Origin of the sequence: Cupriavidus oxalaticus (assembly GCF_016894385.1) — a bacterium.
GTDB lineage: Bacteria > Pseudomonadota > Gammaproteobacteria > Burkholderiales > Burkholderiaceae > Cupriavidus > Cupriavidus oxalaticus.
Genome location: NZ_CP069811.1, coordinates 673,507 through 731,177, shown reverse-complemented (window position 1 = coordinate 731,177; position 57,671 = coordinate 673,507). Strand labels below are relative to the sequence as shown.

Genomic DNA, 57,671 nt, shown 5'->3' with positions numbered 1-57,671 from the left:
CGCGCTTCTTCGCGCGGGCGCCGCGTGCGCCCTGCAGACTCCCAGCAAACGCCCCCTCTAGCCAAGGAGATGAACGTGCTGAGCCCGCATGAACTTGCTACGCTGCTGCTACTGAGCGACGGCCCCGACTCCCTCGATTCGAGCGATTCCCGTCAGATCGATCCCACCGACCTGAAGGCCCTGGTCGAAAAACAACTGGTCCAGCTTGAAGTCCTGCACGGTTGCCGGCAGGAACCGCGCATCACCAGCCACGGCTACTCGATGCTGAAAGCCATGGGACGCTGAGGCGTCCCGCCCATCCCCCGACCGGCTGACCCGCGATTCGCGCAGCAGCGCACACCCCGCCATCCCACGGAGACCCACATGGACGTGCGCCCTGGAGCCGGCCTGGTCGGGACAGCCCATCCCGACACCGCACGCCGCCGCTTCCTGCAAGAGCTGGGTGCCCTGCTTGCGCTGGCCGGCATCGGCACCGCAGAAGCGCAAGTGCCGGCGGCCTGCCTGCTCACCCCTGAAGCCACCGAAGGGCCCTTTTACCTGGACGACGCGCTGATGCGCGCCGACATCCGCGACGGCCGTCCCGGCCAGCCGCTGCGGCTGCGCCTGCGCGTGGTCGAGGCACAGCGCGGCTGCGCGCCCGTCGCGGGCGCGCTGGTCAGCGTATGGCATTGCGACGCCGAAGGCAGCTACAGCGGCGAAAGTGCCGCCAACCGGCAGGCACGCTACCTGCGCGGCGTGCAGGCCACCGGGGCCGACGGCGTGGCGACGTTCACCACTATCTATCCCGGCTGGTATCCGTCGCGCGCCATCCATATCCATTTCAAGGTGCTGCTGGCGCAGTCGGAAGTGCTGACCAGCCAGCTGTATTTCGACGATGCACTCAGCCGCCAGGTGCTCGGCAGCCACCCTGCCTACCGCGCGCACGGCGTGCCGACGCGGCCGACCACACGGGATCCGATTGCCGGCAGCAGGCCCAGCACTGTGCGCGTGAGCCAGGCCGGGGATACCGGCGGCGCGCTCGACGGCGAGTTCACGGTAGGGATTGCGCGCGCCTGAAGTTGCGGCAATGCCGCATCGGCGCCCGTGCAGCAAAGCCAAAGTGAGCCAGCCCACACTGCGCGGGTAATCCCTAGATTGTGGTTCTCTGTCCCTTTCCTACCATGAAGGGAATCAGGGACCACCCTGCGCAGGGCGCGCGCAGCTTCCTGGTCCATTGCTTTCCCGATTTTCCCGACTTTTCCGGTGTTCAAGACAGTGACGAGCTGCCTCGGCCGATGGCCGGCGCTCGCGGCCACCCCACCCACACATGGAGGCAATCATGGCATCCAGGACGAGGAAAACACAGGCGAAGCAGGCCGCTGGCGAGACTGGCGGCGCGGGCGGTGTCTCGCGGCGCGGCTTTCTCGGCGGCGCCGCCGGGGCAGCAGCCGGCGCTGCGGCAATGGGATTCCCCGCCATCGTCAAGGCGCAGGGTCCCGTCACCATGCGCTGGCAGAGCACATGGCCGACCAAGGACATCTTCCACGAGTTTGCCGGCGATTTCGTCGCCAAGGTGAACAACATGTCGGGCGGCGACCTGAAGATCGAACTGCTGCCCGCCGGCGCGGTGGTCAAGGCGTTCGACCTGATCGATGCCGTCAGCAAGGGCACTCTCGACGGCGGCCACGGCGTGATCGCGTACTGGTATGGCAAGAACTCCGCGCTGGCGCTGTGGGGCTCCGGCCCCGCGTGGGGTATGGATCCGAACATGCTGCTGGCCTGGCACAAGTACGGCGGCGGCAAGCAGCTGCAGGAAGAGATCTACCGCAGCCTGAACCTCGACGTGGTCTCGTTCCTGTATGGGCCGATGCCGACGCAGCCGCTGGGCTGGTTCAAGAAGCCCATCACCAAGCCGGAGGATTTCAAGGGACTGAAGTTCCGCACGGTCGGCCTGTCGATCGATATCTTCACCGGGCTGGGCGCCGCGGTGAACGCGCTGCCCGGCGCCGAGATCGTGCCGGCCCTGGACCGCGGCCTGCTCGACGCCGCCGAATTCAACAATGCCAGCTCGGACCGCGCGCTGGGCTTCCAGGACGTGTCCAAGGTCTGCATGCTGCGCAGCTTCCACCAGGCCTCGGAGCAGTTCGAGATCCTGTTCAACAGGAAGCGCTATGACGCGCTGCCCGCCAAGATGAAGGCGCTGATCGCCAACGCGGTGGAGGCGGCTTCGGCGGATATGTCGATGAAGGCGATCGACCGCTATTCCAAGGATTACCAGGCACTGCAGGCGCAGGGCGTGAAATTCTACGCCACGCCCAACTCGGTGCTGCAGGCACAGCTCAAGATCTGGGACGAAATCGTGGCGCGCAAGGAAAAGGAAAACCCGATGTTCAAGAAGGTCAACGACTCGATGAAGGCCTTCGCGCAGCGCGCCACCCGCTGGCAGAACGACACCAACGTCGACTTCCGGCTGGCGACAAGCCACTACTTCTCCAAGCGCACCTGAGCAACGCCGGGGCGCCATCGTGCAACGCCTGCTGTTCGGCATCGACCGGATCAGCACGTTCGTCGGCCAGGCCGGCTCGTGGCTGATCATCGCGCTGACGCTGATGATCAGCTACGAGGTGTTCTCGCGCTACGCGCTCGGCGCGCCGCACGCATGGGTGTTCGATGCCAGCAACATGCTGTACGGTACGCTGTTCATGCTGGCCGGCGCCTACACGCTGGCCAAGCGCGGGCACGTGCGCGGCGATATCCTGTATGGCTTCCTGTCGCCGCGCATGCAGGCGACGATCGACCTGGTGCTGTACCTGGCCTTCTTCTTTCCCGGCGTGATCGCGCTGGCCTGGGCCGGCATCGACTTCTTCGAGGTCTCGCTGGCGCAGAACGAACACTCGTCGATCGCCGCCGATGGCCCGCCGATCTACCCGTTCAAGGCGGTGATCCCGATTGCCGGCGCGCTGTTGCTGCTGCAGGGCGTGGCCGAGACCATCCGCTGCATCCTGTGCCTGCAGCGCGGGCAATGGCCGCCGCGCGAAGGCGATGTCGAAGAAGTGGACGTCGAACAGCTCAAGGAAATGGTGCAAGGCACGCCGACGGCCGAGCTGGTTGAGCCGCCCCCGCCACCCCACCGCGAGGACGCCGCGCGATGAGAAAGGAACTCTGGTTCGGCGTGACGCTGATGGCGCTGATCGTCGGCGCCGTGATCTGGTTCATGCCCGCGCCGGGCGACTGGACCAACGGACATCTCGGCCTGCTGATGCTCGCGCTGATCGTGGTGGCGATCATGCTGGGCTTTCCCACCGCGTTCACGCTGATGGGCATGGGCGTGCTGTTCTCATGGCTGGCCTATCGCCACGCCAATCCCGAGATCGCGGTGCAGCAGACGCTGGACCTGATGGTGCAGCGTGCCTATGCCGTCATGACCAATGACGTGCTGATCTCGATCCCGCTCTTTGTCTTCATGGGCTATCTGGTCGAGCGCTCCAACATGATCGAGAAGCTGTTCCGCAGCCTGCACCTGGCGCTGGCCTGGATCCCCGGCTCGCTGGCCGTGGCCACGCTGGTGACATGCGCGATCTTCGCCACAGCCACCGGCATTGTCGGCGCGGTGGTGACGTTGATGGGCCTGCTGGCGTTTCCCGCGATGCTGCGCGCCGGCTACAGCACGACGCTGTCGGCCGGCGCGGTCACTGCCGGCGGATGCCTGGGCATCCTGATCCCGCCGTCGGTGCTGCTGATCGTGTATGGCGCCACGGCGGGCGTATCGGTGGTGCAGCTCTATGCCGGCGCCTTCTTCCCGGGGCTGATGCTGACCGGGCTCTACGTCCTGTACATCATGCTCACCGCCAAGCTCAAGCCGGCAGTGGCGCCGCCGCTGCCCGAGGCGGAGCGTGCGGTGCCGCTGCCGGCACTGGCCGGCACGCTGCAGGCCGGCGGCGCGGTACGCGCACTGCCCGCCTTCGGCGCCGGCATGCTGCGCGCGCTCAAGGGCCCGCGCAATGCAGACGTATCCACCGCGGCGTTCGCGCGCCAATTGGGCATCGTCTTGCTGCCCGCGCTGGCCGTGGCGGTGATCATGGGCACGTTGTATGAGGCCGTGACCGCGCCGGTTGCCAGCGTTGCGGCTGAAGTGCCGCTGTCGCTTGGCGGAGCCGAGGACAGCAGCGCATCACTGGATGATCTGGAAGCGCCGCCGGAAGAATCGCCGGTGCCAGACACCCCTGCGGGCACTGCCGCACCGGCCGCGGCTCCGCCCGCAAATTCCGATGCAACTTCCGCTGCAACTCCCGTCGCACAAGCCGAGGCACCGCCGGCACCCGCTGCGGGCGCGGCCAAGCCGGCGCCGCGCTGGTTCTGGATCATGCTGGGCGTGGTCGTGGTGCTGCTGGCCTACTTCTACTGGCGCTTCAGCTTCGCCCGGCTGGAAATCTTCAAGATGCTGCTGGCGTCGTTCTTCCCGCTGGCGCTGCTGATCCTGGCGGTGCTGGGCTCGATCGTATTCGGGCTGGCCACGCCGACAGAAGCAGCGGCGGTGGGATCGCTGGGCGGCGCGGTGCTGGCAGCCGCCTATCGCCAGCTCAATTTCCGCGTGGTCAAGGAATCGGTGCTGCTGACGGCCAAGACCAGCGCCATGGTGTGCTGGCTGTTCGTGGGTTCGTCGATCTTCTCGGCGGCGTTCGCGCTGCTGGGCGGGCAGGCGCTGGTCGAGCAATGGGTGCTGTCGCTGAACCTGTCGCCGGTGCAGTTCATGATCCTGGCGCAGGTCATCATCTTCCTGCTCGGGTGGCCGCTGGAGTGGACCGAGATCATCATCATCTTCATGCCGATCTTCATCCCGCTGCTGGACAACTTCGGCATCGATCCGCTGTTCTTCGGCCTGCTGGTGGCGCTGAACCTGCAGACCGCGTTCTTGTCGCCGCCGGTGGCGATGTCGGCTTTTTACCTGAAGGGCGTGGCGCCGCCGCACGTGACGCTGAACCAGATCTTCCTCGGCATGTTGCCGTTCATGGGCATCCAGGTGATCGCGCTGGTGCTGCTGTACGTCTTCCCCGGCATCGGCCTCTGGCTCCCCACGGCGCTGTACCGCTGAAGCCGGGCGCCGCGGCGCCTATACTGGTTGGCAATGCCGAACGCAACGCCAGCCGATAGCGCGCTCGCCACCCTTCCGCTCGATACCGCATTCCGCACCGACATCCCCGGGCGGCTGGACCGCCTGCCGTGGTCGCGCTGGCACTGGCGCGTGACCCTCTCGCTGGGCATTGCCTGGGTGCTCGACGGCCTCGAGGTCACGCTGGTGGGCTCGGTCGGCGCCGTGCTGGAGCGCCCGGACACGCTGGCGCTGAGCGCGACGCAGGTCGGCTGGACCGGCTCGCTCTATATACTCGGCGCGGTCATCGGCGCGCTGGTGTTCGGCCGCATGGCCGACCGGCTCGGGCGCAAGCGGCTGTTCCTGGCCACGCTGGCGGTCTATATGCTTGCGACGCTGGCCACCGCGTTCGCGCCGGGCTTTGCCTTCTTTGCCGCCTGCCGTTTCCTGACCGGGCTGGGCATTGGCGGCGAATACGCGGCAATCAATTCCGCCATCGACGAACTGATCCCCGCGCGCGTGCGCGGGCGCGTCAACCTGGCGATCAACGGCAGCTTCTGGCTCGGCGCGGCATTGGGCGCGGGCCTGAGCCTGGTATTGCTGGATGCGCGCGTGCTCGGGCCGGTATGGGGCTGGCGTGCCTGCTTTGCGCTGGGCGCGCTGCTGGCGGTGGCGATCGTACTGGTGCGCCGGCACGTGCCCGAGAGCCCGCGCTGGCTGGCCACGCACGGGCGGCTGGAAGAGGCCGAGCGCGTGGTCGCCGCGATCGAAGCCGAGGTGCGCGTGGACCATGGGCCGCTGCCGCCGGTCGCATCCGATTGCGCCGCGGTGGCGATGCGCCGGCGCGCTGCCCCCGACGTGGGCGAGGTCATGCGCCTGCTGCTGCTGCGCTATCGCCAGCGCAGCATGATCACGCTGGCGTTGATGGTGGCGCAGGCATTCTTCTACAACGCCATCTTCTTCACCTATGCGCTGGTGCTGACGCGCTTCTACCACGTGCCGGAAGCGCGTGTGGCGCTATACATCTTCCCGTTCGCCCTGGGCAATGCCGCCGGGCCCTTCCTGCTGGGACCGCTGTTCGACCATGTCGGGCGCCGGCGCATGATCTCCGCGACCTATGTACTGGCCGGCGTCGGGCTGGCGCTGACGGGCTGGGCCTTTGTCGAAGGCTGGCTCGATGCGCGCGCGCAGGCGTTGTGCTGGTCGGCCGTGTTCTTCCTCGCTTCGGCTGCTGCCAGCTCGGCCTATCTCACCGCCAGCGAAGTGTTCCCGCTGGAAATGCGTGCCCTGGCGATCTCGGTGTTCTATGCCGCGGGCACCGGCTCCGGCGGGTTTATCGCGCCGCTGTTGCTGGGCACGCTGATCGAGAGCGGCAGCCGCGAAGCCGTGGCTGCGGGCTATGGCCTCGGTGCGGCACTTGTCATCATTGCCGGCCTGCTGGCGTTGCGTTTTGGCATCGATGCCGAACGCCGTCCGCTGGAACAAGTCGCCCCACCGCTTGCTGCGGACGATCACATGCAACGGTAAGCAAGCGGTTAGCCGGCGCTTTTGCAGCAGTCCGCAACCCGCGCCTGGCAACGGTTTGAAGGCCTATCTGCCCGCACCGCCTCCTCACTTCCATAACGGCCAGCATGACGGCCGTATTAAGCAATACTACGACCTCCCCTTACACATTCTTACAGCAAGCCAAGGGGCAACTGACTAGCCTTAACTCACACGCGGCGGCCTGAGTGCATGATTCTTTGCGTCAACAGGCTGCCACATTGTGGCCAACGCTTGCTGCCCGCAGCAGCGATCGGCCATGGTTCAACGCTGCCCGAAACAGAACGGGCAAATCCACGGACCGGACCGAGGTCCGATGCAAGGTGCGCCGCCGCGGCTGACTGCCGCAGCGCGCGTGCTGCAGACAACAATCTGAATGGGGACTTGCAGGCCGGGGCATCGCGCGACAGCCCTTGCGCGACGCCATGCGCTTGCCTGCGAATTTGCTCGTCCGGCATGCGGTGCCTGCAGCCGGGAGGGATGCTTTTGACCTGCTTGCCGGAGAACAAAGACCATGGCCGACCAGCGCAACAACCCACCGCCCCCGCCTTCCCCGCAGCCCCCGCGCCACACGCTGGCCCCCGCATCGCCGCGCCAGCCGCATGGCGACGGCCTGGTGCAGCGCCAGCAGCCCGTGACCGTACCGCTGTGGCATATCGTGCCGCGCATGGCCGGCTATGGCGTGGTGCTGTTCATCGTGTGGGCGGTGTTGACGATTATGTTTCCGAATGTGTTTACGCGTTCGTCGGAGCGTGCCGTGATCAACAGTCCCGTCAGCCTGGTGACCTCGCCGGTCGAAGGCATCGTCATGCAGCAGAAGGTGGCAGCGGGCCAGAGCTTCACCGCCAACCAGCCGCTGATGGTGGTGCAGAACCCGAACATCGACCGCTCGCTGCTGGTCGAGCTGACCGGCAAGAAACTCGATACGCAGCAGCGCTACGATTCCGCGCGGGCGCGGCTGGAATCGAACCGCCGGCTGATGGGCGCCACCGAGCAGGATCTGCAGCGCTACAACAGCGCCGCGCAGCGCGAGCATGCGACGCGCGTGCGCGCGCTGCAGGCACGGCTGGCGTCGGCTACCGCGCAGGAGGACCAGCAGCAGGAGATCGTCAACCGCAACCAGAACATGCAGTGGGCAGGCGCGGTGAGCGAGGCCTACACCAATGCTTCGCGCTACCAGCTGTCGATGCTGACCAACGCCAAGGCCGCGGCGAAAGCCGAACTGGACAGCGCCGTCGGCGAAAGCGAAGCGTCGCGCAACAAGGTTTATGCCTCGTCGGCGGACGGCCCCAGCGCATCGCTGGCACAGCGGCGCCAGGCGCTGAGCGCCGAAGCCACGCAGCTGACCGCCGAACTGGAGCAGCTCGAGGCGTACGGCAAGTCAGTCGACGAGTTGCTCGCCACCGAGCAGCAGCGCATCGATCGGCTGTCCAACCTGGAGATCCGCGCGACCGAGCCCGGCATCATCGAAGACCTGATCGCGCAGCCTGGCATGCGCGTGGCAGCGGGCGCCACGCTGGCACGCGCCAGCAACTGCGCGCAGACGCGCGTGGTGGCAGTGTTCCCGCGCAGCCTCAGCGACAACCTGTTGCCGGGTGCGCGCCTGAACGTGCATGTCGACGGGCTGCCCGCGGCGCTGCCTGCATCGGTGGCGGAGATCCTGCCGCGCGCGCCCGACGGCGACCAGGCGCGCTACTTCGTGCCGTTCCCGCCGATCGAAAAGAACGAGATCTACGTCATCGCCAAGCTCGACCGGCCGCTGGGCAAGCTGCCGGAAAAGCCGAATGCAGCCGCATCGGCAGCCACGGCCAGCGCGGGCGGCACCGCACCGGCGACCTCGGGTCACTGCGGCATGGGCCGCTGGGCGCGCGTGACGCTGGATCAAAGCTGGCTGGGCCAGCTGCGGGCAACGCTGACTTGAACTCGCCGACCTGAACGTATCTGAACGGACACCACGGAGACGAGCATGATCCGACCACCGTTGTCCCCGCCGCGCTTGCGCCGGCTCACCGTTGCGCTGCTGCTGCCGGCAGCGCTGGCACTCACCCCTGCCGCCGCGCATGCGCAGGCGTCGCAGCAAACCCTGCTGGCCGAAGGCTGCAAGGCACTGGCCGAGCGTGTCGGCCGTGAAGCCGGCAGCGGCCCGGTGTTCCTGGCCAGCTACGAGCCCGCGCCGGGCGGCGAGCCGCTGGTGCCGGCGCTGCGCAACGCCGCCTTCGTCTACGACAACGCGCTGGCCGGCATCGCGCTGGTCGCGTGCAAGCGCCCCGCCGAAGCACGCCGCATCGCCGACGCCGTGCTGCAGGCCAGCCGGCAGGACCGCCACTATCGCGACGCGCGGCTGCGCAACGCCTATCGCGCCGGCCCGCTGCCCGCAGGGCCGGCACCGTTGCCCGGCTGGTGGGACGAGCCCAGCAAGCGCTGGTTCGAGGACGCCTACCAGGCCGGCACCGCCACCGGCAACGTCGCCTGGGCCGCGCTGCTGTTGCTGGCCGTGCACGAAGCCACGCGCGACGCGCGCTACCTGGACGGCGCCGCGGCGCTGATGGGCTGGGTCCACGCGAGCGTGCCCGATACCGGCGCGCCGGCGGCCTATACCGGCGGCTTTTTCGGCCATGAGCCCAGGCAGATCCGCCAGGGCTGGAAGTCGACCGAGCACAACGTCGATACCTATGCCGCCTTCAGCTGGCTCGCCAGCCTGCGCAACGACCCGCGCTGGCGCGACGGCGCGGCGCGATCACGCGGCTTTGTCAATGCCATGTGGCAGCCGCGCGAGGGCCGCTTCGTGATCGGCACGAAAGACGACGGCCGCGGCCTCAATGCCGGCCCGTCCGCGCTCGATGCCGTACTGTGGCCGCTGATCGCGCTGCCCGATCCGCCGCGGGACTGGTACCGCGCGCTGGGCTGGGTCGACGCACGCCATCGCGCCGGCGCGGGTTATGGCTTCAAGGCCAGCCCCGACGGCATCTGGACCGAGGGCACCGGCCAGGCCGCGCTGGTGCTGCAGGCCGCTGGCCGCGCGCAACAGGCGCAGCCGTTGTGGCCGCTGCTGCTGTCGCAGCGCGCTCCCTCGGGCATGCTCTACGCCACGCCCGATGCGCGCATCAGCACGGGGCTCTCGATCGGACCCACGTCGACCACGGAAGACTTCTACTACTTCCACCTGCCGCACCTTGGCGCCACCGCGTGGGCCGTGCTGGCGGCAGCGCGCTGGAACCCGTTCCGTCCCGGCGGCTGCCTGGACCCGTCGTGTCCGCCGCCGGCCATTGCCGCGGCCAATGCCAACACCACCAACGCCACCAACGCCAACGCCCCCGGCAAGGACTGACGATGTTCACCCTCTTCCTCGAGAACCAGTCGCTGCTGGCCATCAACGGCGGCGTGCTGCTGGCGATGGTGCTGCTGACGCTGCTGTGCCGCCAGGAGCGGCCGGCTGACCGCATGCTGTTCGGCGGCATCACCGCCCTGCTGCTGCTGGTCTACCTGACCTGGCGCGTCCGTGAGACGCTGCCGGATTGGCAGCCGACCTTCGCCAGCGCATGGGCGCATGTGTTCTTTGCGTTCGAGTGCATGACGCTGGCCTACACGCTGCTGTCGATCATGGTGCTCGGCCGCAACAGCAACCACTCGCCCGCGGCCGACGCCGGCGAATCCGCGCTGCGCCGCGCCGCACACGTACCGCGCGTGGACATCTTCATCGCCACCTACAACGAAGGACTGGACATCCTGGAAAAGACCATCGTCTCGGCGCTGGCGATCGACTATCCCGATTTTCGCGTGTGGGTGCTCGACGACACGCGCCGCGACTGGCTGCGCGAATTCTGCGGCCGCGTCGGCGCGTACTACGTGACCCGCCCGGACAATACCCACGCCAAGGCCGGCAATCTCAACAACGGCCTGCACCACAGCGCCCAAGCCGGCGGCGCGCCGTACATCCTGGTGCTCGACGCCGACTTCGCGCCCCACCGCAACATCCTGCTGCGCACCGTGGGCCTGTTCGGCGACCCGCGCGTGGGCGTGGTGCAGACGCCCCAGTTCTACTACAACGCCGACCCGATCCAGTACAACCTGCGCGCCACCGAGTGCTGGGTCGACGAGCAGCGCGCGTTCTTCGACGTGATGCAGCCGGCCAAGGATGCGTGGGGCTCTGCGTTCTGCATCGGCACCTCGTTCGTGGTGCGGCGCGACCTGATCGAACAGATCGGCGGCTTCCCGACCGGCACCGTGACCGAAGACATCCACCTCACCTACCGGCTGCTGCGGCACGGCTATATCACGCGCTGGCTCAACGAGCGGCTCAGCGTGGGACTGTCCGCCGAAGGGCTGCCCGAGTACATCAGCCAGCGCAGCCGCTGGGGGCTGGGCACTGTGCAGGTGGCGCTGACCGCCGACGGGCCGCTGCGCGGGCGCGGCTACACCGCGGTGCAGCGGCTGCACTACGTGCACGGGCTGCTGCACTGGATGTCGCGGCCGTTCACGCTGATGCTGCTGGCGGGGCCGCTGCTGTACTGGTATTTCGGCGTCTCCACGCTGTACGGCGAGCCGCTGCAGTTCCTCGCCTACGGCCTGCCCGCGCTGGTGGCGTACTGGGCCTACAGCATCTGGATCACCGGCCAGCGCGCGCTGCCGATCTTTACCGAAGTCACGCAGATCGTCGCGTCGCTGGCGGTGACGGTGTCGCTGGTCAGCGCGATGTTCAAGCCGTTCGGGCGGCCGTTCAAGGTCACCAACAAGGGACTGGACCGTTCGAAGCTGGTGATCCACGGCAAGTTCGCGGCGCTGTACGCGAGCCTGCTGGCGTTATCGGCGCTGGGACTGGGGCGCGCGCTGGTGGTCGATGCCGATGCGCAGGGGCTGGCCTTCAATACGGTATGGACCGGCGTGGCGCTGATGCTCTACCTGGCTTCGTTCCTGGTCTGCGTGGAGTTGCCGCGGCCGCGCAGGGAAGAGCGTTTCCCGCATCGCGCCGCGGCCTTGCTGCGCGTGTACGGGCGCGAATACCGCGTCACCACGCGCGACCTGTCCTGCAACGGCGTGGCCGTGACGACGCCGCTGGCCGCCGCCTTCCAACCTGGCGCCGAAGGCGCGCTGTGGCTGGCGCAGACCGGCTGGATTCCATGTCGCGTGGTACGGCGCGATCACCAGTTGCTTGGCATCGCGCTGCATGCCGACATGGCGGCGCGTCACAGCCTGATCCGCCTGCTGTTCAGCGATCCCGCGCACAACATCGCCCGCCAGGGCCAGCCGCGGCTGGCGATCTCGCGCTTCATGCGGCGCGCGCTGCTGGGCTGAACAAAGACCGCCTTTCTCTGACTCTCCGGAAACCCTTCATGCCAAGCCTGAGCCGCCACTCCTCCCCTGCACAACGCTTGCTGCCCCGCGCCCCGGTGTTGGCGCTGTCGCTGGCGCTCGCAGCCTGCACGCTGGAGCCGCAATACCAGCGGCCCGACGCGCCGATTCCTTCGGCATGGCCGGAAGGCGCGGCCTACCGCACACCGCAGGCCGGCGGCCAGCCTGGCCAGCCCGCGCAGGCGGCGCAGCCGCCCGGGCCTTCCGCCGCCGATCTTGGCTGGCGCGATGTCTTCGTCGACCCGCAACTGCGCCAGCTGATCGAGCTCGCGCTGGCGAACAACCGCGACCTGCGCATGGCCACGCTCGCCATCGACGAAGCCCGCGCGCTCTACCAGATCGAACGCGCGGCGCAGTTCCCGACGGTAGAGGCCAATGCCGGCATGGTGTCGCAGCGCCTGCCGTCGCGGGTGCGTGCCCCGGGTCAGTCGCAGCAGATCACCACCTACAACGCCGGCATCGGCTTTACCTCGTTCGAACTCGATTTCTTCGGCCGGGTGCGCAGCCTCAAGCATGCGGCGCTGGAGCAATACCTGGCCACCGAGGAAGCGCGCCGCAGCGCGCAGATCGCGCTGGTGGCGGAGGTTGCCAATGCCTACCTGACGCTGCGCGCCGATCGCGAGCTGCTGCGGCTGTCGCAGGACACGCTGAAGACGCAGCAGGAAGCGGCCGAGATGGTGCGGCGCGGGCGCCAGGTGGGCGCGATGGCGCAGCTGGACCAGCATCGCGCGCAAACCCAGGTGCAGACCGCGCAGGTCGGCGTGGAACAGTACACGCGGCAGGTGGCGCAGGACGAGAACGCGCTGACGCTGCTGGTCGGCACCCAGTTGCCGAAATCGATCGCCACGGGCGGCAACCCGGCGGCGAGCGCGGCGGCAGACCCGCTCGAGCCGCGCACGCTGATGCAGGAGTTCCCTGAGGGGCTGCCATCGAGCCTGCTGACGCGGCGCCCCGACATCCTCGACGCCGAGCACCAGCTCAAGGCCGCCAACGCCAACATCGGCGCCGCCCGCGCGGCGTTCTTCCCGCGCATCTCGCTGACCGGCGCGCTGGGCGCGGCCAGCACCAGCCTGGCGGGGCTGTTCTCCGGCGGCATGGCCTGGCTGTTCGCGCCGCAGCTGACGGTGCCGATCTTCGATGCCGGGCGCAATCGTGCCGGGCTGGATGCCGCCAACGTGCGCAAGGACATCAACGTGGCCAACTACGAGAAGGCCATCCAGACCGCCTTCCGCGAGGTGGCCGACAGCATGGCGGCGCGCGCGACCTACGAGCGCCAGGTCAAGGCGCAGGAAGCGCTGGTGCGCGAAGGCAGCGAAACCCGGCGACTGTCGGAGATGCGCTTCAAGAACGGGGTCGATGACTACTTCGGCGTCTTCGATGCGCAGCGCCAGCTCTATGCCGCCCAGCAGTCGCTGGTCACATACAAGCTGGCCGGGCTGACCAGCCGGGTGTCGCTGTACAAGGCGCTCGGCGGCGGATGGCGGGAGGTGGCGCAGCCTGCGGCGCCCGGCGCAAACCCACCGCAGGCTGCGCCGGCTCAGGCGGCCCCTCGGGCGGCGGCGGCACCGGCAACAGTTCCCACGGCGCCGCAACGCCAATAACCCAGCGGCAAGCCGGGCAAGCGGCGCAAGGCGGCGGCGCACCGCCATGGAACGCGGGCAGACCGGAACAACTGTACAGCGCCGCGCACCGAAACCTGTATATGGCGCCCTGGCGGGACTTGCCGCATGATGCGGCTGCATCGCGCACCAGACGCGAGCGTTCCCCCAGGATTCCAATTGCCGCACACCGCCTCCGGAAAAAGCTCGACCCTGATTGCCGTCCTGGCCCTGACCGGCTCGATGGCCTCGCTGTGCGTCGGCACGTCGTTCGCCAAGCATCTGTTCGACGCGCTCGGCGCGCAAGGCACCACGGCGCTTCGGGTCAGTTTCTCGGCCCTGATCCTGCTGTGCGTATGGCGGCCGTGGCGCATCCCGCTGACGCGCGCCAACGCGCTGGCGATCGCGCTGTATGGCGCGGCGCTGGGCGCGACCAACCTGCTCTTCTACATGTCGCTGCGCACGGTGCCGCTGGGGCTGGCGATTGCCATCGAGTTCACCGGGCCGCTGGCCGTAGCGGTGCTGTCGTCGCGGCGCGCCATCGACTTCCTGTGGATTGCGTGCGCGGTGACGGGGCTGCTGCTGTTACTGCCGATGGGCGAGGCGGCCGGCACGCTCGATCCGGTCGGCATCGGCTACGCGCTGGCCGCTGGCGTCGGCTGGGCGCTCTATATCGTGTTCGGGCAACGGGCCGGCAATGCGCACGGCGGCCAGGCCACTTCGCTGGGGCTGACCATGGCGGCGCTGGTGGTGCTGCCGTTCGGCGTGGCGCACGCCGGCAGCGCGCTGCTCAGCCCGCCGCTGCTGCTGGCGGGGCTGGCGGTGGGCGTGCTGTCCAGCGCGATTCCCTATTCGCTGGAAATGGTGGCGCTCAAGCGCCTGCACCGGCGCACCTTCGGCATCCTGCTGAGCATGGAGCCGGCCATGGGTGCGCTGGCGGGGCTGGTGTTCCTGCATGAACAGCTCAGCCCGCTGCAGTGGCTGGCAATCGCCAGCATCATCACGGCTTCGGTCGGTTGCACGGCGACTTCGCGCGGCAAGCGCGATGCCGGCCGAGACCCGGCGTAGCGCTCAGTACGCGCCGAACCAGTCCGCCGGCAGCCACTGGCCACTGCCGGCTTCCTCCCGCAGCGTCATCGAGACTTCGTGCAGGAAACTGTCCTCCGGATTGCGGCGGCTGCTGAAGCCGAGGTCCCGCAGGATCGCCAGCATGCGGCGGTTCTCGCTGAGCACGTCGCCGCGCATGGCGCGCAGGCCGGCCGCGCGGGCATGGTCGCGCAACCGCGTGATCAGGCGCCGCCCCAGGCCCTGCCCTTGCCAGCCATCGGCAACGACCACGGCAAACTCGGCGACGCGGCCGGTCACCACATATTCGGCGCTGGCGACGATGGCCGGCGTCCCTTGCGCGTCGGGTGCGACCACCACCAAAGCCAGGCTGCCCGGCGCCGGACCGGCCAGCGCATCGACGATCTCGTCGACCACCCGCCCGCCGGTCAGGAAGCGGAAGTAGCGGCTTTCACGCGACAGCCCGTCGACCATGGCCCGCAGCGCGCCGCGATCCTGCTCGTTCGTGCGGCGCATCGTCACCCGCCCGCCCCGTCCTGCCGGCCAGGTTTCTGCCGGTGGTTCGCTGGCTACGAGCCCTGTCGTCGATCCGGTCCTGCCTGTCATGCCGCACCCCTGAATACATTATTTGTAGCCAGAGTATAGGCAATAACCTGACTTTTGCAAATGAAGCCAGCATGCTAAGCTTCCCGGCATGATGACCTCCACTGCGTCCGACCTGCGCCAATGCTCGATCGCCGCCACGCTTTCGCTGATCGGTGAAAAGTGGACGATCCTGATCCTGCGCGACGTTCTCCAGGGCGTCACGCGCTTCGACGACTTCCTGCGTCGGCTCGAATGCTCTCCTGCCGTGCTGTCCGCGCGGCTCAAGACGCTGACCGAAGCCGGCCTGCTGCGCAAGGTCGGCTACCGCGAGCCGGGCGAACGCGAGCGCTTCGAGTACCGCCCCACCCGTGCGGCCGTGGAGCTGCTACCGGTGCTGATCGGCCTGATGCAGTGGGGCGACAGCCACATGACGTCCTGCGGCGAAGGCCCGGTGCAGGTCCGCTCGCAGGCCAGCGGCAAGCTGGTGCGCGCGGCGCTGGTCGACGAGGACGGCACGCTGGTGTCTCCGCGCGACATGCAGATCATCCCCGTCGCTCCCCGCCGCACCGAAGGCGAGCCATAACCCGCTTCCGCCTCTTGCTGCGCCGCACCGGCGCGGCACACCGCACTGCACCATGACTGTGCCGGCGGTCCGCTGGCCGCCCCAGCACAGCGCATCGGGACTTGCCGCCGGCGCCACTGCGCGCCCGAAAGCCCCATCCGCCGTCACTTCACGCTCTGGCACACCCCTTGCGTAATGTGGTCCGGGCCCGTCAACGGCGACCGGTCCACCCCACATACGCAGCGGCTATCCCATGTAGCGGCTGTCAGGACAACGGCGTCCCCTGAACTGGCTCATCAGACCATCGATGTGTCGGCTCGCGGGACGCCATTTGTTTTTTTGGAGCAAGTGACGATGACCGGCAAAGCCACCCGCATCGAGCTGCTGAGCTTGAGCACCCCGCAGATGCGCGCCTTCCACCTGACCTGGATGGCGTTTTTCGTCTGTTTCTTCGCGTGGTTTGCCTGCGCGCCGCTGATGCCGGTGCTCAAGGGCGAGTTCGGCCTGACTCCGGGCCAGATCGCCAATATCAATATCGCGGCGGTGGCCGTGACTATCCTGGTGCGCCTGGTGATCGGCCCGATGTGCGACCGCTACGGCCCGCGCAAGACCTATACCGGCCTGCTGGCGCTGGGCGCGCTGCCCGTGCTGGGCGTGGCGCTGGCGCAGAACTACGAGACCTTCCTGGTGTTCCGCCTGCTGATCGGCGCGGTCGGCGCCAGCTTCGTGATCACGCAGTACCACACCTCGGTGATGTTCGCGCCCAACGTGGTCGGTACCGCCAACGCGGCCTCGGCCGGCTGGGGCAACGCCGGCGGCGGCGCCGCGCAGGCCCTCATGCCGCTGCTGCTGGCCGCCGTGCTGATGATGGGCGCGGACCACGCCTTCGGCTGGCGCATCGCGCTGCTGGTGCCGGGCGTGCTGATGCTGATCATGGCCGTCGTCTACTACCGCTTCACGCAGGACTGCCCGGAAGGCAACTACTCGGACCTGCGCGCCCGGGGCATCGAGATCAGCGGCAAGGACGGTGGCAAGGGCGGCGGCTGGGCCAGCTTCCGCGCCGCCAGCGCCAACTACCGCGTGTGGCTGCTGTTCATCACCTACGGCGCCTGCTTCGGCGTGGAGATCTTCATCCACAACATCGCCGCCATGTACTACGTCGACCAGTTCGGCCTGAGCCTGAAGGCCGCCGGCATGGCTGCCGCAAGCTTTGGCTTGCTGGCGCTGTTTGCCCGCGCACTGGGCGGCTGGCTGTCGGACAAGGCGGCGCGCCGCCGCGGCCTGGATGCGCGTACCACGCTGCTGTTCGCGCTGATCCTGGGCGAAGGCCTGGGGCTGCTGTGGTTCGCCCAGGCTGGCAACGTCGCCATGGCCGTGGTCGCGATGCTGATGTTCGGCCTGTTCACCCACATGGCCTGCGGCGCGACCTACGCGCTGGTGCCTTTTATCGACCGCAAGGCGCTGGGCGGCGTGGCCGGGATCATCGGCGCCGGCGGCAACGTTGGCGCGGTGGCCGCGGGCTTCCTGCTCAAGGGCATGGGCAACGTGCAGCAGACGCTGACGGTGCTCGGCGTGATGGCCACCATCGCCGCACTGTGCGCCATCGCCATCCGTTTCAGCGCCGAGCACAAGGCCCGCGAACAGGCGCTGTACGACAGCGCGCTGGCCAACTGAATGTCGTATCGCCCCACAGCACTGCAAGCACTACAAGCACCACAAGCACCACAAGCAGCAAAGACTGACTACCGGACAAGGAAAGCATCATGAAACTGATCATCGTCGGCCACGGCATGGTAGGTCACAAGTTCCTGGAATCGCTGGCGGAAGCCGGTGCCGAAAACCTGGAAGTGACCGTCCTGTGCGAAGAACCGCGTCCCGCCTACGATCGCGTGCACCTGTCCGAGTTCTTCTCCGGCAAGTCGGCGGAAGACCTGTCGCTGGTGCCGGCGGGCTTCTTCGAGCAGCACAACAATATGCTGCTGCGCCTGAATGCCCGTGCGGTGGAGATCGATCGCGCCGCGCGCACGGTCAAGGTCTCCACCGGCGAGACGCTGTCCTATGACAAGCTGATCCTCGCCACCGGTTCGTACCCGTTCGTGCCGCCGGTGCCGGGCAAGGACCGCAAGGACTGCTTCGTCTATCGCACCATCGAAGACCTGGAAGCGATGCAGGAATGCGGTGCGCGCTCGAAGACCGGCGTGGTCGTCGGCGGCGGGCTGCTCGGCCTGGAATGCGCCAAGGCGCTGCGCGACATGGGCCTGCAGACGCATGTGGTCGAGTTTGCTCCGCGCCTGATGGCGGTGCAGGTCGACGAAGGCGGCGGCCGCATGCTGCGCCAGAAGATCGCCGGCCTGGGCGTGACCGCGCACACCGGCAAGAACACCGTCGAGATCGTCGACGGCGAGGACGGCACGCATCGCATGGTGTTCGCCGACGGCACGCACCTCGACACCGACATGATCGTGTTCTCCGCCGGCATCCGCCCGCGCGACGAACTGGCGCGCGCCAGCGGCCTGGAAGTCGGTGCGCGCGGCGGCATCTCGGTCGACAACAACTGCCGCACCTCGGACCCGGACATCTACGCCATCGGCGAATGCGCGCTGTGGGACGGCAAGATCTACGGCCTGGTGGCCCCGGGCTACGACATGGCCCGCGTGGCCGCGCGCCACCTGCGCGGCGAGGCGGCCGAATTCGGCGGCGCCGACATGAGCACCAAGCTCAAGCTGATGGGCGTCGACGTGGCCAGCCTCGGCGACCCGCACGGCACCGTGCCGGGCACGCGCATCTACCAGTTCAGCGACGACCGCAAGGAGGTCTACAAGAAGCTGGTGGTGTCCGACTGCGGCAAGTACCTGCTGGGCGGCGTCCTGATCGGCGATGCCAGCGAGTACGGCACCCTGCTGCAGATGATGCTGAACAAGATCGAGCTGCCCGAGTCGCCGGAATTCCTGATCCTGCCCGACAGCAGCGGCAAGGCCAGGCCGGCGCTGGGCGCCGACGCCCTGCCCGACACCGCGCAGATCTGCTCCTGCAACAACGTCTCCAAGGGCGAGATCTGCGGCGCCGTGTGCGACGGCGCCGCCAGCATCGGCGCGCTCAAGACCTGCACCAAGGCCGGCACCGCCTGCGGCGGCTGCGTGCCGCTGGTCACGCAGATCATGAAGGCGGAGATGAAGAAGCAAGGGATGGCGGTCAACAACCACATCTGCGAGCACTTCCCGTTCTCGCGCCAGGAGCTCTACCACCTGGTGCGCGTGGGCAAGTTCAAGACCTTCGACGCGCTGCTCGAAGCGCATGGCAGCGGCATGGGCTGCGACATCTGCAAGCCGGCGGTGGGCAGCATCCTGGCTTCGTGCTGGAACGAGTTCGTGCTGAAGGAAGAGCACGCCAGCCTGCAGGATTCCAACGACTACTACCTGGCCAACATCCAGAAGGACGGCACCTACTCGGTGGTGCCGCGCATGCCGGGTGGCGAAGTCACGCCCGAAGGCCTCATCGCCGTCGGCCAGGTTGCCAAGAAGTACGGCCTGTACACCAAGATCACGGGCGGCCAGCGCGTGGATCTTTTTGGTGCGCGCGCCGAGGAACTGCCCTTTATCTGGGAAGAGCTGATCGCCGCGGGCTTCGAATCGGGCCATGCCTACGGCAAGGCGCTGCGCACGGTGAAATCGTGCGTGGGCTCGACCTGGTGCCGCTATGGCGTGGGCGACTCGGTCGGCCTCGCCGTCGAACTGGAGAACCGCTACAAGGGCCTGCGCGCGCCGCACAAGATCAAGTTCGGCGTATCGGGCTGCACGCGCGAATGCGCCGAGGCGCAAGGCAAGGACGTCGGCGTGATCGCCACCGACAAGGGCTGGAACCTGTACGTGTGCGGCAACGGCGGCATGAAGCCGCGCCACGCCGAACTGCTGGCGAGCGACCTCGACCACGACACGCTGGTGCGCTACATCGACCGCTTCCTGATGTTCTACGTGCGCACCGCCGACCGCCTGCAGCGCACCAGCGTCTGGCGCGACAACCTCGAAGGCGGCCTGGATTACCTGAAGGCCGTGGTGCTGGACGACAAGCTCGGCATCGCCGCCGAGCTGGAGACCGAGATGCAGCACGTGGTCGACACCTACGAAGACGAGTGGAAGAAGGCGGTGACCGATCCCGAGACGCGCAAGCGCTTCCGCCATTTCGTCAACAGCGACCGCCGCGACGAGAACCTGGTCTTCATCGAAGAGCGCGGCCAGATCCGCCCGGCCACGCCGGAGGAACGGAAATTGCAGCGTTCGCGGCTGGGCCACATTCCCGTGGTCGCCGTGCCCGCAAAAGCAGCCTGATCGTGCAAGCATTCAAGGAGAACGTGATGAGCCATCCCCACCATCCCGAAACCTGGACCGCGGTCTGCACCGTTCGCGATATCGTGCCCAATACTGGTGTGTGCGCGCTGGTCGACGACAAGCAGATCGCCGTGTTCCGCATCGGCCGCGGCGAAGAGGTCTACGCCATCGACAACTTCGATCCCAACTCGCAGGCAGCGGTGCTGTCGCGCGGGCTGGTTGGCAACCTGGGCGAGCGCCTGGTGGTCGCCTCGCCCATCTACAAGCACCACTTCGACCTGCGCACCGGCGAATGCCTGGAAGCGCCGGAGCAGTCGGTCAACGCCTACGGCGCGCGCGTCTACGACGGCAAGGTGTGGGTTGCCGCCAGCGTGGCCCTGCGCGAGGCCGAGGAAGAACTCGCCGCCTGATCCGCCTTTTATCCACCTTTTTCGTCGCGCCCCCGATGCTCACCACCGCCTTCACGCCCAGCCCCGGAGATGCCGGCATGACGCCGCCCGATTCCACCCAGGCCCGTCCGCGCCTGGTCGTCGTCGGCAACGGCATGGCCGGCATGCGCACCGTCGAGGAGCTGCTCAAGCTCGCCCCGGACCTGTACGACATCACGGTGTTCGGCGCCGAGCCGCACGGCAACTACAACCGCATCCTGCTGTCGCCGGTGCTGGCTGGCGAGAAGACGGTGGCGGACATCATGCTCAACACGCGCGAGTGGTACGAAGAGAACGGCATCGAGCTGCTCGCCGGCGACCCCGTGGTGTCGATCGACCGGCCACGCCGCGTGGTGCGCTCGGCCTCGGGACGCGAGGTGCGCTATGACCGCCTGCTGCTGGCCACCGGCTCCAAGCCGTTCATCATCCCGGTGCCGGGCCACCAGCTCGACGGCGTGATCGCGTTCCGCGACATCCAGGACGTCGAGACCATGCTGCATGCCGCGCGCAATCATCGCCATGCGGTGGTGATCGGCGGCGGCCTGCTCGGACTGGAAGCTGCCAACGGATTGCTGCGCCAGGGCATGGACGTGACCGTGGTGCACCTGGCCGACAGCCTGATGGAACGCCAGCTCGACAAGCCCGCCGCCACGCTGCTCAAGGGCGCGCTGGAACGCAAGGGCCTGCGTTTCCTGCTGGGCGCGCAGACCGCGGAGATCCTCGGTACCGAGCGCGTCACCGGCGTGCGCTTCAAGGACGGCAGCGAAATCCCTGCCGACCTGGTGGTGATGACCGCCGGCGTGCGCCCCAACATCGAACTCGCCGCCGGCGCCGGCCTGCACTGCGAACGCGCCATCGTCGTCGACGACACGCTGCAGACCTACGATCCGCGCATCTATGCCGTCGGCGAGTGCGTCCAGCATCGCCAGGCCACCTTCGGGCTGGTCGCGCCGATCTGGGACCAGGCGCGCGTGTGCGCCGCCCATCTCGCCGGCGCCGGCCATCGCCGCTACGTGCAGCAGGCCACCGCGACTAAACTGAAAGTGACCGGCGTCGACCTGTATTCCGCCGGCGATTTCATCGGTGCGGAAGGCTCCGAAGACCTGGTGCTGCGCGACGCGCGCCGCGGTGTCTACAAGCGCCTGGTGCTGCAGGACGGCTGCCTGGTCGGCGCCGTGCTGTACGGCGACGTGCAGGACGGGCCGTGGTATTTCGACATGATCCAGCGCCGCACGCCGGTTGGTGCGCTGCGCCAGCGCCTGCTGTTCGGCAAGACGCAGTGCGAAGCGCTCGCTGCCTGAGCCTTACCAAAGCCATATAACGCCCCCCGCACGGAGAACGCGTGAACCTGTCCGACATCCCGGTTGTGTCCGCAACCCTGACCACTACCACCGCCACGACCTGCCCGTACTGCGGCGTCGGCTGCGGCGTGCGTGCCACGGTGCGCGCCGACGGCCAGGTCGAGATCGAGGGCGACGCGCAGCATCCGTCCAACCAGGGCCGGCTCTGCGTCAAGGGCTCGGCACTGGGCGAGACCGTGGACCTGGAAGGCCGCCTGCTCCATCCCAAGCTGCGCGATGCCGATGGTCAGCTGCAGCCGGTGTCGTGGGACCGTGCGCTCGATACCGTGGCGCAGGGCTTCAGCGACATCATCCGCCGCCATGGCCCCGACTCGGTGGCGCTCTACGTCTCGGGCCAGCTGCTGACCGAGGACTACTACGTTGCCAACAAGCTGATGAAGGGCTTCATCGGCAGCGCCAATATCGACACCAACTCGCGCCTGTGCATGTCGTCGGCCGTTGCCGGCCACAAGCGAGCATTCGGCGAAGACCTGGTGCCGGGCAGCTATGAAGACCTGGAACTGGCCGACCTGGTGGTGCTGGTGGGTTCCAACACCGCGTGGTGCCACCCGATCCTGTTCCAGCGCCTGTCCAAGGCCAAGGAAGCCCGCCCCGACATGAAGATCGTGGCGATCGACCCGCGCCGCACCGCCACCTGCGAGCTGGCCGACCTGCACCTGGCGGTGCGTCCCGGTACCGACGTCTGGCTGTTCAATGGCCTGCTCAGCTATCTCGCGCGGGAAGGCCATGCCGATGCGGCCTTCGTCGACGCAAGCACTGCGGGACTGGACCTGGCCCTGCAGGCAGCCAATGTCGATTGCGCCGATCCGGCTGCCGTCGCCCGCGCCTGCAAGCTCGGCGTGCAGGACGTGCTGGACTTCTATGCCCTGTTCGCCGGCACGGAAAAGACCGTGACCGCGTTCTCGCAAGGCGTCAACCAGTCTTCCGCCGGCACCGACAAGGTCAACAGCATCATCAACTGCCACCTGCTGACCGGCCGCATCGGCCGGCCCGGCATGGGCCCGTTCTCGCTGACCGGGCAGCCCAACGCCATGGGCGGGCGCGAGGTCGGCGGCCTGGCCAACATGCTGGCCGCGCATATGGAGCTGGCCAATCCGCTGCATCGCGACGTGGTGCAGAGCTTCTGGCAGTCACCGGTGGTGGCGGACCGCACCGGTTTGAAAGCCGTGGAGCTGTTCGAAGCGATCGAAGCCGGCCGCGTCAAGGCGGTCTGGGTCATCGCCACCAACCCGGTGGTCAGCCTGCCCGATGCCGACCAGGTGCGCCGCGCACTCGCCAGGTGCGAACTGGTTGTGGCCACCGACATCATCGAACGCACCGATACCAACGCGGGCGCGCACGTGCTGCTGCCCGCGCTGGGCTGGGGCGAGAAGGACGGCACCGTCACCAACTCGGAACGCCGCATTTCGCGCCAGCGCGCCTTCCTGGCCGCGCCGGGCGAAGCGCGCGCCGACTGGGACATCCTGTGCGACGTGGCACGCCGCATGGGCTTCAATGGCTTCGACTATGCCGGGCCGCACGAGATCTTCGACGAGCACGCGCGCCTGAGTGCCTGGCGCAACGACGACGCGCCGCGCGTTTTCGACATCGGCGGACTGGCGGGACTGGACAAAGCCGAGTACGACAGCCTGGAACCGGTCCAATGGCCGATCCCTGCCAACGGCGCGACCGACTCGCAGCGCCTGTTCGGCGACGGCCGCTATGCCCACGCCGATGGCCTGGCCCACTTCGTCGCCACGCCGACGCGCGCGCCCGCCAATGCGCCGGACGACGATTTCCCGCTGATCCTCAACACCGGCCGCGTGCGTGACCAATGGCACACCATGACGCGCACCGGCAAGTCGGCACGGCTCGCAGACCATCTGCCCGAGCCCTTCGTCGATATGCACCCGCAGGATGCGCTGCTGTGCGGCGTCGGGGAAGGCAAGCTGGCACGGGTCAGCACCCGATGGGGCGCGATGGTGGCGCGGGTGCGCCATGGCGGCGGCATCCCGCGTGGCAGCGTATTTGTACCGATTCACTGGAATGGGCAGTTCAGTTCCGATGCGCGTGTTGGCGCGCTGGTCAATCCGGTGGTGGATCCGGTCTCGGGCGAGCCGGAGTTCAAGCACACGCCGGTGCGGGTGGAGCCGTTCGGTGTCAGCTGGCACGGGTTCGTGCTGAGCCGCGGCGAGCTGCCGGCTGAGGCGCTGACCTACTGGACTCGCGTGCAAGGCCGCCAATTCCAGCGCTACGAATTTGCTGGCCGTGAAGCCGTTTCCGACCGTGCCGCATGGGCGCGTGAATTACTCGGCGTGGCGGATCCGGAAGCGGACTGGCTCGAATACGAGGACCGTACCGCGGGCGTCTACCACGCTGGCTATGTCGTCAATGACCGGCTTGAGGCCTGCGTTTATGTATCGACGCGACCTGAACTGCCGTCGCGTTCCTGGCTGGCCGGCCTGTTCGGCCGTGATCGGCTGGAGGACACGGATCGTATCGGGCTGCTGCTCGGCCAGCCGATGGAGAAAGGTGCTGACGCCGGGCCGACGGTGTGCTCGTGCTTTGGCGTGGGGCGCAATACCATCTGCGATGCTGTGCGGAAGCATGATTTGAAGACGCCGGCTGAGATTACTGCCTGCGTCAAGGCTGGCGGCAACTGCGGGTCTTGTGTGCCTGAGCTTAAGAAGTTGTTGGTGGAGATACGGGTGGTTGAGGCGGTTTGATGGCTTTTGGCTGCGGTTGGTGACATTCTGCGCTTTGTAGCGCCGGTGTCGTTATTTGTGACATGGCAGTATCTCAGGTCACGGGCCTTGGCACGGAACGCGTCGCTGCGCTCGCTTGGCGCTATCGCCGATGAGCCCACAAGCCTGTCCCTCCTCGCTTGTTTGGCCCCTCTCCCGCGAGCGGGAGAGGGGCCAAACTCACCTGGCGTAGCAGGTTCGAACCACCAGCCACATCGAACGGAAATCACCACCGCCCGAACCACCCACACCGATGAATTGATAGCCAGCCGCTCAGGCGACGCGCTTTTTGGTTATTTTTTTGGCGCTCGGCCAAAAAGTGACCCGCCCAGCAGGGCGGAACCAGGCGGTTCAACGGCCGACAGCATGTCATCAACAGCGACCAGCCCAAAAACACCACCCGGCAGCCAATTTCAAAACCAACAAAGCAAAAACCCCTCGCAGCACACGCTGTCGAGGGGTTTTGCACAATAAGAGCCTGGCGATGACCTACTTTCACACGGGAATCCGCACTATCATCGGCGCGGAGTTGTTTCACGGACCTGTTCGGGATGGGAAGGGGTGGTTCCAACTCGCTATGGTCACCAGGCATGAGGGGTTGCGGCGTTGCGCTTGCGTCAACGTCGCGAATAGGGATGTAGTCTTGGTTGTGTGTATCGTGGCACAAGGCGATCGACTCACCAGGTGAAACACACTGGTTATAGGATCAAGCCTTACGGGCAATTAGTACTGGTTAGCTTAACGCATTACTGCGCTTCCACACCCAGCCTATCAACGTCCTGGTCTCGAACGACCCTTCAAGGAGGTCAAGCCTCCAGGGAATCCTCATCTTCAGGCGAGTTTCCCGCTTAGATGCTTTCAGCGGTTATCTCTTCCGTACATAGCTACCCTGCGATGCCTCTGGCGAGACAACAGGTACACCAGCGGTACGTCCACTCCGGTCCTCTCGTACTAGGAGCAGCCCCCGTCAAGATTCCAACGCCCACGGCAGATAGGGACCAAACTGTCTCACGACGTTTTAAACCCAGCTCACGTACCTCTTTAAATGGCGAACAGCCATACCCTTGGGACCGGCTACAGCCCCAGGATGAGATGAGCCGACATCGAGGTGCCAAACACCGCCGTCGATATGAACTCTTGGGCGGTATCAGCCTGTTATCCCCAGAGTACCTTTTATCCGTTGAGCGATGGCCCTTCCATTCAGAACCACCGGATCACTATGTCCTGCTTTCGCACCTGCTCGACTTGTCGGTCTCGCAGTTAAGCACGCTTTTGCCATTGCACTTTAGGTACGATGTCCGACCGTACCAAGCGTACCTTCGAACTCCTCCGTTACACTTTGGGAGGAGACCGCCCCAGTCAAACTGCCTACCATGCACTGTCCCCGACCCGGATTCACGGGCCAAGGTTAGAACCTCAAACAAACCAGGGTGGTATTTCAAGGACGGCTCCACGTGAACTAGCGTCCACGCTTCTAAGCCTCCCACCTATCCTACACAGATCGGTTCAAAGTCCAATGCAAAGCTACAGTAAAGGTTCATGGGGTCTTTCCGTCTAGCCGCGGGGAGATTGCATCATCACAAACACTTCAACTTCGCTGAGTCTCGGGAGGAGACAGTGTGGCCATCGTTACGCCATTCGTGCAGGTCGGAACTTACCCGACAAGGAATTTCGCTACCTTAGGACCGTTATAGTTACGGCCGCCGTTTACCGGGACTTCAATCAAGAGCTTGCACCCCATCATTTAATCTTCCGGCACCGGGCAGGCGTCACACCCTATACGTCCACTTTCGTGTTTGCAGAGTGCTGTGTTTTTATTAAACAGTCGCAGCCACCATTTTATTGCAACCCCTTCACCCTTCTGGCGCAGGCCAGTCAAGCTACCAGGGCGTACCTTATCCCGAAGTTACGGTACCAATTTGCCGAGTTCCTTCTCCCGAGTTCTCTCAAGCGCCTTAGAATACTCATCTCGCCCACCTGTGTCGGTTTGCGGTACGGTCTCGTATGACTGAAGCTTAGAGGCTTTTCTTGGAACCACTTCCAATTGCTTCGCAGCTCTAGGCCGCTCGCCCCACATCCTTGAATCCCGCGCCCGGATTTGCCTGAGCGCCTTCTCCAATGCAGGGACCGGGACTTCCAACACCCGGACAACCTTCCGCGATCCGTCCCCCCATCGCATCATACGACGGTGCAGGAATATTAACCTGCTTCCCATCAGCTACGCATCTCTGCCTCGCCTTAGGGGCCGACTCACCCTACGCCGATGAACGTTGCGTAGGAAACCTTGGGCTTACGGCGAGGGGGCCTTTCACCCCCTTTATCGCTACTCATGTCAGCATTCGCACTTCTGATACCTCCAGCATCCTTTACAAGACACCTTCACAGGCTTACAGAACGCTCTCCTACCACGCGTGCGCTCCTTTAAATCCACTAGCATGCACACCACAACGATCATTGTTGGTGTGCTTTGTCGATGCTGCGCATCGACAAGCTTGGTGCACTTAAAGGAACGCACGCGTCCGCAGCTTCGGTATATAGCTTAGCCCCGTTACATCTTCCGCGCAGGACGACTCGATCAGTGAGCTATTACGCTTTCTTTAAAGGGTGGCTGCTTCTAAGCCAACCTCCTGACTGTTTTAGCCTTCCCACTTCGTTTCCCACTTAGCTATATTTGGGGACCTTAGCTGGCGGTCTGGGTTGTTTCCCTCTTGACACCGGACGTTAGCACCCGATGTCTGTCTCCCGTGATTGCACTCTTCGGTATTCGGAGTTTGCTATGGCGGGGTAATCAGCAATAGACCCCCCAACCATGACAGTGCTCTACCCCCGAAGGTGAGACACGAGGCACTACCTAAATAGTTTTCGGAGAGAACCAGCTATTTCCAGATTTGTTTAGCCTTTCACCCCTATCCACAGCTCATCCCCTAACTTTTCAACGTTAGTGGGTTCGGTCCTCCAGTACGTGTTACCGCACCTTCAACCTGGCCATGGATAGATCATCTGGTTTCGGGTCTACACCCAGCGACTCAACGCCCTGTTCGGACTCGCTTTCGCTACGCCTGCCCTAATCGGTTAAGCTTGCCACTGAATGTAAGTCGCTGACCCATTATACAAAAGGTACGCCGTCACCCCCGAAGAGGCTCCGACTGTTTGTATGCATGCGGTTTCAGGATCTATTTCACTCCCCTCCCGGGGTTCTTTTCGCCTTTCCCTCACGGTACTGGTTCACTATCGGTCGATCACGAGTATTTAGCCTTGGAGGATGGTCCCCCCATCTTCAGACAGGATTTCACGTGTCCCGCCCTACTTGTCGTACACCTAGTTCCACAACGCTGTTTTCGCATACAGGGCTATCACCTGCTACGGCCGGGCTTTCCATCCCGTTCTGCTAACAACACTGCTAAAGAGTACAAGGCTGTTCCCATTTCGTTCGCCACTACTCTGGGAATCTCGGTTGATTTCTGTTCCTGCAGCTACTTAGATGTTTCAGTTCGCCGCGTTCGCTTCCCACACCTATGGATTCAGTGTGGGATGACCCATTCGGGCCGGGTTTCCCCATTCGGACATCTCCGGATCAAAGCTCGTTTGCCAGCTCCCCGAAGCTTTTCGCAGGCTACCGCGTCCTTCATCGCCTGTGATCGCCAAGGCATCCACCACATGCACTTGTTCGCTTGACCCTATAACGAGTGTGTCTCGATTGCTCGAAACGTCGCTACAGGTTGAGTTCTCGCATTTGTGCCGTATTCCAAGTCATCTTTCGATCACTTAAATACATTTTGGTTGATACAATCACAACCCGGTATCGCGTTTTGTGCTACAGCGTCTCATCAACGCTCGCGCGACACCTTTACTACATCCCATATTGTTAAAGAACAGCCGACTTTCGTCGCTTGGCAATGCCAAATGCAAACGCTCAATCCTTAAGCGCTTGCATTTGACCACCAATCCAAGGTAACCAGGCCCATCGAAGCGATGGTGGAGGATGACGGGATCGAACCGACGACCCCCTGCTTGCAAAGCAGGTGCTCTCCCAGCTGAGCTAATCCCCCTTCGGATAACTTGGTGGGTCTGGTAGGACTTGAACCTACGACCCCCGCCTTATCAAGACGGTGCTCTAACCACCTGAGCTACAGACCCTTGGCTGTAACAGCAAACAAACCGATAAGTGTGAACGCTAGGCTTGAGACGCAAGCCTCTGGAAAGGAGGTGATCCAGCCGCACCTTCCGATACGGCTACCTTGTTACGACTTCACCCCAGTCATGAACCCTGCCGTGGTAATCGCCCTCCTTGCGGTTAGGCTAACTACTTCTGGCAAAACCCACTCCCATGGTGTGACGGGCGGTGTGTACAAGACCCGGGAACGTATTCACCGCGGCATGCTGATCCGCGATTACTAGCGATTCCAGCTTCACGTAGTCGAGTTGCAGACTACGATCCGGACTACGATGCGTTTTCTGGGATTAGCTCCCCCTCGCGGGTTGGCAACCCTCTGTACGCACCATTGTATGACGTGTGAAGCCCTACCCATAAGGGCCATGAGGACTTGACGTCATCCCCACCTTCCTCCGGTTTGTCACCGGCAGTCTCTCTAGAGTGCTCTTGCGTAGCAACTAGAGACAAGGGTTGCGCTCGTTGCGGGACTTAACCCAACATCTCACGACACGAGCTGACGACAGCCATGCAGCACCTGTGTCCACTTTCCCTTTCGGGCACCTGATGCATCTCTGCTTCGTTAGTGGCATGTCAAGGGTAGGTAAGGTTTTTCGCGTTGCATCGAATTAATCCACATCATCCACCGCTTGTGCGGGTCCCCGTCAATTCCTTTGAGTTTTAATCTTGCGACCGTACTCCCCAGGCGGTCAACTTCACGCGTTAGCTACGTTACTGAAGAAATGAATCCCCAACAACTAGTTGACATCGTTTAGGGCGTGGACTACCAGGGTATCTAATCCTGTTTGCTCCCCACGCTTTCGTGCATGAGCGTCAGTCACGTCCCAGGGGGCTGCCTTCGCCATCGGTATTCCTCCACATCTCTACGCATTTCACTGCTACACGTGGAATTCTACCCCCCTCTGACATACTCTAGCCTGACAGTCACAAGCGCCATTCCCAAGTTGAGCTCGGGGATTTCACGCCTGTCTTATCAAACCGCCTGCGCACGCTTTACGCCCAGTAATTCCGATTAACGCTCGCACCCTACGTATTACCGCGGCTGCTGGCACGTAGTTAGCCGGTGCTTATTCTTCCGGTACCGTCATCCACGCCAGGTATTAACCAGCGCGTTTTCTTTCCGGACAAAAGTGCTTTACAACCCGAAGGCCTTCTTCACACACGCGGCATTGCTGGATCAGGGTTGCCCCCATTGTCCAAAATTCCCCACTGCTGCCTCCCGTAGGAGTCTGGGCCGTGTCTCAGTCCCAGTGTGGCTGATCGTCCTCTCAGACCAGCTACTGATCGTCGCCTTGGTAGGCTCTTACCCCACCAACTAGCTAATCAGACATCGGCCGCTCCTGTCGCGCGAGGCCGTTACCGGTCCCCCGCTTTCACCCTCAGGTCGTATGCGGTATTAGCTAATCTTTCGACTAGTTATCCCCCACGACAGGGCACGTTCCGATGTATTACTCACCCGTTCGCCACTCGCCACCAGGCCGAAGCCCGTGCTGCCGTTCGACTTGCATGTGTAAGGCATGCCGCCAGCGTTCAATCTGAGCCAGGATCAAACTCTTCAGTTCAATCTCTGTGTGGACCCGAAGGTCCTCGCTCTTTCGAGCGGTCGCTCACTCTCAGAAAACTGACTGACCAGATCCGAAGACCCAGTCACGTTTTGCTGTGCGAGCACTGTATAACTTGTGAAGCCACACTGTCCGAAGACAGCGGCGTCCGCTACCCAGCGCCCACACTTATCGGTTGTTTGTTTGTTAAAGAACTTCGCTCACCGGCTTTGCCGTTCAGCGCGCTGCGTTGTCTGCAGCAGAGAAGCGAGATTATGCAGAGCTTTCTTCGTTTCGTCAACCGTTTCAGCAATCTTTTTTTGCTGCAGCCAGCGCGCCAACTTCGCCGCGCCAACCCACCGGTCGACCCCGCAACCCTTGCCAGTGCTGCCTTGCAGCGCCGCGTTGTGTTGCGAGGGGGCGAATATTAAGGGACCCGAAGGTGCTTGGCAAGGGGTTTCTGAAAACTTCTTCGTGCCGCCATCGCGGGACACTTAAAATCGGCTGATGCCGGATATCCCCACTTACCTGCCGTCGCGCATGCCTGCGGACGGCAAACACTTTGCAGACGCTCTGGCGCTCGCCACGGCGCTGTCGCGCCCCATCGTCTTTGTCGACCTGGAAACCACCGGTGCCGATGCCCAGCGTGACCGGATCACCGAGATCGGCGTCGTCGAGGTCGGCCCGGACGGGATTACTGAATGGGACACGTTGCTGGACCCCGGCATAGGGATCCCACCGTTCATCCAGCGCATGACCGGCATCTCCGACGAGATGGTGCGCGGCCAGCCCACGTTCGAGTCACTCGCCGAGCCACTTGCCGAACGCCTGCAGGGCCGTCTTTTCGTGGCCCATAACGCCCGCTTCGATTATGGCTTCCTGAAGAACGCCTTCCGGCGCGCCGGCGTCACGTTCCGTGCGGATGTGCTGTGCACGGTACGCCTTTCGCGCTCGCTGTACCCGTCCGTGGAACGCCATGGCCTCGATGCGCTGATCGCCCGTTTTGGCCTGAAGCCCAAGGGCCGGCACCGCGCCCTGGCCGATGCCGAGCTGCTATGGCAATTCTGGCAAAAGATCCACCACACCTATTCGGTCGAACTGGTCGAGGCTGCGGTGCGTTCCCTGGTTCGCCGCGCCAGCTTGCCGGCCGGCCTTGACGAGACCGCACTGGAAGACGTACCTGCCACCCCCGGTGTCTATATCTTCTATGGCGACGACGACGTCCCGCTATACGTAGGCAAGAGCGTGCACCTGCGCCAGCGCATCGGCGCCCATTTCTCGGGTGACTACCGCTATGGCAAGGATATGCGGCTGGCGCGGCTGGTGCGCCGGGTCGAGTGGCGCGAGACCGGCGGCGAGACCGGCGCGCTGCTGCTCGAGGCCAGGCTGGTCAAGGTGATGCAGCCTGTCCACAACCAGCTGCTGCGCAGCAATGCGCGGCTCTACGCATGGGAGCTGCCGCCGCAATTGCCGGTGCCGCGCCTGCGCACCAGCCGCGACACTGATTTCTGCCGGCATCGCGACCTGTTCGGCGCCTTTGGCAGCCGCGGTGCGGCCGAGGCGCGCTTGCGTGCGCTGGCCGAGGAACACGGGTTGTGCATGGCCACGCTGTCACTGGAAAAGACCACGAGGCGGGGCAACCCCTGCTTCGCGCGGCAGGTCCACCGCTGCGCCGGCGCCTGCGTCGGTGCGGAGCCGTCCGCCGCGCACCGCGCCCGCCTGGCCACCGCACTGGCGCCGCTGGCACTGGTGCCGTGGCCTTTTGACGGCCCGGTGGCATGGCGCGAGGAACATGCCGGACGCGCGTGGTGGCATGTCGCCAGCGACTGGTGCTATCTGGGTTGCTCGGCCACGCTCGACGAGGCCCGCGCGCTGGCCGCTGCCCCGGCGCACTTCGATCTGGACACCTACCATATCCTGGCCCCGCGCATGGCACAGTGGATGCCGGAAACGGTCCCGCTGCCGGTAGCGAGTCTGTTCGAACTGACCCCGCCGGCCATGCCGCAGGATGCAGTGCGGCCGGTGCGTGCCGCACCGGGGACCGCCCCACGCAGGCCAACCCGCGTGGCCGGCCAGCAAGCCCTGGATCTGTTCGCCGACTGAACCGCGGCGCCGGCTGCCCGCTGTGTGTGCTGGCGCGCAGTCCGTGCTTGTGGGCAAGCGCGCCCTTCCGTTAGTCTCGACGGACCGCCCTTGCCGCCGGGCGCGCCGATGCGGAGTGTCCATGCCTGCCAAACTGTTCCGTCCTGCCGAAACGGCCCGCGGCGCCGCGCGAATGCGCGCGTGCCTGGCCATCCTCTGGGCCGGGGCCTTCACCGGCGCGTGTGCCATCCTGGGCGGCAACGCCATGCAGGACATCTTCGACTCCTGGAAGAACGTCTCTGTCGACGAGGCCAAGCGCCAGTGGGGACCGCCACATGCGGTTCAGGCGATGCCGTCCGGCACCGCCTATGTCTGGAACGAGACCATCCCGGCAGCCCGCGCGCCAGGCAGCGGTCCCCGCGATGCCGGCATGGAACGCACGCCGACGCCGGGCCATTGCCAGCGCAAGCTGATCGCGGGCCCGGATGGCATTGTCATCGGCGGCGAATGGAGCGGCGATGCCTGCTGCATCAGCACGCTGATCGGCCACTGTGCCGCACTGAAATACCGCGGACGCGGCTGACTGGCGGCACGGCGCCTTGAGGCACGGCGTGAGCAGCGGGATCGAGTCCGCCATCATCTGAACCCGTCTCGTCGCAGAGCGGGCAGCACCGCTCAGGCCGCCGGCCAGGCGCCGGTGGCAGCCAGCACCGGCGAGTATTCGCGCAACTGCCAGCGCATCGGCAGCACCGACGGGCGCCGCGCCAACCGCTCGACATGCAGCCGTACCAGCCGCTCCGCCCCGGCGAATGCCGCCAGCTCGGCGCCGTCCCAGATCACTTCGGCATGCCCGCCGACATGGAGCAGCGCGCCTTCGGCAAAATCGGGCACCACCAGGCCGGCGCGCGGGTTCTCCAGCAGGTTGCCGACGGTATTGAAGAAGTTGTTGCCATTGAAATCCGGGAACGTGAGCGTGCCATCGTCGTCCACGCGGACAAAGCCCGGCTTGCCGCCGCGGTGCGATACATCGACGCCGCCGGTATGCTCGCCCTCCTCCGGCGACGCAGCATGGCTGGTGGCAATGAACAGCGTATCGGCCGCGCGCAGCCATGCTGCCGCATCGTCGTCCAGCGCCGTGCCGTGCCAGGCCGGCATGGGCGTTCCCGGCAGGGCCGCGGTGGCTTCGCGCAGCTGGATATAGCGCGGGCAGTTGCCGAAGCTCTGCTCGACTTCGACCGTGAACCCGCGCTGGTCGCGCGCGACGATGATGCCGTTCATCCGGTTGCGCCGGCGCGTGGCGAGCTCGATGCCAAGCAACCCGACGCGCGTACCGTGCTCCAGTGCCTGTTCCAGCGGATCGCCAGGCAGCGGCAAGGCGTCGATGCGCAAGGTCGTGGCCGCGGGGCTGCAAGCAAACCCGGGCGCGCCGGCAAGCACCGATGCCCACGGCAAGCCGCCGGCATCGACCGCGCCGACCAGCAGGAATGGCAGTTGGGCAAAGAAGTCGCGATGCTGCTGGGGCATTTCGCCGCGGATCACGCGCGCGCCGGCCGCCGCCATGCGCTCGCGCTTGCCGGCGCGCTGCTGCGCGGCCAGTTCCCCGGTGTGGAAAGGCAGGCCGGCATGCGGCCAGGCTGGCAGTTCCATGATGGACTCCTTGGCTGATGCAGCCGGCGCTTACGCGCGGCGGCTTCGGGTTGTCCGGCCTCAGGCAGCCCGGCCGGCGCGGGATGCGATCATCGGCACGAAGCCGGGCAATGCCTCGATGCGGCGCAGCCACGCGTTCAGTGCGGGATATGGCGCCAATGGCACGTTGCCTTCTTCGGCGCGGGCAATGTAGCTGTAGGCGGCGACGTCGGCGAGCGTGGCATGGCTGGCGGCCAGGAACGGCTGCTCGGCCAGCAGGGGTTCCATCAGCACGAACAGGCGCTGCGCGCGGGCGATGGCGTCATCCAGCGGCACCGGCCGCCCGAACAGCACGCCCAGGCGGGCCGCAGCCGGACCAAACGCGATTTCGCCAGCGGCCACAGACAGCCAGCGCTGCACGCGCGCGGCGCCGACCGGGTCGCGCGGCAGCCAGCGGCCATCGTCATAGCGCGTGGCCAGGTAGACCAGGATCGCGTTGGAATCGCCAAGCACGACGCCGTTGTCGTCCAGCACCGGCACCTGTCCGAAGGGGTTGAGCCGCAGGAACGGCTCGCGATGCTGTTCGCCGCCGCGCAGGTCGACATCGACCAGCCGGTACGGCAGTCCGAGCAGCGACAGGAACAACTCGGCGCGATGGGCGTGGCCCGACAGCGGCGAGCGGTAAAGGACGAGCGGAACCCTGGGCTCAGCGGAATGGTTGGCGGCTTGCATGACACGCTCCTCGGCGGGTTGGGATAGCGGGATTCTGGACGCGGAAGGAGATGCAATAAATGGGGCGTTTGATATTTGACTACTCCGGAAATCGGAGTAATGTGTGGCGCCATGGACAAGCTCCGAGCCATGCAGACCTTCGTGCGGATCGTCGACGCGGGCAGCCTGACGGCCGCCGCGGCGACGCTGCACACCTCCCTGCCCGCGGTGGTGCGCACGCTGGCCGCGCTCGAATCCGAGCTGCAGGTGCGGCTGCTCAACCGCACCACGCGGCGGCTGTCGCTGACCGGCGAGGGGCGCAGCTACCTGGACAGCTGCCGGCGCATCCTAGCCACCATCGATGAGGTCGAGGCCGGCCTGACTGCCAGCCATGTCGAGCCCAGCGGCCAGCTCACGCTGACCGCGCCGGTGCTGTTCGGGCAGATGTATATCGCGCCGGCGGTCACGCGCTTCGTGCAGCGCTATCCGCGCGTGCGCTGCCGCATGGAATTCACCGACCGCGTGGTGAACCTGCTGGAAGAAGAACTCGACGTGGGCATACGCATCGGCCCGCTGGCGGACTCGACGCTGGTGGCGCAGCCGCTCGGCCATATCCGGCGCGTGGTGGTAGCCACCCCCGCCTGCCTGCGCAAGCATGGCACGCCGCGCCACCCCGACGACCTCGCGCGCGCCAATTGCGTGCGCTTCACCGGCAATGCCGCGCACTGGTGGACATTCCAGGAAAACGGCAAGCCGTTCCAGGTGCAGGTGACGGGCAACCTCGAGTTCAACCAGACCGCGCCGGCCGTTGCCGCTTGCGCGGAAGGCGCCGGCTTCGGCAATTTCCTTTCGTACCAGGTGGCGCAACTGGTGCAGGCACGCAAGCTGCGCATTGTGCTGGAGACGTTCGAGCAGCCAGCCTGGCCGCTGTCCTTGATCTATCCGCATGCGCGCTTGCTGCCGGCGCGCACGCGCGCCTTTATCGACTGGATGCGCGACGACCTCGGTCCGCGCTTCCGCTGAGACAGCGTTAGACGAGCATGCGTGCCGTGCGCGCATGCGTGGCCACCCACCCGTTCGCCGCGACCAGCCACCCGACAAAAGCCTTGACGCAGCGCGGCGCGCACCGGTATTTTGCAAAAGCGAATCCGAATTCGAATACGGAAAATCCCTATGCCAGCGACGTCGTCCGGCCTTTCGGCCACATCTTCCTTCCCCCGTATCGATACGCCCTCGATCCTGCAGCCGCCGCGGCAGCGGCGCGCGCGCGAAACCGAGCAGGCCCTGCTCGGCGCAGGCCGAGAACTGCTGGCGAAGCGCGATTTCGCCGCAGTTTCGGTGGCCCAGATCGCCGCTGCGTGCCAGGTGTCGGTGGGCGCTTTCTATGGCCGCTTCCGCGACAAGATGGCTTATTTCGAGGCGTTGCGCGCGCTGGTGATGGAGGAAACCTCGGCATCGATCGACCGCTACCTCGCGCAGGAGCGCTGGGAAGACGTGCCGACCTCCGTGCTGCTCGACAAGGCCGCGCGCTTCATGGTGCTGGGCACGCTGGCCAATCGCGGCGTGATGCGCGCATCGCTGCGGCATGCCTCGACGAAGCCGGAAGAGTGGCAGCCCCACCGCCAGAATGGCGAAGCGATCGTCGAGCGGATGGTGCAGTTGCTGGTACCACGGCTGTCGCTGCCCGCCGATATCGCCGAACTGCGTGTGCGCTTTGCCATGCAGGCGGTCTTCAGCGTGCTGGTCAATGCCCTGCTGAACGATTCCGGGCCGCTGCATCTCGACGATGAACGGATGATCCCCGAACTGAGCCGCATGATGGCGGGGTACCTCGGCGTCACTGACAACGCCCAGGCCTGAACTGGCACGGTAATGCAGCGCGCCCATGGCTGCTATGAATTCCGTAGTGCTTGCTTGGCGGCGGCGCACGGTCTCTCTAGAATGCGTCCACGCTGACTGCATCGACGTACACTGAGACCGCACATGGCCACGCTTTTCCTCGTCCGTCACGGACAAGCCTCGTTTGGCGCCGCCAACTACGATTGCCTGTCGGAGACAGGCCGCCAGCAGGCGCGCTGGCTGGGCGAATACTTCAGCGAGCGCGGCTTGCGCTTCACACACGTGGCCGCGGGCAACCTGGTGCGGCAGCAGGACACCGCGCGCGAGATCCTGGCCGCGATGGGCCAGCCGCAAGCGGAAATTGCCACGCATCCGGGCCTGAATGAATATGACGGCGAGGCGCTGTACCGCTGCCACACCGGCGGCGCCGACCACCGCGCCCACCAGAACGGCGACTACAACGACTACTGGCGCACGTTCCGCGCCGCGTACCATGCCTGGACCCAGGATGGCCTGGCCGACATGACGGAAAGCTGGACCGATTTCGGCGCGCGCATTGCCGGCGCGCTGACGCAAGCCTGCGAAGGCGCCACGCGTGAAGACGCCATCCTCGTGGTCAGTTCCGGCGGCGCCATCGGCCGCGCCACCGCCGACCTGCTCGGCGCGCCCGCAGCCACTGCCATCGAAATGAACCTGCAGTTCCGCAATACCGCGTTCTGCGAAATCATCGTCGGCCGCGGCGTGCAGCGCTTGCTGAGCTTCAACAATATCCCGCACCTCGATCGGCCGGAACGCCGCGGCGCGCTGACCTTTGCCTGAATGCCGATACACAGGCGCCACGCGCAACAACGACAAACCCGCCTGAAGGCGCAATGCTGTTCAGTTAACCACAGTCGTTCCCGCGAAGGCGGGAATGACGGTGGGGCTTGATACCTGAACTGAACGGCATTACGCCTGACAGCGGGTTTTCTCTTTGGCGTGGAACGCTCCGGCAACTGGCGCGAGCACTTTGACATGCCCGCGCCGCCGGTCCTTCTCCCTTTACTACCTTTTTCTACCTTTTACTGCTGCATTCCTTCGCCGGGCGCCGACGCAGGCGCCAACGCCTTACAGGCGTTCGACGATAGTGACGTTGGCCAGCCCGCCGCCTTCGCACATGGTCTGCAGGCCGTAGCGCTTGCCGTGCGTATGCAGCGCATGCACCAGCGTCGTCATCAGCTTGGCGCCCGAGCCGCCCAGCGGATGGCCCAGCGCGATCGCGCCGCCATGCACGTTGAGGCGTTCCGGATCGGCGCCGGTTGCCTGCAGCCAGGCCAGCGGCACGGGTGCAAAGGCTTCGTTGACTTCGAACAGGTCGATGTCGCTGATGCTCAGACCGGCCTTCTTCAGCGCGTGCATGGTTGCCGGCAGCGGCGCCTCGAGCATCACCACCGGGTCGTGGCCGATCACGGTCATATGGTGCACGCGCGCCAGCGGCTTGACGCCGAGCTTCTTCAGGCCAGCCTCGTTGACCACCAGCAGGCCGGCGGCGCCGTCGCAGATCTGGCTCGACGAGGCAGCGGTCACGCGGCCGCCTTCGGCGATCAGCTTGACCGAGCCGATGCTTTCCATCGATGCGTCATAGCGGATGCCCTCGTCGGAGGTATGCATTTCGCCATTGGCGCCGTCCGCGGTGCGCACCTCGACCGGGACGATCTCGGCGTTGAAGCGGCCCGCCTTGGTCGCTGCCGCTGCGCGCTGGTGGCTGAGCAGCGCGTAGGCATCGAGCTGCTCGCGCGACAGGTTGTACTTGCGCGCGATCATCTCCGCGCCGGTGAACTGGCTGAACTGCACGCCGGGGTAGCGCGCCTCGATGCCCGGGCTCTTGGGCACGCCGAAGCCGTTCTTGGCCGGCAACTGCGACGACAGGCCCATCGGCACGCGCGTCATGCTTTCCACGCCGGCCGCGATCACGATATCCATCGCGCCCGACATCACCGCCTGCGCGGCGAAGTGCAGCGCCTGCTGCGACGAGCCGCACTGGCGGTCGACCGACGTGCCCGGCACGCTTTCCGGCAGCCGCGAAGCGAGGATGGCGTTGCGCGCCACGTTGCCGGCCTGCTCGCCGACCTGGCTGACGCAGCCCATGATGACGTCTTCGACCAGCGCGGGATCGGCGCCGGTGCGCTCGACCAGCGCATCGAGCACCTGCGCGGCAAGGTCGGCCGGATGCCAGCCCGACAGCTTGCCGCCCTTGCGCCCGCCGGCGGTCCGTGCCGCGGCGACGATATATGCCTCTGCCATGTGATCTCCTTGTTCGGTGCCAGCCGCCCCGCGGCCGGCCGGTGCTTGATGCGGGGTGCCGGCGGCTGCCGGCAGGTTGGACCGTATTGTTGTCCCGGGCCGGCCGGCCAGCGTCGTCGGAAGCGACGAAGTTAGCCTGCCGCCCTGGGCGTCTAGGCGCGCGGCGCGAGCACCGCGAAGATCGCGGTGGCGCGCAGCAGGCAGCGCTCGCCGCTGACCAGCCGGCAGCTGCCGTAGCGCAGCCGCGAGCCGAGCTTGTCGAACTCCACGCGTGCCTCGACCCAGTCGCCCAGGCGCGCGGAGTCCAGGAAGTCCAGGCTCAGGTTGGCGGTGACCGCGCTCTTCTCGCGCCCGGTCTCCAGCGACATCATCATGCCGATGGCGGTATCGGCCAGCGTCGCCAGCATGCCGCCGTGCGGGATGCCGAGGTTGTTGAGATGGCTCTCGTCGATGCGCACCGCCAGCGTGCGCCGTTCGCGGTTCAGGTAGAGCTGGCCGAAGTTGGCCATGTAGCCGCCCAGTTGCCGCAGCGGCACGAAGCCTGGCGGGATGGTGCTGTCGGCCGCCTGCGGCATTGCCGCCTCGATTCCGGCTTCGGCCATGGCGTCAGCCAAAGTAGCGCGAAGCCGAGCCAAGGTGCTCGCGGCATTCGCGGACCATGCGCGCGAGCAGTTCCTCGCAGCTCGGCACGTCGTCGATCAGGCCCACGCACTGGCCGGCGCTGATGATGCCGCCATCGGTCTCGCCCGCCTTCAGCGCAGCCTTGCCGCGCACGCCGGCGACCAGGTGCTTGACGTCTTCGAACTGCGCGCCGCCGGGGCGGCGCTCGATGCTCACGACTTCGTCCGACACGGCGTTCTTCAGCACGCGCGCGGTGTTGTGCAGCGTGCGGAAGATCAGGTTGGTGTCGCGCTCGCTGGCCTGCACCAGCGCCTGCTTGACGTTGTCGTGGATCGGCGCTTCCTGGGTGGCGCAGAAGCGCGTGCCCATGTTCACGCCCTCGGCGCCCAGCACCAGCGCGGCGGCCATGCCGCGGCCGTCGGCGATGCCGCCCGAGGCGATCACCGGCACCGACAGCCTGCGTGCCGCCAGCGGGATCAGCACCATGCCGGGGACATCGTCCTCGCCCGGGTGGCCGGCGCACTCGAAGCCGTCGATCGACACCGCGTCGACGCCCAGGCGCTCGGCCGACAGCGCATGGCGGATCGCCACGCACTTGTGGATCACCTTCAGGCCGGCGGCCTTGGCGCGCGCGATGTGTTCCTTGGGGTTGTTGCCGGCGGTCTCCAGCACCTTGACGCCGTTCTCGATGATGACGTCGAGGTAGCGCGCGTACGGCGGCGGGTTGATGGACGGCAGCAGCGTCAGGTTCACGCCGAATGGCTTGTCGGTCATATCGCGGCAGCGGCGGATTTCTTCGCCCAGCGCCTCGGGGGTCGGCTGCGTCAGCGCGGTGAGGATGCCCAGCCCGCCGGCGTTGGAGACGGCCGACGCCATTTCCGCGTAGCCCACCCATTGCATGCCGCCCTGGATGATCGGGTAGCGGATGCCAAGCAGTTCGGTGATTCGAGTCTTCATGATTGTCCTTTGTGCTGTCAGCCAGCGGGCCTTGACGGCGGTCGGGCCAGTCTAAGGCGTGGGCCCGCGGCATGCTTCGTCGGAAGCGACGATTGCGGGCGGCGCATTCTGCACTAGTGTTGGCTGTCCCCGCGCCGTTCCGGGCCCTTGCCGCCCTCCGGCCCGCAGCACCCCGCCCCCTTTTCCTCAGCAGGAGTCGCCATGACGCAAGCCACGCCTTCGTTCGAAACCCTGCGCTACGCCGTCGAAGACGGTGTCGCCACCATCACGCTGCATCGCCCGGACCAGCTCAACGCCTTTACCGCGCAGATGATGCAGGACCTGATCGCCGCCTTCGACGCCACCGATGCCGACGACAACGTCCGCGCGGTGATCGTCACCGGCGCGGGCCGCGCCTTCTGCGCCGGCGCCGACCTGTCCGGCGGCGGCTCGACCTTCGATTTCGAGAAGCGCTATGGCGCCAGCCCCGACACCGCGCACCGCGACGGCGGCGGCCGCGTGTCGCTGCGCATCTTCCGCAGCCTCAAGCCGGTGATTGCCGCGGTCAACGGCGCCGCCGTGGGCGTGGGCGTGACCATGCAGTTGCCGATGGATATCCGGCTGGCCTCGACCGACGCCAGGTTCGGCTTCGTGTTCGCGCGCCGCGGCATCACGCCGGAGGCCGCCTCGTCGTGGTTCCTGTCGCGCGTGGTCGGCGTTTCGACGGCGCTGGAATGGTGCTACACCGGCCGGGTGTTCTCGGCACAGGAGGCGCACGAGCGCGGGCTGGTGCGCTCGCTGCACGCGCCCGAGGACCTGCTGCCTGCGGCACAGGCGATCGCGCGCGAGATCGCCGACAACGCCGCGCCGGTGTCGGTGGCGATCTCGCGCCAGCTGATCTGGCGCATGGCCGGCGCCAGCCACCCCATGGAGGCGCACAAGCTCGACAGCCGGGCGATCCAGTCGCGCGGGCGCTCCGCCGACGTCAAGGAAGGCGTCAGCGCGTTCCTGGAAAAGCGCCCGGCCGCGTTCCCCGACACCGTCTCGCACGACCTGCCGGACTTCTTCGACTGGCGCGGCGAGCCGCCGTTCGCCTGAAGCCAGCGCCCACAGTCCTACCGGAGTCAGCATGAAAGTCAGTCAAGCCGTCGCCAGCCGCAAGTCCGTCCGCGGCTTCCTGGACAAGCCCGTGCCAGCCGACACCATCCGCCGCGTGCTCGATGCCGCGGCGCGCGCGCCGTCGGGCGGCAACCTGCAGCCCTGGCACATCCACGTGATCGGCGGCGAGGCGCTGGAGCGCCTGCGCGGCATCATGCGCGAGCGCATCGCGCACGCGCCCAAGGGCGAAGACCGCGAATACCACGTCTACCCGCCCGAGCTGGTTGCGCCCTACCGCGACCGCCGCTTCGAGGTGGGCGAGTCGCTCTACCACTACCTCGGCATCCCGCGCGAAGACAAGGCCCGGCGGCTGGCGCAGTTCGCCAGCAACTTCACCTTCTTCGGCGCGCCGCTGGCGCTGTTCTGCACCGTGGACCGGCGCATGGGCCCGCCGCAGTGGTCGGACCTCGGCATGTACCTGCAGACCGTGATGCTGCTGCTGCGCGAGGAAGGGCTCGACAGCTGCGCGCAGGAATGCTGGGCGATGTATCCGGAGACCATCGGCAGCTTCCTGCAGCTGCCGGCCGAGCGCATGCTGTTCACCGGCATGGCGATCGGCTACGAGGATCCCGAGGCGCCGGCCAACCAGTTGCGCGCAGCGCGCGCGCCGCTGACGGAGTTCGCCGAATTCATCGGCGTCTGAGTCGGCGTTTGAGTCGGTATCGAGCCCGACCGCCGCACGCAGCTATCGCTCGCGGCGGCCGGCTCACAGCAGGCCCAGCTGCCGCGCGATCGCCACCGCCTGGGTGCGGTTGCTGGCGTGCAGCTTGGCGCTGATATTGCGCAGGTGCGTGCGCACCGTGGTCTCGGACACGAACAGGCGCTCGGCCATGGCGACGTTGGAGAAGCCTTCGGCCAGCAACTGCAGCACCTTCTGCTCCTTGGGCGTCAGCGGCTCCACCAGCGCCGGCGGTGCGGGCCGGCCGGCCGTGCCGCCAGGCGCTGCGCCGGCTTGCTTGCCGCATGCCTGCAGCAGCTTTTCCACGTAGGCGGATGGCAGGCTGGCGCCCTGGCGCGCGCAGGCGTCGGCCACCAGCCGGCGCACGTCGTCGCCTTCGTCGGCAAAAATCCGCACGAAGCCCTCCGCCGCGCCGAAGCGCAATGCCTCGCCCATCACCACCAGCGCATGCGCGCCGTCGCCGCTGCGCTGGCACGCCTGCGCCAGCAGGATGCGCAGCTTGAGCGCGCGGCGCATCAGCTGGTTGCTGGTGGCGGCCGCCAGCTCTCGCTCGATCGCGTCGCGCACCTGCGCGCCGGGACGGGCATGCACGTCCAGCCGCAGCCTGCCGACAAATATGTCCTCGACGTCGCTGGCAAACGAGCTGACGCCCGGGCGCGTGCGCCACAGCGCGGGATCGGCGGCGCGCTCGATCGCCTCTTGCGCGGCGTGCACATTGCCCTGGCGCAGCGCCAGCCGCGCGCGCTCCAGCATTGCCGCCATCACCAGCCGGCTCAGGCCGCGGTGGTGGCCGAGCGCCTCCAGCTGTGCCAGCCATTCGTGAGCCTGGTCCCTGTCGCCACGCTCGAAGGCGATGCGAGCCAGCACGGTGTGGCCGGTGATGATCTGGTCCGGCAGGCCGAGATCGCGCGACAGCGGCAGGTACACGTTGAGCAGCCGGCTGGCGCGTTCGGTATCGCCGCTCTCGTACAGCCCTTCGGCCAGCAGGATGCCGGCCATGGCGTTGCCGTTGGTCGGGCCGAAGCGGTTCGGCAGCATCGTGCGCGCGGCAATGCGGAAGCGCGCCAGCGCCTGCTGCAGCCGTCCCTGGCGCAGGTCGATCAGGCCTTCGACCGATTCGGAGAAGATCTTGTTGAAGTTGCTGTCCGAGCCGCGCACGGCCTGGCGCGCGATCTGCAGCAGCCGGCGCGCCTCGGGATAGTCGCCGATCACCGCGGCCAGCCGCGCCATCGACGTGCCCAGGATCGCGTCCGGGAAGGCGTAGCCCATCGGCAGCGGCGGCACCTCGTTGCGGGCGAAGGCGCGCGCGTCGTCGAAGCGGTCCATCATGTTGAGCAGCACGTGGCGCAGCGCGCGGATATGCGCGAGCAGGTCGCCGGCCGCGCCTTCGGTCGGGATCGCCTGCAGCAGCGCGATCGCGTCGGCCGGGCCGCGCGTGAACGCCACCGCCCACGCATGTGCGATCTGCAGCTTGGGCCAGCGCGCCAGCTCCTGCGCCGGCACCGCCTCCAGCCAGCGCGTCAGCAGCCGCATGCGGCCCTGCCCCAGCAGGTCATCGACGGCGCTGTCCAGCAGTTCCAGCGCATGGCCCAGCGCGCCGGCCGCGAGTGCGTGCTCGATGGCGGGCACCGGGCGGCCCTGCGCTTCATACCAGCGCGAGGCGGCCAGGTGCAATGGCGGCACGGCTTCTGGCATCGACTGCGCCAGCTGGCCGCGCAGGAAGCCGGAAAACAGGCTGTGATAGCGGTACCACTGCTCCGGCGCCGCGCCGGTGCCGCGCTCGCCGTAGCGCTCGCTCTCCAGCGGCAGCAGGAACAGGTTGGCGCGCTCCAGCCAGGCCAGGATCTCGTCGCTGCCGCCAGCGCCGCCGGCTGAAGGCGGCGCGGCCTGGCAGACCGCGTCGCAGAGCGGGCCGCACAGCTGGTCGAGGATCGAGGTCCGCAACAGGAAGTCACGCACCGCCTCGGGCAGGTGCAGGAAGACGTCTTCGACCAGGTAGTCGGCAATCGCCGCGTTGGAGCCGGAGAAGCCGGCGATGAAGCCCTCGGGCTGGCTGCGCCGCTCCATCGCCACCGAGGCCAGCCATAGTGCCGTGGCCCAGCCTTCGGTGCGCCGGTGCAGCGCGCTGATTGCGGCTGGCTGCAATTTGAGCCCACGGGCCTGGCGCAGGAAGGATTCGGTCTCGCTGGCGCTGAAGCGCAGTTGCGCGGGCTCGATCTCGATCAGTTCGCCGCGCGCGCGCAGCCGGCCCAGGCCGCTCTCCGGCACCCAGCGCGTGCCGATCACGACACGGCAGCCCGGCGGCAGGCTTTCGACCATCTGCCACACCAGGCCGCTGACGGCGGCGTTCTGGATCGATTCGAAATCGTCGAGGAACAGCGTGAAGGCACCGCTGTGGCCAGCCAGCCGGTCGATCAGCGCCAGCGCCTGCTCGCCGGGATCCTGCACCAGCCCCGAGCGCGGCGGCTGGGCCGCAGTGCCGAGCGCCTGCGCGATGGCGGCCTCGACCGAGCCCAGGAAGCGGGTGGCATCGTTGTCTGAGCGGTCAAGGGTGAGCCAGGCGGTACGCCCGCCGGCGGCGTCCAGGCGCGCACGGCACTGGAGCATGGCGGTGGTCTTGCCGAAGCCCGCAGGCGCGCGCACCAGCACGAGCTTGACGAAGTCCGCCGCGCACACGGCGTCGCAGATCGCCGTGCGCTCGACCTGGAACGGCGTCAGCAGCGGCGGACGCAGCTTGGCTGCCAGCGCAGCGGCGCCGGCGCCGGTGGCAGACGGCATGCGCCGCCCGGTCTCCTCGATACTTGCCATTGGCGATTTGTCGTCTTCCGCGCCGCACCGCCCCTGCGGCAATGCGAAGGGCAATGCGAAGCGATGCGCCCGCCCGCGCAGCGGCGCGGGCGGCCGTGACTGTGATGGAACACGGAATTATGGCGTAAACGCGGGCGGCCGCGCGCCGCCGAGGGTTCCGGGTCGCTTCAGGCGGCCTTCCGGCTGGATTAAGGCCGCGCTGGAGCCGCCTTCACACCAGCTTGTTGCCGTGGCCTGCCCAATAGCGGTCGCGCAGCAGCCGCTTGAGCAGCTTGCCGGTCGGCAGGCGCGGCAGCTCGGACTCGAAATCGACCGAGCGCGGGCATTTGATGGTGGACAGGTTGGCGCGGCAGAACGCAATCAGCTCGGCTGCCAGCTCCGGCCCGGCCTGCGCCATGTCGGCCGGCTGCACCACGGCCTTGACCTCTTCGCCGAAATCCTCGTTGGGCACCCCGATCACCGCCACGTCAAGCACCTTGGGGTGCGTCATCAGCAGGTTCTCGGCCTCCTGCGGATAGATGTTGACGCCGCCGGAGATGATCATGTTGGCCTTGCGGTCGGTCAGGAACAGGTAGCCGTCGGCATCGGCATAGCCGACATCGCCGATGGTGCTCCAGTCCGGATGCCGGGGATGGCGCGATTCCGCCGTCTTGGCCGGGTCGTTGTGGTATTCGAAGGGGCGGCCTTCGGCAAAATAGATTGTGCCGGGCTCGCCCGGCGGCTGCAGTTCGCCGTCGGGGCCGCAGATGCGCAGCTTGCCGACCATGGCCCGGCCCACGGTGCCCTTGCGCTGCAGCCATTCCTGCGTGCTGACCACGGTCACGCCGTTGCCCTCGGTGCCGGCGTAGTACTCCCAGATCACCGGGCCCCACCACGCGATCATCGCCTCCTTGACCTGCACGGGGCATGGCGCCGCGGCATGGATCGCCACGCGCAGCGACGACACATCGCAGGCCTGGCGCTGCGCCTCGGGCAGCTTGAGCATGCGCGAGAACATCGTCGGCACCAGCTGCGTATGCGTGATGCGGTGCTGCTGCACCAGCTGCAGGTACTGTTCCGCGTCGAAATGCTCCATCACCACCGCCGTGCCGCCCAGCGCCTGCACCGACATGTTGTAGCGCAGCGGCGCGGCATGGTACAGCGGCGCCGGCGACAGGTAGCGGGTCTCGGCATCGAAGCCATAGAGCCGCTGGCACAGGCTGGTGAGCGTGGTGGGATCCTCGATGCGCGGGCTGGCCGGCGGCGCATACACGCCCTTGGGCCGGCCCGTGGTGCCGGAGGAATAAAGCATGTCGCCGCCGGTCACTTCGTCCGCGATGCGCGTCGTGGGGCAGCTTGCCAGCGCAGGTTCATAAGCGTCGTAGCCAGGCACCGTGCCGTCGAGCATCAGCCGGCGCGTCAGCGCCGGCGTCTGCGCCACCAGCGAGGCCGCGATCTCCGCCTGCGCGTGCGTGGTCACCAGCACCTGCGCAGCGCTGTCATTGACGATATAGGCGGCGTCGGCCGCGTTCAGCTTTGTGCTCAGGCAGATATAGATGATGCCGCTGCGTTGCGCGCCCCAGCACAGCTCGAACAGGCGCGGATGGTTCTCCAGCATGAAGGCCACGCGGTCGCCCGGGCGCAGTCCCAGCGCGCGGAACAGGTGTGCCACCTGGTTCGAACGCTCGTCCAGCTCGCGGTACGTGACGACCGCGCCGCTGCTGCCCATGATGACGGCCGGCTTCTCCGGCGTGTGCTGCGCGTGGATGGACGGATGCATGGCGTTGAGCTCCTCGACAGCGGTTCGCTGGATTGGGATGGGTGATCCCGCATTCTGTGAACGACCCGCCGGTTCAACCATCGTCGGAAGCGACGAAGCGGGGTGTCGGCATGTTGATGCGGTGCCGCATGAAACGGCGGTGCGTGGCGCCTGCGCACCTTCGTCCGATGCGACGATGCGCCGCGCGGCGGCCTGCCCGGATCATGCTGGCACAGGCTATCGCAGCCACGCCTTCCCCCATTCCCGAAGGAGCCGAGGTGGATTTCAAGTTCAGCGAAGAACAGTCGATGCTGCGCGACACGCTCGCGCGTTACCTGGCCGACCACTACGACTTTGAAGCGCGCCGCGCCGCAGTGCAGTCCCCCGCGGGCTGGCGCTCCGACTGCTGGCGCGCCTTTGCGCGCGACCTCGGCATCCTGGGCGCGGGCTTTCCCGAGGCGCTCGGCGGGCTGGGCGGCGGCGCTGCCGAGCACATGATCGTGATGGAACAGTTTGGCCGCCACCTGGTGCTCGAGCCGTATCTTGGCACCGTGGTGCTGGCCGGCGGCGCGCTGGCGCAAGGCAGCCCGGAACTGGCGGCACAGTGGCTGCCCGCCATCATCGGCGGCGAGGCCACCGGCGCCTGGGCGCATGCCGAACCCGCCAGCCGCTATTGCCGGCATGACGTGCAGGCCAGCGCCACGCGCGCGGGCAACGGCTACAAGCTGAGCGGCCACAAGCACGTCGTGGTGGGTGCGCCGTTCGCCTCGCACCTGGTGGTCAGCGCCCGCACCGCCGGGGCGCGCCGCGACCGCGAGGGCATCAGCCTGTTCTGGATCGCACGCGACACGCCCGGCGTGACGCTGCGCGAATATCCCACTTTCGACGGCATGCGTGCGGCCGAGGTGCTGCTCGACAATGTACAGGTGCCGGCCAGCCAGCGCATCGGCGCCGAAGGCGAGGCCTTCGCGCTGATCGAGCGGCTGTGCGACCACGCCATGGTCGCGCTGGCCGCGGAAGCCAACGGCGCGATGGCGCGCATGCTGGCCGACACCATCGACTACGCGCGCCAGCGCAAGCAGTTCGGCGTGCCGATCGGAACCTTCCAGGTGCTGCAGCACCGCATGGCCGACATGTACATGCAGCTGGAGCAATCCGTGGCACTGACGCAGGTCGCCGCGATGCAGGCCGGCGGCGCGCCGGCGGCCTTTGCGCAGGCGGCGTGCGCGGCCAAGGCCCAGGCCGGCCAGGCCGGTGCCTTCGTCGGCCAGGGCGCGGTGCAGATCCACGGCGGCATGGGCGTCACGGCGGAGCTGGCGATGGGCCACTACTTCAAGCGCGTCACCGCGATCGACCTGCAGTTCGGCTCGGCCGAGCACCACTTGCGGCGCTACGCCGACCTGCTCCATCCCGCCGCCTGAATCGCAAATTCCTGACGACTACCCAGCGAGGCCCGTCGATGCATCTCGATTTCTCCCCGCAAGACCAGCAATTCCGTGAGGACGTGCGCGCCTGGATCGCCGAGGCGTATGACGACGAACTGCGCGCGCTGATGGCGCAGTCCAAGAACGGCTATCTCGACAAGGCCGGCCAGGTGCGCTGGCAGAAGGCGCTGCATGCGCGCGGCTGGGCCGCGCCCAACTGGCCGCAGGAATACGGCGGCCCGGGCTGGACGCCGACGCAGCGCTTTATCTTCCAGTCCGAGCTGGCCGCGGCCGGCTGCCCGCCGGTGTCGCCGATGGGGCTGAAGATGGTGGCGCCGGTGATCATGAAGTACGGCACGCCGGCGCAGAAAGCGCGCTTCCTGCCGCCGATTCTGGCTTCGGACGTGTGGTGGTGCCAGGGTTATTCGGAGCCCAATTCCGGCTCCGACCTCGCGTCCTTGCAGTTGCGCGCCGATCCCGGCACCGACAGCGACGGCGGGCACTACATCCTGAACGGCTCCAAGATCTGGACCACGCATGCGCAGTGGGCCGACTGGATGTTCTGCCTGGTGCGCACCAGCCGCGAGTCGAAGCGGCAGGAAGGCATCTCGTTCCTGCTGCTCGACATGCATGCGCCCGGCATCACGGTGTCGCCGCTGCCGACGCTGGACGGTCCGGTGGACGGGCAGCAGGAGGTCAACCAGGTCTTCTTCGAGAACGTGCGCGTGCCGGCGGAGAACCGCATCGGCGAGGAAGGCAAGGGCTGGACCTACGCCAAGTACCTGCTGGAGTTCGAGCGTGGCGGCACCTACAGCCCGATGCTGCGCAAGCAACTGGCCAAGGTGGCGCAGATCGCCGCGGAGCAGACCGCCGACGATGGCGGGCGGCTGCTCGACGACCCCGCGTTCCGGCGCAAGCTGGCCGCGCTGCACGTGCGCACGGCCGCGCTGGAGGCGGTCGAGCTGCGCGTGTTCTCGGGCGTGGAATCGGGCACGTCGATCGGCGCGGCGTCCAGCATGCTGAAGCTCACCGGCACGGAGACGCTGCAGGCGGTCAGCGAGCTGGCGGTCGAGGCTGCCGGCCCCGCGGCGCTGCCGTTCGTGCAGGACACCTGGGCCGGGATCCAGGGCCGCGAGGCCGCCCCGCGCGTGGGGCCGGACTATGCGGCCGTGCTGGCGCCGCGCTATTTCAACTACCGCAAGGCATCGATCTACGGCGGATCGAACGAGATCCAGCGCAATATCATCGCCAAGCTGGTGCTGGGGCTTTGAGGTGGTATGCCGGCAGGTTCATCCTGCCGGCCAGGCCCTCAGACAAATTCTTCCAGGAACGCCAGCCTGGCGTCGGCTGATGCCTGGGCTTGCACTGCCGCCTGCAGCGCCGGCGAGGGCAGCCAGGGATACGGCAGTGCCGCCTGCAAGGCCGCCAGCATGGCCGCGCCGGCATCCGGCACAACGTCCATGCGCGCGATATGGATGTGCAGGCTGCCGATGCGGTACGTGCCATCCGGCTGCCGGGCAAAGCCCCAGCGGTAGACGCCCTTCCCCGCGCGCAAGGTGTGCGCCGCCGTCTCGCGCATCAGCACCAGCCACGGGACCGTCAGCGTGGTTCCGTCCGCCGCGAGCGACAAGTCGCCGACGTAGTAGGTCCGGCAGCGGTCGAATGTCCTGGCGAAGTCAGCGACCAGCGTCGCCGCGATCGCCGCGGCCCCTTCGGTCTTTTCCGGAAAGCTGATGGTGTCGGTGTCGATCGAGAAGGTCAGCGTCGCCTCGGGCGCGAATGCCTCGTGGATCAGGGCGGGGCGGTTGTGGTCCTTGGCCTCGACATAGCGGGCCAGCAGCGCTCGTGCTTCGGGTAGTGAAATCGGGTTCATACAGGCAACGCGTTCGCGCAAAAAAGAGAGGCCGGACCGCACGGCAGGCCGCGCGGCGAGTTTGGTAGAATTTGGCACAAAGCTTGCATTACAAGCTAATCGAACAATCCGCCGATGGCTACGACTCCTGCAAACAAGACCCTGACAATCACGCATCCGGCTTGCCTGGTCGACGGCTCGGACCGCGAGTTCCGGCACCTCGTCAATGGCCTGCTGCCGTTTGCCGCGCGGCTGCTGTCGGTGCGGGACGGCTTTGGCAACCTGGTCGGACTGACCGGCGTGCAATATTCGCTGATCCGCTCGATCGCCCACCTGTCGCAGCAGGGCGAGGTGACGGTGAACCAGCTGGCCGACCACCTGCACCTGAGCGGACCGTTTATCACCATCGAGACCGGCAAGCTGAAAAAGCTTGGCCTGATCGACAAGAAGGCGCATCCCGATGACAAGCGCAAGATGCGCCTGACCATCACCACCGCGGGCAGCAAGCTGCTCAATGAACTGCTGCCGGTGCAGCAGCAGATCAACGACGTGTTGTTCGACGGCGTCACCCGCACCGAATTCAAGGTGCTGTGCTCGGTGGTCGACCGGCTCGTCGCCAACGGCGACCGTGCCGCGCTCGACCTGGAGCATCTGCAGGCGCGCCGGCTGAAAGGCTAACGGCGCGGCGCCGTCAATGCGCGGCCCATTGCACCGTGCCGACATCGATGCCCTCCTGGTGCATCTCCCAGAGCGGGCTGAGTCCGCGCAGTTTTGACACCGTCGCGCTGACCTGCCGGATGACTTCGTCGACTTCGGCCTCGGTGGTGTAGCGGCCCAGCGTAAAGCGAATCGAGCTGTGCGCCAGCTCGTCGCTGCGGCCCAGCGCGCGCAGCACGAACGACGGTTCCAGCGATGCCGAGGTGCAGGCCGATCCCGAAGACACCGCCACGTCCTTGATGCCCATGATCAGCGACTCGCCCTCGACGTAGTTGAAGCTGATGTTCAGGTTGTGCGGGATGCGGTGTTCCAGGCTGCCGTTGACGTAGACCTCGTCCAGCCGCGACAGCCCCGCCAGCAGCCGGTCGCGCAGCGCGCCGACACGGCGCCCCTCCTCTTCCAGTTCCAGCCGCGCCAGCCGGAACGCCTCACCCATGCCGACGATCTGGTGCGTCGGCAGCGTCCCGGAACGCATGCCGCGCTCGTGGCCGCCGCCATGGATTTGCGCCTCGAGCCGGATGCGCGGCTTGCGGCGCACGTACAGTGCGCCGATCCCCTTCGGCCCGTAGACCTTGTGCGCGGTCACGGTCAGCAGGTCGATCTTCAGCGCGGCCAGGTCGATCGCGATCTTGCCCGCGGCCTGCACCGCATCGCAGTGGAACACAATGCCCGCCGCGCGGCAGATCTCGCCGATCTGCGCGACCGGCTGGATCACGCCGATCTCGTTGTTGACCATCATCACCGACACCAGGATGGTGTCCGGCCGCAGCGCCGCGCGCAGCCCGTCCAGGTCGATCAGGCCGTCGGGGCCCACATCGAGATACGTCACGTCAAAGCCTTGCCGCTCCAGTTCGCGGCAGGTATCGAGCACGGCCTTGTGCTCGGTCTTGACCGTGATGATGTGATTGCCCTTGCCGCGATAGAAATGCGCGGCGCCCTTGATCGCGAGGTTGTTTCCTTCGGTGGCGCCGGAGGTCCAGACGATCTCGCGCGGGTCGGCATTGAGCAGCGCCGCGACGTGCGTGCGCGCCGCTTCCACGGCCGCTTCCGCCTGCCAGCCGTAGCTGTGGCTGCGCGAGGCCGGGTTGCCGAACTGCTGGTGCAGGAACGGCACCATCTTGTCGACGACGCGGAGGTCCACCGGCGTCGTCGCGCTGTAGTCCATGTAGATGGGGAGGTTGTCTTGCTGGTTTTGCATGGGGCGCATTCCTGGCTGCGGAGAGAGTACGACCGGGGGTAAAGCGGGGTAAGGCGGAACCCGCTGGTCAGGGAAAGTGCGGCCGAGTCTAGCACCGGGCAGCGCGCCACGAGGCTGGCCGCCATGCTGCCGATAGGGTTGCTCCGGGCTGCCGCCCGCGCTTTTGCAAGACCGGAGCGCCGCCCCCGCCTGCCGCAAACCGCCGCACCACAAGGCTTTGCGGCATCCACGCGCGCGCCGCGGCACGCATGCCGGCGCTGCGCCTAGGGTTTTTACCACCTTGAATACCGCAGTTTGTTATCGTTCAATAAAACCTAACTTACAAAGCTAATTAAGCAAACAAACTGCGGCGGCCGGACCGGTTGCCCAAACATGTGTAGGAGTCGTGATGGCTGAGTCATCTGTCGATCAGGGCGTCGTAACGGACGCCGACGCCCAGCGCCGTTTCCGCAACGCGCTGGCCATGTTCGCCACCGGCGTCGCCGTGATCACCGCGCCGCGTGCCGGCGAGGTCCCGGTTGGCATCACGGTGGCGTCGTTCAACTCGGTATCGCTGGATCCGCCCCTGGTGCTGTTCTCGGTCGATCGCCGCTGCCTGAGCCTGGCCGACCTGCGCAGCGCGCCGCGCTACGCGGTCAACGTGCTGGCCGAGGCGCAGCAGGAGATATCGAACCGCTTCGCCCGCGCCAACTCGGGCAAGTGGGATGGCATCCACTTTGGCAACCTCGGCGACCGCCACGTGCTCTTGCCGGACACGCTGGCGACGTTCGAATGCGAGCCCTATGCGATGCATGACGGCGGCGACCACGTGATCTTCATCGGGCGGGTGGTCCGTCACCAGGCCCGCCACGACGGCCGGCCGCTGATCTTCTTTGGCGGCAAATACCGGGCGCTGGAAGACAGCCCCGCCGCCGCCTGAATCCAACAACACAAGCAGTCAGCACAGGAGAACGACATGATCAAGACCGGCACCCAGCACATCGCCATGCTGCGCGATGGGCGCGAAGTGTACCTCGATGGCAAGCGCGTGACCGACGTCACGGCACATCCCGCCTTCCGCAACTCGATCCGCAGCTATGCCAATCTCTACGACTTCCAGGCGCGTCCCGAGAACGTCGACAGGATGACGTTCCGGCCCGAAGGCAGCGACCGGCGCGTCAGCCGCATCTGGGAGCTGCCCACCAGCTACAACGAGCTGGTCGAGCGCCGCGAGATGCTGGAAGCCTGGACCGCGCTGCACTATGGCTTCATGGGCCGCTCGCCCGACCATGTCGCGTCGTGCATCTCCGGCATGTACATGGGCATCGACGTGCTCGAGCAGGCCGACCCGGCGCGCGCCGGCGCGTTGCGCGACTACTACCGCTACGCCCGCGACAACGACCTGTTCCTCACCTATGTGATCGTCAACCCGCAGGCCAACCAGGCCAAGGCGGCGCATGAGCAGGAAGACAAGTACCTGGCGGTGGGTATCGTCGACCAGGACGCTGAAGGCATTACCGTGCGCGGCGCCAAGATGCTCGCCACCAGCGGCATCATGGCCAACGAGGTCTTCTGCAGCTGCATCCAGCCGCTGCGCGAGGGCGACGAGATGTATGCGCTGTCGTTCGCGGTGCCGATGAACAGCAAGGGCCTGAAGGTGCTGTCGCGCAAGTCCTACGAGGCCAGCGCCACCTCGGTCTTCGACAACCCGCTGGCGAGCCGCTTCGACGAGAACGACGCCGTGCTCTACTTCGACGACGTCAAGGTGCCGTGGGAGCGGATCTTCGTCGCGGGCGACGTTACCATGTGCGCGAAGCAGTTCCATGCCACGCCGGCGCACGTCTACCAGAACTACCAGTGCCAGGTGCGGCTGATGGTCAAGCTGCGCTTCCTGGTCGGGCTGGCGCACCGCATCACCGAGATCAACGGCACTGCCGGCTTCCCGCAGGTCAGGGAACTGCTGGGCCAGCTCGCCGCCGAGGCGGGCATGGTGGAGGCGTGGGTCTATGGCATGGAAGCGAAGGGCCAGGTCAACCAGAACGGCTATTTCATTCCCGACCGCGGCATGCTGTACGGCTCGCAGGTGGTGACGCAGCAGCTCTATGCCAAGGTCCTCAATACGCTGCGCGAGCTGGCCGGCGGCGGCATGATCATGCTGCCCTCCAGCATCGAGGATTTCGCCAATCCCGCGCTGGCCGACATCATCGCCAAGACGCAGAAGTCTCCGGTGTGCAGCCCGGAGGAGCGCGTCAAGTTCTTCAAGCTCGCCTGGGACGCGGTCGGCTCCGAGTTTGCCTCGCGCCACAACCAGTACGAGATGTTCTACGCCGGCGCCACCTTCGTCACCAAGGGCCACGCCTACCGCACCTATGACTGGAAGCGCGCATCGGGCCTGGTCGACAACCTGCTCGGCAGCTATTCCCTGCAGGACGAACTGGGCCGGTTGCCGCAGGCCGCCTGAACGCAGCAAGACCCCGTCCCCATCCTTGCCTCGATAACGGAGATCAGCATGGCAATCAACAAGCTTCACGACGAGTTCCATACCCTGGACCTCACCTCCGGCTGGGAGGTGCCCGAAGGCTACCCCGCCGGCATCCAGCAGAAGATCCTGTCCGGCGCGCTGGACGAAAGCGGCCGCCGCGGCAGCCGCACCCGCCTGCTGCGCTTCGATGCGGGCATCTTCACCAAGGCGCCGTTCGTCCACGAGTACTGGGAGGAGGTGTACCTGCTCAGCGGCGACCTGACCGTCGGCAATGATGTCAACGGCGAGGGCGGCGAAGCCTTCGCGCCCAACACCTACGCCTGCCGCCCGCCCGGCGCCTTCCACGGCCCGTTCAAGTCCGACGGCGGCTGCATGCTGCTGGAAATCCACTACTACGACCCGGCCTGATCATGGAAGCGACCGTAGCCGCCGCAAAGCGCCAGCTCGCCGACGGCAGCGCCAATGCGCTGTCCCTGCTGGCCTCGTGTGTCGAACGCATCTGCAATCCCGGCGGCGAAGGCGCGCGCGTCTTCCCGCACGGCGTCAGCATGGCCGCCCGCAAGCAGGCGCAGGCCAGCGACATGCTGCGCGAACAGGGCGTGGCCGGTGCCCTTGCGGGGGTGCCGGTGTCGGTGAAGGACCTGTTCGACGTGCAGGGCGATGTCACCCGCGCCGGGGCCAAGGTGCTGCCCGAGCGCGCCGCCAGCGCCGATGCCCCGGCCATTGCGCGGCTTCGTGCCGCGGGAGCGGTCTTTGTCGGCCGCACCAACATGACCGAGTTCGCCTATTCCGGCGTCGGCATCAATCCGCACTACGGCACGCCGCGCAACCCGTTCGACCGGCAGGCCGGGCGCATTCCGGGCGGCTCGTCGTCCGGCGCGGCGGTTTCGGTGACCGACGGCATGGCACTGGCCGCGATCGGCTCGGACACCGGCGGCTCCTGCCGCATCCCGGCGGCGCTGTGCGGCATCGTCGGCTTCAAGCCCACCGCGAGCCGGGTGCCGCTGCAGGGCGCGGTACCGCTGTCGCCCAGCTACGACTCGGTCGGCTGCCTGGCCAACACCGTGGCGTGCTGCGCGGCGGTCGACGCGGTGATGGCCGGGGAAGCAGCGCCTGCGGGGCCGGCCAGCCTTGCCGGACTGCGCCTGGCCGTACCCGGCGGGATGGTGCTGGACGGGATCGACGATACGGTCGCGCAAGCCTTCAGCGATGCCTTGCGCCGGCTTTCCGCCGCAGGCGCGCTGCTGCAGGACGTGGGTTTCGACAGCTGGGGCCAGCTCGGCGAACTCGGTCACGGCGGCGGGCTGGTGGCCGCCGAGGCCAGCGCCTGGCACGGCAAGCTGATGGCGGCGCACGCCGACCGCTACGACCCGCGCGTGCTGTCGCGCATCCGGCTGGCCGACGGGCAACTCGCCGCCGACTACCTGCGCATGCGCGAGCGCCGTGCCGCGCTGTGCCGGCAGGCGGATGCCGAACTGGCGGGCTTCGACGCCGTGGTGCTGCCGACCGTGCCGATCGTGGCGCCGCTCATCGCCGACCTCGCCGACCACGACCACGACGAGGCCTTCTTTGCCACCAACCGCCTGCTGCTGCGCAACCCGGCCATCGCCAACATGCTCGACCTGTGCGCATTGTCCGTCCCGTGCCATCGCCCTGGTGAAGCGCCGGTGGGCCTGATGCTGTTCGGGCGGCACGGCGCCGACCGCAGGCTGCTGGCGCTCGGCATGGCCGTGGAAGCGGCGCTGCGGCCGGCGTACAGATAAGCGCCACCAGAGCAGTACCCACTATTCCTACAAAGACCCAAGGAGACAACATGCCTGATATCCGTATCGGTGCGGCCGCCCTCGCCTGCGCCACCCTCATTTCGGGAACCGCCTTGGCGGCCGACCCTGCCCCCATCAGCGACGGCGTCGTCAAGATCGGTGTCCTCACCGACATGTCGTCCATCTTCTCTGACATCGGCGGCAAGGGCTCGGTGATCGCCGCGCAGATGGCCGTCGACGACTTCGGCGGCAAGGTGCTCGGCGCGCCCGTGCAGGTGGTCAGCGCAGACCACCAGAACAAGACCGACGTGGCCGCCACGCTGGCGCGCGGCTGGTTCGACAACCAGAAGGTCGATGTCATCCAGGACGCGCTGCCGTCGTCGGTGGCGCTGGCCGTTTCCAACCTGGGCAAGCTCAAGCACAAGATCGTGATTGCCAGCGGTGCCGGGACCACGCGGCTGAGCAACGAGGACTGCTCGCCCTATACGATCCAGTATTCGTACGACACCTATGCCTTCGCCGCCAACACGGTCAAGGCGCTGACCCGCCGCGGCGACAACAGCTGGTACTTCCTGACCGTCGACTACGCCCTGGGCGCCTCGCTGGAGAAGGACGGCACCGAGGCGCTGTCGAGCGTCGGCGGCACGCTCAGGGGCAAGGCGAAGCACCCGATCAACTCCGCCGACCTGTCGTCGTACCTGCTGCAGGGGCAGGCGTCGGGCGCCCGCGTGATCGGCCTGGCCAACGCCGGCGCCGATACCGTCAACGCAATCAAGACCGCGGCGGATTTCGGCATCAACGGCAGCGGCAAGCAGCGGCTGGCGGGCCTGCACATGTTCATCAGCGACATTCACAGCCTTGGCCTGCAGGCCGCGCAAGGCATGACGCTGACGACTTCGTTCTACTGGGACCGCGACGACGCCACGCGCGCGTGGTCGCAGCGCTTCTTCGCCAAGACCGGCAAGATGCCGACGCTGGTCCATGCCGGCGTGTATTCGTCGACCATGCATTACCTGAAGGCGATCCAGGCCGCGCGTACCGACGACAGCGACGCGGTGCTGGCGAAGATGCGCGCCACGCCGGTCAACGACTTCTTCGCGGCCAACGGCACCATTCGCGCCGATGGCCTGATGGTGCACGACATGTACCTGGTCGAGGTCAAGCGGCCGCAGGAATCGAAGCGCCCGTGGGATTACTACAAGATCAAGAGCGTGATCCCGGCCAGCGAAGCGTTCCGACCGCTCAGCGCCAGCGCCTGCCCGTTGGTCAAAAAGTAAGCCTGCCCGTCCATGCGGCCGGCGCTGACGCTGGCCGCCCCCTCCCCGCACAGAGAGCCCCCGATCATGAAGACCCTTACCTTTGATATCGACAGCCGCCAGGGCAAGTCGCAACGCGCCGTCGCCATCCGCCAGCTGGTGGTGGCGGGGTGGACCGGCCGCGACGTCGACGCCATGGAA

Annotated in this window: 44 protein-coding genes, 2 tRNA genes and 3 rRNA genes (1 of these 49 running past the window's edge); 33 read left to right on the top strand and 16 right to left on the bottom strand. The window is 66.7% G+C overall.

Translation table 11 applies throughout. From position 1 onward, the window contains the following. Nucleotides 1-75: 75 nt before the first annotated feature. The 11 genes from JTE92_RS03200 to JTE92_RS03150 all read left to right on the top strand — a co-directional run bounded on the left by JTE92_RS03200 (nucleotide 76) and on the right by JTE92_RS03150 (nucleotide 14,625). Nucleotides 76-285 (top strand): hypothetical protein, encoded by a 210-nt coding sequence (locus JTE92_RS03200; protein WP_063241939.1) that lies wholly within the window; start codon nucleotides 76-78, stop codon nucleotides 283-285. A gap of 78 nt (nucleotides 286-363) precedes the next feature. Next, nucleotides 364-1,056 (top strand): intradiol ring-cleavage dioxygenase, encoded by a 693-nt coding sequence (locus JTE92_RS03195; RefSeq protein ID WP_063241918.1) that lies wholly within the window; start codon nucleotides 364-366, stop codon nucleotides 1,054-1,056. Nucleotides 1,057-1,318: 262 nt separating this feature from the next. Further along, entirely contained in the window at nucleotides 1,319-2,485 is a 1,167-nt protein-coding gene (locus tag JTE92_RS03190) for a TRAP transporter substrate-binding protein (RefSeq protein WP_116386953.1), read from the top strand. A 19-nt stretch (nucleotides 2,486-2,504) separates the two neighbouring features. Then, complete coding sequence (locus tag JTE92_RS03185) at nucleotides 2,505-3,131, top strand: TRAP transporter small permease subunit (RefSeq protein WP_063241920.1); 627 nt, start codon at nucleotides 2,505-2,507, stop codon at nucleotides 3,129-3,131. Further along, nucleotides 3,128-5,071 (top strand): TRAP transporter large permease, encoded by a 1,944-nt coding sequence (locus tag JTE92_RS03180; RefSeq protein ID WP_063241921.1) that lies wholly within the window; start codon nucleotides 3,128-3,130, stop codon nucleotides 5,069-5,071. The genes JTE92_RS03185 and JTE92_RS03180 overlap by 4 nt, the downstream gene beginning before the upstream one ends. 33 nt (nucleotides 5,072-5,104) lie before the next feature. Then, nucleotides 5,105-6,595, top strand: coding sequence for an MFS transporter (locus tag JTE92_RS03175; RefSeq protein WP_063241922.1), 1,491 nt, complete (start codon nucleotides 5,105-5,107; stop codon nucleotides 6,593-6,595). Nucleotides 6,596-7,124: 529 nt separating this feature from the next. Beyond that, on the top strand, nucleotides 7,125-8,531 hold the full coding sequence (locus JTE92_RS03170) for an HlyD family secretion protein (protein WP_063241923.1): 1,407 nt from the start codon (nucleotides 7,125-7,127) through the stop codon (nucleotides 8,529-8,531). Nucleotides 8,532-8,576: 45 nt separating this feature from the next. Then, nucleotides 8,577-9,938 (top strand): hypothetical protein, encoded by a 1,362-nt coding sequence (locus tag JTE92_RS03165; RefSeq protein ID WP_063241924.1) that lies wholly within the window; start codon nucleotides 8,577-8,579, stop codon nucleotides 9,936-9,938. A 2-nt stretch (nucleotides 9,939-9,940) separates the two neighbouring features. After that, on the top strand, nucleotides 9,941-11,902 hold the full coding sequence (locus tag JTE92_RS03160) for a glycosyltransferase family 2 protein (protein WP_063241925.1): 1,962 nt from the start codon (nucleotides 9,941-9,943) through the stop codon (nucleotides 11,900-11,902). A 38-nt stretch (nucleotides 11,903-11,940) separates the two neighbouring features. Next, nucleotides 11,941-13,560, top strand: a complete 1,620-nt coding sequence (locus tag JTE92_RS03155; RefSeq protein ID WP_084254810.1) for an efflux transporter outer membrane subunit — start codon at nucleotides 11,941-11,943, stop codon at nucleotides 13,558-13,560. A 240-nt stretch (nucleotides 13,561-13,800) separates the two neighbouring features. Beyond that, on the top strand, nucleotides 13,801-14,625 hold the full coding sequence (locus JTE92_RS03150; RefSeq protein ID WP_371136907.1) for an EamA family transporter: 825 nt from the start codon (nucleotides 13,801-13,803) through the stop codon (nucleotides 14,623-14,625). Nucleotides 14,626-14,628: 3 nt separating this feature from the next. Here the strand turns inward: JTE92_RS03150 and JTE92_RS03145 are convergent, their stop codons facing one another. Beyond that, nucleotides 14,629-15,138: a GNAT family N-acetyltransferase gene (locus tag JTE92_RS03145; protein ID WP_371136897.1), complete on the bottom strand. Its 510-nt coding sequence runs from the start codon at nucleotides 15,136-15,138 to the stop codon at nucleotides 14,629-14,631. Nucleotides 15,139-15,316: 178 nt separating this feature from the next. Here JTE92_RS03145 and JTE92_RS03140 point away from each other — a divergent pair, with 178 nt between their 5' ends. From JTE92_RS03140 to JTE92_RS03115, 6 genes are all read left to right on the top strand, one after another. Beyond that, a complete protein-coding gene (locus JTE92_RS03140; protein WP_063241928.1) occupies nucleotides 15,317-15,790 on the top strand; it encodes a winged helix-turn-helix transcriptional regulator in 474 nt (157 codons plus the stop codon). A gap of 333 nt (nucleotides 15,791-16,123) precedes the next feature. After that, nucleotides 16,124-17,443 (top strand): NarK family nitrate/nitrite MFS transporter, encoded by a 1,320-nt coding sequence (locus JTE92_RS03135; protein WP_063241929.1) that lies wholly within the window; start codon nucleotides 16,124-16,126, stop codon nucleotides 17,441-17,443. A gap of 89 nt (nucleotides 17,444-17,532) precedes the next feature. Continuing rightward, a complete protein-coding gene (nirB, locus tag JTE92_RS03130) occupies nucleotides 17,533-20,094 on the top strand; it encodes a nitrite reductase large subunit NirB (RefSeq protein WP_063241930.1) in 2,562 nt (853 codons plus the stop codon). 26 nt (nucleotides 20,095-20,120) lie between these two features. Next, nucleotides 20,121-20,504, top strand: coding sequence for a nitrite reductase small subunit NirD (nirD, locus tag JTE92_RS03125; protein ID WP_063241931.1), 384 nt, complete (start codon nucleotides 20,121-20,123; stop codon nucleotides 20,502-20,504). A 77-nt stretch (nucleotides 20,505-20,581) separates the two neighbouring features. Continuing rightward, the gene (locus tag JTE92_RS03120) at nucleotides 20,582-21,823 is read left to right on the top strand and encodes an NAD(P)/FAD-dependent oxidoreductase (protein ID WP_063241932.1); all 1,242 of its coding nucleotides are present in this window, start codon (nucleotides 20,582-20,584) and stop codon (nucleotides 21,821-21,823) included. A gap of 41 nt (nucleotides 21,824-21,864) precedes the next feature. Next, a complete protein-coding gene (locus JTE92_RS03115) occupies nucleotides 21,865-24,588 on the top strand; it encodes a nitrate reductase (RefSeq protein WP_063241933.1) in 2,724 nt (907 codons plus the stop codon). A 494-nt stretch (nucleotides 24,589-25,082) separates the two neighbouring features. Here JTE92_RS03115 and rrf read toward each other — a convergent pair. The 6 genes from rrf to JTE92_RS03085 form a co-directional block, all read right to left on the bottom strand. After that, nucleotides 25,083-25,195, bottom strand: a 5S ribosomal RNA gene (gene rrf, locus JTE92_RS03110). A gap of 113 nt (nucleotides 25,196-25,308) precedes the next feature. Then, nucleotides 25,309-28,283: ribosomal RNA gene (locus tag JTE92_RS03105) — 23S ribosomal RNA — on the bottom strand. 296 nt (nucleotides 28,284-28,579) lie between these two features. Then, nucleotides 28,580-28,655, bottom strand: a tRNA-Ala gene (locus tag JTE92_RS03100). A gap of 11 nt (nucleotides 28,656-28,666) precedes the next feature. Then, nucleotides 28,667-28,743: transfer RNA gene (locus JTE92_RS03095), tRNA-Ile, on the bottom strand. A gap of 62 nt (nucleotides 28,744-28,805) precedes the next feature. After that, nucleotides 28,806-30,339 (bottom strand): 16S ribosomal RNA (locus JTE92_RS03090). Together the 16S, 23S and 5S rRNA genes with 2 tRNA genes alongside form the textbook arrangement of a ribosomal RNA operon. A gap of 200 nt (nucleotides 30,340-30,539) precedes the next feature. Continuing rightward, nucleotides 30,540-30,812: a hypothetical protein gene (locus JTE92_RS03085; protein ID WP_204620451.1), complete on the bottom strand. Its 273-nt coding sequence runs from the start codon at nucleotides 30,810-30,812 to the stop codon at nucleotides 30,540-30,542. Between the two features lie 13 nt (nucleotides 30,813-30,825). Between JTE92_RS03085 and JTE92_RS03080 the strand changes: the two genes are divergently transcribed. Both JTE92_RS03080 and JTE92_RS03075 read left to right on the top strand, forming a co-directional pair. Beyond that, complete coding sequence (locus JTE92_RS03080) at nucleotides 30,826-32,421, top strand: exonuclease domain-containing protein (protein ID WP_063242085.1); 1,596 nt, start codon at nucleotides 30,826-30,828, stop codon at nucleotides 32,419-32,421. A gap of 121 nt (nucleotides 32,422-32,542) precedes the next feature. Next, nucleotides 32,543-32,983 (top strand): hypothetical protein, encoded by a 441-nt coding sequence (locus tag JTE92_RS03075; protein WP_063242084.1) that lies wholly within the window; start codon nucleotides 32,543-32,545, stop codon nucleotides 32,981-32,983. 92 nt (nucleotides 32,984-33,075) lie between these two features. Here the strand turns inward: JTE92_RS03075 and JTE92_RS03070 are convergent, their stop codons facing one another. Both JTE92_RS03070 and JTE92_RS03065 read right to left on the bottom strand, forming a co-directional pair. Beyond that, nucleotides 33,076-34,047 (bottom strand): pyridoxamine 5'-phosphate oxidase family protein, encoded by a 972-nt coding sequence (locus tag JTE92_RS03070; RefSeq protein ID WP_063242083.1) that lies wholly within the window; start codon nucleotides 34,045-34,047, stop codon nucleotides 33,076-33,078. A gap of 60 nt (nucleotides 34,048-34,107) precedes the next feature. Then, nucleotides 34,108-34,758, bottom strand: a complete 651-nt coding sequence (locus tag JTE92_RS03065) for a glutathione S-transferase family protein (protein WP_063242082.1) — start codon at nucleotides 34,756-34,758, stop codon at nucleotides 34,108-34,110. Between the two features lie 99 nt (nucleotides 34,759-34,857). Here JTE92_RS03065 and JTE92_RS03060 point away from each other — a divergent pair, with 99 nt between their 5' ends. The 3 genes from JTE92_RS03060 (at nucleotide 34,858) to JTE92_RS03050 (ending at nucleotide 37,395) form a co-directional block, all read left to right on the top strand. Then, the gene (locus JTE92_RS03060) at nucleotides 34,858-35,760 is read left to right on the top strand and encodes a LysR family transcriptional regulator (protein WP_084254815.1); all 903 of its coding nucleotides are present in this window, start codon (nucleotides 34,858-34,860) and stop codon (nucleotides 35,758-35,760) included. 150 nt (nucleotides 35,761-35,910) lie between these two features. Then, nucleotides 35,911-36,597, top strand: a complete 687-nt coding sequence (locus JTE92_RS03055) for a TetR/AcrR family transcriptional regulator (RefSeq protein WP_063242080.1) — start codon at nucleotides 35,911-35,913, stop codon at nucleotides 36,595-36,597. 123 nt (nucleotides 36,598-36,720) lie between these two features. Continuing rightward, complete coding sequence (locus JTE92_RS03050) at nucleotides 36,721-37,395, top strand: histidine phosphatase family protein (RefSeq protein ID WP_063242079.1); 675 nt, start codon at nucleotides 36,721-36,723, stop codon at nucleotides 37,393-37,395. A 288-nt stretch (nucleotides 37,396-37,683) separates the two neighbouring features. Here JTE92_RS03050 and JTE92_RS03045 read toward each other — a convergent pair whose 3' ends face one another. The 3 genes from JTE92_RS03045 to JTE92_RS03035 form a co-directional block, all read right to left on the bottom strand. Beyond that, nucleotides 37,684-38,859, bottom strand: a complete 1,176-nt coding sequence (locus JTE92_RS03045) for an acetyl-CoA C-acetyltransferase (protein WP_063242078.1) — start codon at nucleotides 38,857-38,859, stop codon at nucleotides 37,684-37,686. A 152-nt stretch (nucleotides 38,860-39,011) separates the two neighbouring features. Further along, nucleotides 39,012-39,461 (bottom strand): PaaI family thioesterase, encoded by a 450-nt coding sequence (locus JTE92_RS03040; RefSeq protein ID WP_063242077.1) that lies wholly within the window; start codon nucleotides 39,459-39,461, stop codon nucleotides 39,012-39,014. Between the two features lie 4 nt (nucleotides 39,462-39,465). Then, entirely contained in the window at nucleotides 39,466-40,437 is a 972-nt protein-coding gene (locus JTE92_RS03035; RefSeq protein WP_063242076.1) for an NAD(P)H-dependent flavin oxidoreductase, read from the bottom strand. Nucleotides 40,438-40,638: 201 nt separating this feature from the next. On the opposite strand from JTE92_RS03035, the gene JTE92_RS03030 reads away from it, so the two are divergent. Together JTE92_RS03030 and JTE92_RS03025 are read left to right on the top strand one after the other, a co-directional pair. Beyond that, entirely contained in the window at nucleotides 40,639-41,514 is an 876-nt protein-coding gene (locus tag JTE92_RS03030) for a crotonase/enoyl-CoA hydratase family protein (protein ID WP_063242075.1), read from the top strand. Nucleotides 41,515-41,545: 31 nt separating this feature from the next. Next, nucleotides 41,546-42,217, top strand: a complete 672-nt coding sequence (locus tag JTE92_RS03025; protein ID WP_063242074.1) for a nitroreductase — start codon at nucleotides 41,546-41,548, stop codon at nucleotides 42,215-42,217. A 63-nt stretch (nucleotides 42,218-42,280) separates the two neighbouring features. Here JTE92_RS03025 and JTE92_RS03020 read toward each other — a convergent pair whose 3' ends face one another. Together JTE92_RS03020 and JTE92_RS03015 are read right to left on the bottom strand one after the other, a co-directional pair. After that, a complete protein-coding gene (locus JTE92_RS03020) occupies nucleotides 42,281-45,061 on the bottom strand; it encodes a winged helix-turn-helix domain-containing protein (protein ID WP_063242073.1) in 2,781 nt (926 codons plus the stop codon). 211 nt (nucleotides 45,062-45,272) lie between these two features. Then, entirely contained in the window at nucleotides 45,273-46,820 is a 1,548-nt protein-coding gene (locus tag JTE92_RS03015; RefSeq protein ID WP_063242072.1) for an AMP-binding protein, read from the bottom strand. A 257-nt stretch (nucleotides 46,821-47,077) separates the two neighbouring features. Between JTE92_RS03015 and JTE92_RS03010 the strand changes: the two genes are divergently transcribed. Then, a complete protein-coding gene (locus JTE92_RS03010) occupies nucleotides 47,078-48,220 on the top strand; it encodes an acyl-CoA dehydrogenase family protein (RefSeq protein ID WP_063242071.1) in 1,143 nt (380 codons plus the stop codon). Between the two features lie 38 nt (nucleotides 48,221-48,258). Further along, entirely contained in the window at nucleotides 48,259-49,494 is a 1,236-nt protein-coding gene (locus tag JTE92_RS03005; RefSeq protein ID WP_063242070.1) for an acyl-CoA dehydrogenase family protein, read from the top strand. Nucleotides 49,495-49,532: 38 nt separating this feature from the next. Here JTE92_RS03005 and JTE92_RS03000 read toward each other — a convergent pair whose 3' ends face one another. Next, nucleotides 49,533-50,096 (bottom strand): nuclear transport factor 2 family protein, encoded by a 564-nt coding sequence (locus JTE92_RS03000; RefSeq protein WP_063242069.1) that lies wholly within the window; start codon nucleotides 50,094-50,096, stop codon nucleotides 49,533-49,535. 114 nt (nucleotides 50,097-50,210) lie between these two features. Between JTE92_RS03000 and JTE92_RS02995 the strand changes: the two genes are divergently transcribed. Continuing rightward, nucleotides 50,211-50,753: a MarR family winged helix-turn-helix transcriptional regulator gene (locus JTE92_RS02995; RefSeq protein ID WP_063242068.1), complete on the top strand. Its 543-nt coding sequence runs from the start codon at nucleotides 50,211-50,213 to the stop codon at nucleotides 50,751-50,753. A 13-nt stretch (nucleotides 50,754-50,766) separates the two neighbouring features. On the opposite strand, the gene JTE92_RS02990 is transcribed toward JTE92_RS02995, so the two are convergent. Then, nucleotides 50,767-51,990, bottom strand: a complete 1,224-nt coding sequence (locus tag JTE92_RS02990) for an IscS subfamily cysteine desulfurase (RefSeq protein ID WP_063242067.1) — start codon at nucleotides 51,988-51,990, stop codon at nucleotides 50,767-50,769. Between the two features lie 388 nt (nucleotides 51,991-52,378). On the opposite strand from JTE92_RS02990, the gene JTE92_RS02985 reads away from it, so the two are divergent. From JTE92_RS02985 to JTE92_RS02960, 6 genes are all read left to right on the top strand, one after another. Next, complete coding sequence (locus JTE92_RS02985) at nucleotides 52,379-52,909, top strand: flavin reductase family protein (RefSeq protein WP_063242066.1); 531 nt, start codon at nucleotides 52,379-52,381, stop codon at nucleotides 52,907-52,909. Between the two features lie 36 nt (nucleotides 52,910-52,945). Continuing rightward, the gene (locus JTE92_RS02980) at nucleotides 52,946-54,430 is read left to right on the top strand and encodes a 4-hydroxyphenylacetate 3-hydroxylase family protein (protein ID WP_063242065.1); all 1,485 of its coding nucleotides are present in this window, start codon (nucleotides 52,946-52,948) and stop codon (nucleotides 54,428-54,430) included. Nucleotides 54,431-54,478: 48 nt separating this feature from the next. Beyond that, nucleotides 54,479-54,859 carry a cupin domain-containing protein gene (locus tag JTE92_RS02975; RefSeq protein ID WP_063242064.1) on the top strand — a complete coding sequence of 127 codons (381 nt, stop codon included), beginning with the start codon at nucleotides 54,479-54,481 and terminating at the stop codon, nucleotides 54,857-54,859. A gap of 2 nt (nucleotides 54,860-54,861) precedes the next feature. After that, nucleotides 54,862-56,214 carry an amidase gene (locus tag JTE92_RS02970; protein WP_063242063.1) on the top strand — a complete coding sequence of 451 codons (1,353 nt, stop codon included), beginning with the start codon at nucleotides 54,862-54,864 and terminating at the stop codon, nucleotides 56,212-56,214. A gap of 50 nt (nucleotides 56,215-56,264) precedes the next feature. Further along, a complete protein-coding gene (locus JTE92_RS02965) occupies nucleotides 56,265-57,491 on the top strand; it encodes an ABC transporter substrate-binding protein (RefSeq protein WP_063242062.1) in 1,227 nt (408 codons plus the stop codon). Between the two features lie 66 nt (nucleotides 57,492-57,557). Beyond that, nucleotides 57,558-57,671, top strand: partial view of a DUF2848 domain-containing protein gene (locus JTE92_RS02960; protein WP_063242061.1) — the start only. Its footprint extends 576 nt past the window's final position; only the first 114 of its 690 coding nucleotides appear in the window; its start codon is at nucleotides 57,558-57,560; its stop codon lies off the right edge, out of view.

Coding starts and splice junctions, on each gene's coding strand:
- JTE92_RS03165 (WP_063241924.1), top strand. CDS start 8,577: ATGATCCGACCACCGTTGTCCCCGCCGCGCTTGCGCCGGCTCACCGTT.
- JTE92_RS03030 (WP_063242075.1), top strand. CDS start 40,639: ATGACGCAAGCCACGCCTTCGTTCGAAACCCTGCGCTACGCCGTCGAA.
- JTE92_RS03055 (WP_063242080.1), top strand. CDS start 35,911: ATGCCAGCGACGTCGTCCGGCCTTTCGGCCACATCTTCCTTCCCCCGT.
- JTE92_RS03035 (WP_063242076.1), bottom strand. CDS start 40,437: ATGAAGACTCGAATCACCGAACTGCTTGGCATCCGCTACCCGATCATC.
- JTE92_RS03145 (WP_371136897.1), bottom strand. CDS start 15,138: ATGCGCCGCACGAACGAGCAGGATCGCGGCGCGCTGCGGGCCATGGTC.
- JTE92_RS03140 (WP_063241928.1), top strand. CDS start 15,317: ATGATGACCTCCACTGCGTCCGACCTGCGCCAATGCTCGATCGCCGCC.
- JTE92_RS02975 (WP_063242064.1), top strand. CDS start 54,479: ATGGCAATCAACAAGCTTCACGACGAGTTCCATACCCTGGACCTCACC.
- JTE92_RS03070 (WP_063242083.1), bottom strand. CDS start 34,047: ATGGAACTGCCAGCCTGGCCGCATGCCGGCCTGCCTTTCCACACCGGG.
- JTE92_RS03155 (WP_084254810.1), top strand. CDS start 11,941: ATGCCAAGCCTGAGCCGCCACTCCTCCCCTGCACAACGCTTGCTGCCC.
- JTE92_RS03050 (WP_063242079.1), top strand. CDS start 36,721: ATGGCCACGCTTTTCCTCGTCCGTCACGGACAAGCCTCGTTTGGCGCC.
- JTE92_RS03005 (WP_063242070.1), top strand. CDS start 48,259: ATGCATCTCGATTTCTCCCCGCAAGACCAGCAATTCCGTGAGGACGTG.
- JTE92_RS03180 (WP_063241921.1), top strand. CDS start 3,128: ATGAGAAAGGAACTCTGGTTCGGCGTGACGCTGATGGCGCTGATCGTC.
- JTE92_RS03075 (WP_063242084.1), top strand. CDS start 32,543: ATGCCTGCCAAACTGTTCCGTCCTGCCGAAACGGCCCGCGGCGCCGCG.
- JTE92_RS03060 (WP_084254815.1), top strand. CDS start 34,858: ATGTGTGGCGCCATGGACAAGCTCCGAGCCATGCAGACCTTCGTGCGG.
- JTE92_RS03045 (WP_063242078.1), bottom strand. CDS start 38,859: ATGGCAGAGGCATATATCGTCGCCGCGGCACGGACCGCCGGCGGGCGC.
- JTE92_RS02965 (WP_063242062.1), top strand. CDS start 56,265: ATGCCTGATATCCGTATCGGTGCGGCCGCCCTCGCCTGCGCCACCCTC.
- JTE92_RS02970 (WP_063242063.1), top strand. CDS start 54,862: ATGGAAGCGACCGTAGCCGCCGCAAAGCGCCAGCTCGCCGACGGCAGC.
- JTE92_RS02990 (WP_063242067.1), bottom strand. CDS start 51,990: ATGCAAAACCAGCAAGACAACCTCCCCATCTACATGGACTACAGCGCG.
- JTE92_RS03120 (WP_063241932.1), top strand. CDS start 20,582: ATGACGCCGCCCGATTCCACCCAGGCCCGTCCGCGCCTGGTCGTCGTC.
- JTE92_RS03080 (WP_063242085.1), top strand. CDS start 30,826: ATGCCGGATATCCCCACTTACCTGCCGTCGCGCATGCCTGCGGACGGC.
- nirD (WP_063241931.1), top strand. CDS start 20,121: ATGAGCCATCCCCACCATCCCGAAACCTGGACCGCGGTCTGCACCGTT.
- JTE92_RS03170 (WP_063241923.1), top strand. CDS start 7,125: ATGGCCGACCAGCGCAACAACCCACCGCCCCCGCCTTCCCCGCAGCCC.
- JTE92_RS02980 (WP_063242065.1), top strand. CDS start 52,946: ATGATCAAGACCGGCACCCAGCACATCGCCATGCTGCGCGATGGGCGC.
- JTE92_RS03065 (WP_063242082.1), bottom strand. CDS start 34,758: ATGCAAGCCGCCAACCATTCCGCTGAGCCCAGGGTTCCGCTCGTCCTT.
- nirB (WP_063241930.1), top strand. CDS start 17,533: ATGAAACTGATCATCGTCGGCCACGGCATGGTAGGTCACAAGTTCCTG.
- JTE92_RS03025 (WP_063242074.1), top strand. CDS start 41,546: ATGAAAGTCAGTCAAGCCGTCGCCAGCCGCAAGTCCGTCCGCGGCTTC.
- JTE92_RS03040 (WP_063242077.1), bottom strand. CDS start 39,461: ATGGCCGAAGCCGGAATCGAGGCGGCAATGCCGCAGGCGGCCGACAGC.
- JTE92_RS03000 (WP_063242069.1), bottom strand. CDS start 50,096: ATGAACCCGATTTCACTACCCGAAGCACGAGCGCTGCTGGCCCGCTAT.
- JTE92_RS03175 (WP_063241922.1), top strand. CDS start 5,105: ATGCCGAACGCAACGCCAGCCGATAGCGCGCTCGCCACCCTTCCGCTC.
- JTE92_RS03150 (WP_371136907.1), top strand. CDS start 13,801: ATGGCCTCGCTGTGCGTCGGCACGTCGTTCGCCAAGCATCTGTTCGAC.
- JTE92_RS03160 (WP_063241925.1), top strand. CDS start 9,941: ATGTTCACCCTCTTCCTCGAGAACCAGTCGCTGCTGGCCATCAACGGC.
- JTE92_RS03015 (WP_063242072.1), bottom strand. CDS start 46,820: ATGCATCCGTCCATCCACGCGCAGCACACGCCGGAGAAGCCGGCCGTC.
- JTE92_RS03020 (WP_063242073.1), bottom strand. CDS start 45,061: ATGGCAAGTATCGAGGAGACCGGGCGGCGCATGCCGTCTGCCACCGGC.
- JTE92_RS03195 (WP_063241918.1), top strand. CDS start 364: ATGGACGTGCGCCCTGGAGCCGGCCTGGTCGGGACAGCCCATCCCGAC.
- JTE92_RS03190 (WP_116386953.1), top strand. CDS start 1,319: ATGGCATCCAGGACGAGGAAAACACAGGCGAAGCAGGCCGCTGGCGAG.
- JTE92_RS03135 (WP_063241929.1), top strand. CDS start 16,124: ATGACCGGCAAAGCCACCCGCATCGAGCTGCTGAGCTTGAGCACCCCG.
- JTE92_RS02995 (WP_063242068.1), top strand. CDS start 50,211: ATGGCTACGACTCCTGCAAACAAGACCCTGACAATCACGCATCCGGCT.
- JTE92_RS02985 (WP_063242066.1), top strand. CDS start 52,379: ATGGCTGAGTCATCTGTCGATCAGGGCGTCGTAACGGACGCCGACGCC.